This is a genomic window from Salinispora pacifica DSM 45544 (assembly GCF_000378845.1).
Lineage (GTDB): Bacteria > Actinomycetota > Actinomycetes > Mycobacteriales > Micromonosporaceae > Micromonospora > Micromonospora pacifica.
The window spans coordinates 3,364,450-3,412,919 of record NZ_KB905359.1 but is presented as its reverse complement, the minus strand read 5'-3'; the positions used below and the strand labels follow the sequence as shown (position 1 = coordinate 3,412,919).

General features: G+C 69.4%; 39 protein-coding genes and 1 pseudogene. 20 read left to right on the top strand and 20 right to left on the bottom strand.

Features of this window, described 5'->3' with window-relative positions; all coding sequences use genetic code 11:
- From SALPAC3_RS0115565 to SALPAC3_RS0115520, 10 genes are all read left to right on the top strand, one after another.
- The coding region (locus tag SALPAC3_RS0115565) for a WXG100 family type VII secretion target (protein ID WP_026185615.1) at positions 1-283 on the top strand (283 nt) is incomplete at its 5' end.
- Positions 284-423: 140 nt separating this feature from the next.
- Positions 424-1,242 (top strand): hypothetical protein, encoded by an 819-nt coding sequence (locus tag SALPAC3_RS0115560; RefSeq protein WP_018222141.1) that lies wholly within the window; start codon positions 424-426, stop codon positions 1,240-1,242.
- A gap of 67 nt (positions 1,243-1,309) precedes the next feature.
- Positions 1,310-4,675, top strand: a complete 3,366-nt coding sequence (locus SALPAC3_RS28810) for a hypothetical protein (RefSeq protein WP_232430509.1) — start codon at positions 1,310-1,312, stop codon at positions 4,673-4,675.
- On the top strand, positions 4,668-5,036 hold the full coding sequence (locus SALPAC3_RS0115550) for a hypothetical protein (protein ID WP_018222140.1): 369 nt from the start codon (positions 4,668-4,670) through the stop codon (positions 5,034-5,036). The genes SALPAC3_RS28810 and SALPAC3_RS0115550 overlap by 8 nt, the downstream gene beginning before the upstream one ends.
- Entirely contained in the window at positions 5,000-8,995 is a 3,996-nt protein-coding gene (locus SALPAC3_RS0115545; RefSeq protein WP_018222139.1) for a type VII secretion protein EccC, read from the top strand. The genes SALPAC3_RS0115550 and SALPAC3_RS0115545 overlap by 37 nt, the downstream gene beginning before the upstream one ends.
- Before the next feature lie 28 nt (positions 8,996-9,023).
- Positions 9,024-10,430, top strand: a complete 1,407-nt coding sequence (gene eccD / locus SALPAC3_RS0115540) for a type VII secretion integral membrane protein EccD (protein WP_026185613.1) — start codon at positions 9,024-9,026, stop codon at positions 10,428-10,430.
- A 6-nt stretch (positions 10,431-10,436) separates the two neighbouring features.
- Positions 10,437-11,801, top strand: coding sequence for a type VII secretion protein EccB (eccB, locus tag SALPAC3_RS0115535; RefSeq protein WP_018222137.1), 1,365 nt, complete (start codon positions 10,437-10,439; stop codon positions 11,799-11,801).
- 9 nt (positions 11,802-11,810) lie between these two features.
- Positions 11,811-14,567: a hypothetical protein gene (locus SALPAC3_RS0115530; protein ID WP_018222136.1), complete on the top strand. Its 2,757-nt coding sequence runs from the start codon at positions 11,811-11,813 to the stop codon at positions 14,565-14,567.
- On the top strand, positions 14,564-17,881 hold the full coding sequence (locus SALPAC3_RS0115525; RefSeq protein WP_018222135.1) for a right-handed parallel beta-helix repeat-containing protein: 3,318 nt from the start codon (positions 14,564-14,566) through the stop codon (positions 17,879-17,881). Before SALPAC3_RS0115530 ends, SALPAC3_RS0115525 begins: the two co-directional genes overlap by 4 nt.
- Positions 17,882-17,897: 16 nt before the next feature.
- Complete coding sequence (locus tag SALPAC3_RS0115520; protein ID WP_018222134.1) at positions 17,898-18,197, top strand: YbaB/EbfC family nucleoid-associated protein; 300 nt, start codon at positions 17,898-17,900, stop codon at positions 18,195-18,197.
- Here the strand turns inward: SALPAC3_RS0115520 and SALPAC3_RS0115515 are convergent.
- The 11 genes from SALPAC3_RS0115515 to SALPAC3_RS0115465 form a co-directional block, all read right to left on the bottom strand.
- Positions 18,184-21,639 carry an ATP-binding protein gene (locus tag SALPAC3_RS0115515; protein WP_018222133.1) on the bottom strand — a complete coding sequence of 1,152 codons (3,456 nt, stop codon included), beginning with the start codon at positions 21,637-21,639 and terminating at the stop codon, positions 18,184-18,186. The genes SALPAC3_RS0115520 and SALPAC3_RS0115515 overlap by 14 nt on opposite strands.
- A gap of 122 nt (positions 21,640-21,761) precedes the next feature.
- Complete coding sequence (ptsP, locus tag SALPAC3_RS0115510; protein WP_018222132.1) at positions 21,762-23,387, bottom strand: phosphoenolpyruvate--protein phosphotransferase; 1,626 nt, start codon at positions 23,385-23,387, stop codon at positions 21,762-21,764.
- The gene (locus SALPAC3_RS0115505) at positions 23,380-23,670 is read right to left on the bottom strand and encodes an HPr family phosphocarrier protein (protein ID WP_018222131.1); all 291 of its coding nucleotides are present in this window, start codon (positions 23,668-23,670) and stop codon (positions 23,380-23,382) included. The genes ptsP and SALPAC3_RS0115505 overlap by 8 nt, the downstream gene beginning before the upstream one ends.
- 35 nt (positions 23,671-23,705) lie before the next feature.
- Complete coding sequence (locus SALPAC3_RS0115500; RefSeq protein WP_018222130.1) at positions 23,706-24,746, bottom strand: zinc-dependent dehydrogenase; 1,041 nt, start codon at positions 24,744-24,746, stop codon at positions 23,706-23,708.
- Positions 24,747-24,773: 27 nt separating this feature from the next.
- Complete coding sequence (locus SALPAC3_RS0115495) at positions 24,774-25,214, bottom strand: PTS mannitol transporter subunit IIA (RefSeq protein ID WP_018222129.1); 441 nt, start codon at positions 25,212-25,214, stop codon at positions 24,774-24,776.
- A complete protein-coding gene (locus SALPAC3_RS0115490) occupies positions 25,207-25,515 on the bottom strand; it encodes a PTS sugar transporter subunit IIBC family protein (protein WP_018222128.1) in 309 nt (102 codons plus the stop codon). The genes SALPAC3_RS0115495 and SALPAC3_RS0115490 overlap by 8 nt, the downstream gene beginning before the upstream one ends.
- Before the next feature lie 5 nt (positions 25,516-25,520).
- Complete coding sequence (mtlA, locus tag SALPAC3_RS25840) at positions 25,521-26,738, bottom strand: mannitol-specific PTS transporter subunit IIC (protein WP_018222127.1); 1,218 nt, start codon at positions 26,736-26,738, stop codon at positions 25,521-25,523.
- Between the two features lie 48 nt (positions 26,739-26,786).
- Complete coding sequence (locus SALPAC3_RS0115480; RefSeq protein ID WP_018222126.1) at positions 26,787-27,797, bottom strand: 1-phosphofructokinase family hexose kinase; 1,011 nt, start codon at positions 27,795-27,797, stop codon at positions 26,787-26,789.
- Positions 27,794-28,555: a DeoR/GlpR family DNA-binding transcription regulator gene (locus SALPAC3_RS0115475; RefSeq protein WP_018222125.1), complete on the bottom strand. Its 762-nt coding sequence runs from the start codon at positions 28,553-28,555 to the stop codon at positions 27,794-27,796. The genes SALPAC3_RS0115480 and SALPAC3_RS0115475 overlap by 4 nt, the downstream gene beginning before the upstream one ends.
- Positions 28,556-28,802: 247 nt before the next feature.
- A complete protein-coding gene (locus SALPAC3_RS0115470; protein ID WP_018222124.1) occupies positions 28,803-29,426 on the bottom strand; it encodes a helix-turn-helix transcriptional regulator in 624 nt (207 codons plus the stop codon).
- A gap of 121 nt (positions 29,427-29,547) precedes the next feature.
- Entirely contained in the window at positions 29,548-29,925 is a 378-nt protein-coding gene (locus SALPAC3_RS0115465) for a hypothetical protein (RefSeq protein ID WP_018222123.1), read from the bottom strand.
- A 290-nt stretch (positions 29,926-30,215) separates the two neighbouring features.
- Between SALPAC3_RS0115465 and SALPAC3_RS0115460 the strand changes: the two genes are divergently transcribed.
- Positions 30,216-32,546: an ATP-binding protein gene (locus SALPAC3_RS0115460; protein WP_018222122.1), complete on the top strand. Its 2,331-nt coding sequence runs from the start codon at positions 30,216-30,218 to the stop codon at positions 32,544-32,546.
- 245 nt (positions 32,547-32,791) lie between these two features.
- Here the strand turns inward: SALPAC3_RS0115460 and SALPAC3_RS0115455 are convergent, their stop codons facing one another.
- The gene (locus SALPAC3_RS0115455) at positions 32,792-33,382 is read right to left on the bottom strand and encodes a hypothetical protein (RefSeq protein ID WP_018222121.1); all 591 of its coding nucleotides are present in this window, start codon (positions 33,380-33,382) and stop codon (positions 32,792-32,794) included.
- A 37-nt stretch (positions 33,383-33,419) separates the two neighbouring features.
- On the opposite strand from SALPAC3_RS0115455, the gene SALPAC3_RS0115450 reads away from it, so the two are divergent.
- The 4 genes from SALPAC3_RS0115450 to SALPAC3_RS0115435 all read left to right on the top strand — a co-directional run bounded on the left by SALPAC3_RS0115450 (position 33,420) and on the right by SALPAC3_RS0115435 (position 37,027).
- Entirely contained in the window at positions 33,420-34,109 is a 690-nt protein-coding gene (locus SALPAC3_RS0115450; RefSeq protein WP_018222120.1) for a response regulator transcription factor, read from the top strand.
- Between the two features lie 30 nt (positions 34,110-34,139).
- Positions 34,140-35,465, top strand: a complete 1,326-nt coding sequence (locus SALPAC3_RS0115445) for a sensor histidine kinase (RefSeq protein ID WP_018222119.1) — start codon at positions 34,140-34,142, stop codon at positions 35,463-35,465.
- A gap of 165 nt (positions 35,466-35,630) precedes the next feature.
- Positions 35,631-36,431 carry a lytic polysaccharide monooxygenase gene (locus SALPAC3_RS0115440; RefSeq protein WP_018222118.1) on the top strand — a complete coding sequence of 267 codons (801 nt, stop codon included), beginning with the start codon at positions 35,631-35,633 and terminating at the stop codon, positions 36,429-36,431.
- A 56-nt stretch (positions 36,432-36,487) separates the two neighbouring features.
- Positions 36,488-37,027, top strand: coding sequence for a DUF305 domain-containing protein (locus SALPAC3_RS0115435; RefSeq protein WP_018222117.1), 540 nt, complete (start codon positions 36,488-36,490; stop codon positions 37,025-37,027).
- 49 nt (positions 37,028-37,076) lie between these two features.
- Here SALPAC3_RS0115435 and SALPAC3_RS28005 read toward each other — a convergent pair.
- The 5 genes and pseudogenes from SALPAC3_RS28005 to SALPAC3_RS0115415 all read right to left on the bottom strand — a co-directional run.
- A pseudogene (locus SALPAC3_RS28005) lies at positions 37,077-37,178 on the bottom strand (CPBP family intramembrane glutamate endopeptidase); the annotation flags it as partial.
- 268 nt (positions 37,179-37,446) lie between these two features.
- A complete protein-coding gene (locus SALPAC3_RS0115430) occupies positions 37,447-38,253 on the bottom strand; it encodes an inositol monophosphatase family protein (protein ID WP_018222116.1) in 807 nt (268 codons plus the stop codon).
- A gap of 256 nt (positions 38,254-38,509) precedes the next feature.
- Positions 38,510-39,727 carry an MFS transporter gene (locus tag SALPAC3_RS0115425; RefSeq protein WP_018222115.1) on the bottom strand — a complete coding sequence of 406 codons (1,218 nt, stop codon included), beginning with the start codon at positions 39,725-39,727 and terminating at the stop codon, positions 38,510-38,512.
- Positions 39,728-39,863: 136 nt separating this feature from the next.
- The gene (locus tag SALPAC3_RS0115420) at positions 39,864-40,166 is read right to left on the bottom strand and encodes an ArsR/SmtB family transcription factor (RefSeq protein ID WP_018222114.1); all 303 of its coding nucleotides are present in this window, start codon (positions 40,164-40,166) and stop codon (positions 39,864-39,866) included.
- A 411-nt stretch (positions 40,167-40,577) separates the two neighbouring features.
- Positions 40,578-41,408 carry an alpha/beta fold hydrolase gene (locus SALPAC3_RS0115415; RefSeq protein ID WP_026185612.1) on the bottom strand — a complete coding sequence of 277 codons (831 nt, stop codon included), beginning with the start codon at positions 41,406-41,408 and terminating at the stop codon, positions 40,578-40,580.
- Between the two features lie 704 nt (positions 41,409-42,112).
- On the opposite strand from SALPAC3_RS0115415, the gene SALPAC3_RS0115410 reads away from it, so the two are divergent.
- Positions 42,113-42,319, top strand: coding sequence for a hypothetical protein (locus tag SALPAC3_RS0115410; RefSeq protein WP_018222112.1), 207 nt, complete (start codon positions 42,113-42,115; stop codon positions 42,317-42,319).
- 59 nt (positions 42,320-42,378) lie between these two features.
- Here SALPAC3_RS0115410 and SALPAC3_RS0115405 read toward each other — a convergent pair whose 3' ends face one another.
- Entirely contained in the window at positions 42,379-42,855 is a 477-nt protein-coding gene (locus SALPAC3_RS0115405) for a peroxiredoxin family protein (RefSeq protein ID WP_018222111.1), read from the bottom strand.
- Between the two features lie 114 nt (positions 42,856-42,969).
- Between SALPAC3_RS0115405 and SALPAC3_RS0115400 the strand changes: the two genes are divergently transcribed.
- Entirely contained in the window at positions 42,970-43,608 is a 639-nt protein-coding gene (locus tag SALPAC3_RS0115400) for a TetR/AcrR family transcriptional regulator (RefSeq protein ID WP_018222110.1), read from the top strand.
- An 81-nt stretch (positions 43,609-43,689) separates the two neighbouring features.
- Here the strand turns inward: SALPAC3_RS0115400 and SALPAC3_RS0115395 are convergent, their stop codons facing one another.
- Positions 43,690-44,712, bottom strand: coding sequence for a phosphatidylinositol-specific phospholipase C domain-containing protein (locus tag SALPAC3_RS0115395; protein ID WP_018222109.1), 1,023 nt, complete (start codon positions 44,710-44,712; stop codon positions 43,690-43,692).
- 224 nt (positions 44,713-44,936) lie between these two features.
- Positions 44,937-45,704 (bottom strand): TetR/AcrR family transcriptional regulator, encoded by a 768-nt coding sequence (locus tag SALPAC3_RS0115390; protein WP_018222108.1) that lies wholly within the window; start codon positions 45,702-45,704, stop codon positions 44,937-44,939.
- Positions 45,705-45,857: 153 nt separating this feature from the next.
- Here SALPAC3_RS0115390 and SALPAC3_RS0115385 point away from each other — a divergent pair, with 153 nt between their 5' ends.
- The 3 genes from SALPAC3_RS0115385 (at position 45,858) to SALPAC3_RS0115375 (ending at position 48,343) form a co-directional block, all read left to right on the top strand.
- Positions 45,858-46,856 (top strand): daunorubicin resistance protein DrrA family ABC transporter ATP-binding protein, encoded by a 999-nt coding sequence (locus tag SALPAC3_RS0115385; protein ID WP_018222107.1) that lies wholly within the window; start codon positions 45,858-45,860, stop codon positions 46,854-46,856.
- Positions 46,853-47,668 (top strand): ABC transporter permease, encoded by an 816-nt coding sequence (locus SALPAC3_RS0115380; protein WP_018222106.1) that lies wholly within the window; start codon positions 46,853-46,855, stop codon positions 47,666-47,668. Before SALPAC3_RS0115385 ends, SALPAC3_RS0115380 begins: the two co-directional genes overlap by 4 nt.
- Positions 47,669-48,046: 378 nt before the next feature.
- A complete protein-coding gene (locus tag SALPAC3_RS0115375) occupies positions 48,047-48,343 on the top strand; it encodes a DUF1540 domain-containing protein (RefSeq protein ID WP_018222105.1) in 297 nt (98 codons plus the stop codon).
- Positions 48,344-48,470: the final 127 nt, after the last annotated feature.

The window sequence follows — 48,470 nt, the reverse complement described above, 5'->3', positions numbered from 1 at the left end:
CTTCCGGCAGGCTGATGCCGTGCTGCACGACATGAACCAGATCAACGTGCGGATTCGGTCGGCACTGGAGCAGATGGAGCAAACCGTGGAGGCCAGCCTCGCCCAGTGGACTGGTGCCGCTCAGGCCCAGTACCACGTGTCCAAGGCGGTCTGGAATCAGTCGGCCGGTCAGATGACCGCGTATCTGGAGCAGGCCCGCCGTACGCTGCTGCAGATCTCGGACAACTACGGCACGACCGAGCAACGTCATGCGCAGATCTGGAATGACGTCCGCGGAGGCTGACCTCGTCCGCCGGCTGCCGCGTCTCTGTGCCGCGGTAGCCGGCTCCTGGTCGACCAGCAGCCCAGTGCGCTCGTCTGGCTCACGCGCCGCGCCTAGCCCACTCGGAGCGCGGGCGCGGCACCACGACACGACCGAACGGAATGGATCCGATGGGCATCGACTGGAGCTACCCGAACACGCAGGCGGTTGACGCGACCGGCGTGCTGGACGAATACGATGAGGAGAACAGCCACCCCCCCGGCTGGACCAGGTCGGTAATAGAAAAAATCAGAACCGACATCAATACTTTTACGACTGTGGGTCGATTCGGGGGAAGAAACGGTTTCGACCGCGACGACTACACCGACGAGGAGTTGGCTGCCTGGGACTGGTATCAGGCAGAAGTGGTCGACAACTGGGACGAGGTGGCCGAGGAGCACAATTCCACTGTCACCGACACCGACAACGTCAGTCCAGATGAGTACGACCCGGATCATCAGTACGTCGAGCAGCCTCCGCCGGGATTCACACCACCGGAGACCGGTGAGTGGGCTGGTGGCGACAACCCGAACCAACAACTCAGCGTAAGCACCGAGGCGCTGGAATTCTTCGCGGACCAGATTGACCAGATCGCCGGAGACGGCACCGGAATCCTGTTCGACGCACGCACACTGCTCGGCGAGGTGCAGATGCGCCCCGGCGGATTCGCCAAGGCCGAGCTGATGCGGCAACTGATCGATGGCAGCAGCTCGGAGAGTCCGGGTCTACGCGGCGACACCATGAATCTGATGCTCTCTGTGCACCAGGCATTGTGGGAGGTCAAAGCGGGCCTACGCCAGATGGTGCGGGGATACGACACCAGCGAGGAGTTCAACGAAATGACCGCCGACGAACTCGGGGAGGCGATGGGTGGTGCCTGGAGCAAGATCGGTGTCGTCGGCGACCACGGCCAGGACAGCGGTACCACGTCCGGCAATTGATCGACGGGAGTAGGCCCGGTTCCGGTCGTCACGGCGTTCGTAGCACGTTCGGTAGAGAGGTCAGGGCATGCCGGAAGAGAAAGACGAGTGGTCGCATGTCGCCGAGGAGGAGGCGACGTTCGTCCCGCCCACCATCAACACGAGTGACCTCTACGACTACCGCACGTGGGCTCAGGAGGAGCGAGGGTGGCGCAAGCTACTCGCCGCGGTCAACGGTGGGGCGGCTATCGCCACAGCTGATGGAGAAGCGTTGGCCGCGCGCCTGGTCAGTCCTCAGTCGGTGATGGATGCCGGCGTAGCCTTCCAGCATGCCTACGACACCCTGAACTGGCTGGAACAGTTCGTGCGGAACCAGTCTCAGGCCATCGCCGGAGAGGATCGGGCGTGGCAGGGCGAGGCGGCCGATGCCTTCCTGGCAAAGATGACCTATTTTGCCGACTACATCGGCGCGCAGGCGGAGCGGATCGTCGGCGGCGACGGCACCGGTGGTGTCAACTCCGTCCCTAACCAGCTCTACAAGAGCGCGAACTACTTCGCCTGGGCACAGAGCACCATGAAGTACCTCGACCGATCCTGGGCGACAATCGCTGCGCAGAACGGTGTCGGCAGCAATGACCACGACATGGTGGCCATCAGCGGCACCAAGTTCGAGCAGCCGATGACCGAGCAGATGCTTCAGGTTGTTGACACGCTAGCGACCCAGTACGACTTCACCTACAGCTCGGTCATCCCGCCCGATGGCGACGGAGAACCGAAGCCCAACACGCCGGACGTGCCGCCCCCGCCGGAGATGCCGCCCCCGCCGGAGATGCCGCCCCCGCCGGAGATGCCGCCGCCGGGCGAAATCCCGCCACCCGAGCTGACCCCGCCGGGCGAGATCCCGTCACCCGAGGTGCCACCGCCGGGCGAGATCCCGTCACCCGAGCTGACCCCGCCGGGCGAGATCCCGCCGCTCGGTGTGACGCCGCCGGGCGAAATCCCGCCACCCGAGCTGACGCCGCCAGGGGACGGCCCCTCCCTCTTCAACGGCGGTCCAGGCCTGGAGGACCCGACTCTTGGTGGCCTGCCCGGCCTGGACAGCCCGAGCGGCGGGGGCGCCGGTGACCAGGTGGTGCCGCCCATCGTCCCGCCTCTTCCCGGGCCAGGTAACGGCAGTGGAGGGCCCGGGGACACCGGCTCATCGAATCCGCAGGCGCCGAGCGTGCCGGGCATCGACGCTGGCGAGGGTCTCGGCGTGCCACCCCCGCCGGGGACATTCGCCCCGGCCCCTGTCCCGGGCCCCGGCGGTGGCGGTGGCAGTGGCAGTGGCACGCCCGGCATCCCGCCACCGCCGAGCGCCGGTGATCTGGTCGACGGCGACCAAGACGATTGGACCGGTGGGGGTGCCGGAGATGTACCCCTGCCAAACCCACCAGGTGACACGACGATGCCCGGCGCCGACAGCGACGTCCCGCTACCGACCGCGCCACCATTGGGCGCCGACAGCGACGTCCCCCTTCCGACCGCGCCACCACTCGGCGCCGGCGGGACGGGCGACGCCCCCACCGCGCCGATGATGCCGGGCACGCCGATGATGCCGGGAGCGGGTGGGGTTCCAGGGGCCGGCGGTGCCGGTGGACCGGAGAAGCCCGACGCCAACGGACTGATCCAAGGCCCACCCGACGACTGGCAACCACCAGCCTTCACCGGCGTGGACCTACCAGGCTCACCCGACGGCACCTCACCAGGTGGCGCCGGCCTGAACGACACAACACCAGGCACCGGCCCAGACGACACGACACCGCCCGCAACCCCCGACGCCACCACACCCACCGTGCCCGGCACACCGATGATGCCCGGCATGCCAGGACCAGGCGGCACACCAGGCTCCGCCGGCGGCCCCGGCGGACCGGAGAGACCCGACGCCAACGGACTGATCCAAGGCCCACCCGACGACTGGCAACCACCAGCCTTCACCGGCGTGGACCTACCAGGCTCACCCGACGGCACCTCACCAGGTGGCGCCGGCCTGAACGACACAACACCAGGCACCGGCCCAGACGACACGACACCGCCCGCAACCCCCGACGCCACCACACCCACCGTGCCCGGCACACCGATGATGCCCGGCATGCCAGGACCAGGCGGCACACCAGGCTCCGCCGGCGGCCCCGGCGGACCGGAGAAGCCCGACGCCAACGGACTGATCGAAGGCGGTACGGACGCGTGGGAGCCCTCCGGCGTCGGCGATATCGGCGCGCTGGGAGCTCCGCACGGCACGGCAGCGGGTGGCGCGGGGCTCCACATCCCGCAGCAGAACGGAGGCTCTACCAACCCACTGTGGGACGTGGCGTCCGCCGGCGGAACGGCCACCAACACGCCGATTCTGCCGGGCATGCCCGGTAGCGTGGCCTCCCCCGGTGACACCAACACCCCTGATCATCCGGGTGCATCCATGCTGGCCGCGGCAGACGACACCAACTGGCAACCATCGACACCCGACGGTACGGGGCCGGATGCGCCGGACGGCGCGTCCGCCGGTGGCGTCGGCCTGACCCCAGCCGCTCCCCCGATCACCGAGGTGGCCGTGCCGCCGGTGAGCCAGGGTTCCCCCGAGCCACCGATACCGGTCCCCGGCGTGCTGCCGAGCCCGGGGCGAGCCCCGGCCGGCGATGCCTCGAGGTATCCGGGGACCTCGCGGGCCACGCCGGTCGACGCGGCGCTGACGCCCCCGGAGGAAGGGCCAGAGTCCCCGGAACCCGTCGCGCCGCCAACGGCCGTGAACCTGCCGACGGGCTTCCCCGCGGCCGGCGTGCCGTTCCTCGAGGCCCCGGCCGCGGACGCCCTGGACAGGCCGGGGTCGCAGCAGGACATCTCGCTGGTGGCCGGCGTTCCGGACTCGCCCCACCAGCACCGCAGGGCTGCGGCACCCCCGGCGGACGCCGAACCCGACGGCGGTTCAGCTACCGCTGACGGAAGTACCGCCCCCACCGCGGCGACTGCCGATGATGCGCCCCCGGGTCTCGTACCCGAGGCCACCGCCGATCGGGAACCGAGCACGCCGGTGGCAGTGGTCGGTGCGTCCGTCGGCACCGGGACCGCGGCGACCCGCCACGCCCGTCGGGTTGAGGCCGCCGGGCCGGATGTCGGGGCGTCGGGGACGGTGGCTGGCCCCCGGCCGTATCCCGGTGTACACCCCGCACGCCGGTCCGCGCCGACCGATGAACGGGAACCGATCGACCGACCCGACGCCGCCGATCTTCTGCGCGACGAGCACGACAGTTGGGGCGAGGACACGCCCGATGCGCAGCTGCCACCCGGCGACGACTACGTACCCGTGATCCGGCCGGACAGCGGCGACGCGGACACGTCCGAGTGGGACGACCTCGACGACTCCGCGTGGCTGACCGAGGCGTACGCCGACGAGCAAGACGAGAGACTGACAGATGCCTGACATCGTGCCCGAAGAGGGCTCCTCCCGCCCGGTGTGGCGGCGGGCCGCCGCCACACCGACTGCTGCGGCCACGCCAACCGCCGGGTCGGACAGGCCGCTGCGGTGCGGCGGTCCGGAGCTCGACGTCCACGAGCGGTTCTACCTGATGCGGGAGAAACGGCGGTCGCAGTTGGCGGAGCAGGCGCGACTGCGGGAGGAGGAGGCCGAGGAGCGCGACGCCGCCGCCAACGAGCGGGTCCCGGACGACGAGGACGAGGACCGGGCGGCCGAACGGTTCCGCAACGACCGGTACGCGGTCAAGCTCCTGCACCAGGACAACTCGGCGTGGGTCGGCGGTACGGACCCGGGGGCACTCGGGTGAGCACCGTCACCGTCAAACGCCCGCCGCGGGCCACCGGCCCCGAGGCACCGGACGGCCAGATCGAGCTCCAGGAGCCGCCGCTGATGGCCGAGGAGGCGCCGCTCGACTTCCGGTCATTCGCGATGATCGTTCCGATGGGCCTCGGCATGGGCGCCATGATGGCGATGTTCGGCCTCTTCAACAGGTCGCCCATCATGTATGTGATGGGCGGTGCGATGGCCTCGGGCATGCTGCTCATGGGCATCATGCAGATCGGCAGGGCCGCCTCCGACCGCAAACGCAAGATGCGCGGCGAGCGCCGCGACTTCCTGCGCTACATCGCCCAGTTACGCAGGCAGGCACGTACCGCGGCGGACCAGCAGCGACAGTTCGTGCTGTGGAACAACCCGCAGCCGGGCTGGCTGTGGTCGATCGCGATGAGCAGCCGCCTGTGGGAGCGGCGGCCCAGCCACGACGACTTCGGGCGGGTCCGGATCGGGCTCGGACGGCAGAACGCGATGCTGCAGCTCGCACCACCGTCGACCAAGCCGATCGAGGACCTGGAACCACTGGCCTCCATCTCACTACGGCGCTTCTCCGAGGCGTACCGCAGTGTGTCCGGCATTCCGATCTCGGTCGGTCTTCGTAGCTTCACCAGCGTCGAGTTCGAGGGCGCCGCCGACCCAGCCATCGATGTGGCCCGAGCCATCGTCGCCCAGCTGGTGACCTTCCACGCCCCGGACGAACTACGGATCGCGGTGCTCGCCACCGAGGTGCATCGTGGCGCCTGGGACTGGGCCAAGTGGCTGCCGCACAACGCGCACCCGACCGCTTTCGACGATGTGGGCCCGGTGCGTCTGTTCGCCGACACCCACGCCGACCTGATGGACCTGCTCGGTCCGGAGATCAGCGACCGGGGCGACCACGATCGCGAAGCCCGGCCGTCCTCCACCGAGCCGTTCGTGGTGGTCATCGCGCACCTGGTCGACCTGCCCGACAGCTCCCGGCTGCTCGGCGCCGGCATTCGCAACGTGGTGCTGCTCGACCTCACCGGCGACATGCCCGGCGGTCCCAAGGTCCTGCGCCTGACCATCGAGAACGACGTCATCACCTACCCGGCCGGGGAGACGGTCGGTTCCGCGACCCGCGACGGCCTCGACGCGACCCAGTGCGAGGCGCTGGCCCGGATCATCGCGCCGAAACGGACCAGCGGCACGTTCGACATCGTCGAGGAGCCCCTCGAGACGAGCTTCGAGCTGACCGCGCTGCTGGGCATCCGCGACGTCCACACCTTCGACGTGTCGACGCTGTGGCGTTCGCGGCAGCCGCAACGCAACCGCCTCACGGTGCCCATCGGCGTCACCGAGGAGGGTGAGGTCATCGAACTCGACCTCAAGGAGTCGGCCCAGGGTGGGATGGGCCCACACGGCCTACTGATCGGCGCCACCGGCTCGGGCAAGAGTGAGTTGCTGCGTACGCTCGTCTGCGCGCTCGCCGCGACGCACAGCTCGGAGATCCTCAACCTGGTGCTCGTCGACTTCAAGGGTGGGGCGACGTTCCTCGGCATGGACCGGCTGCCGCACACCTCCGCGGTGATCACCAACCTCGCCGACGAACTGCCGTTGGTCGACCGGATGCAGGACGCGTTGAACGGTGAGATGACCCGACGCCAGGAGATGCTGCGTGCCAGCGGGTACGCGTCGCTGTTCGACTACGAGAAGGCCAGGGCGGGTGGTGCCCCGTTGGTGCCGTTCCCGGTGCTGCTGATCGTCGTGGACGAGTTCAGCGAGCTGCTGTCGAGCAAGAGTGAGTTCATGGACCTCTTCGTGTCCATCGGTCGCCTGGGCCGCAGCCTCGGCGTGCATCTTCTGCTCGCCTCCCAGCGGCTGGACGAGGGACGGATCAATCGGGTCGAGGGACATCTGTCGTACCGGATCGCGCTGCGCACCTTCTCGTCGATGGAGTCGCGTTCGGTCATCGGTGTCGGCAGGGCGTACGAGCTGCCGCCAGAGCCGGGTAACGGCTACCTCAAGTTGGACACCACGAACCTGGTGCGGTTCAAGTCGGCGTACGTGTCCGGTCCGTACACCGGACCGAGCACGGCTGCCGAGGTGGAGGAGGGCGGGGAGGAGACCGCGCTCGACGTCGTCCCGTTCACCGCTGGCCAGGTCGCCGCCCGGCACGATCCTGGTCGGCTCCGCCCCGCCGAAGCGATCATCGAGGCCGAGGAGCAGGACGAGCGGGAGTCGCCCACTGGTCCAAGTCTGCTCGAGGTTCTGTTGGATCGCCTGGCCGGGTCCGGCCCACCGGCCCGTCAGGTGTGGCTGCCGCCGCTGTCGAACGCGCCCAGCTTGGACGCTCTGCTGCCGAGCGTGGTGCCGGATCCGGTACGCGGTATGACCGTCGGCGACGTCACCGCCCAGGGTCGGCTACGGGTTCCGGTTGGCATCGTGGACCGGCCGCAGGATCAATTGCGTGAACTGCTGATCGCGGACCTGGGTGGCGCCGACGGTCACGTGGGTATCGCCGGTGCTCCGCAGAGCGGCAAGTCAACACTGCTCCGCAGTCTGATCCTGGGGCTGGCCCTCACCAACACCCCCGGCGAGGTGCAGTTCTACGGCCTCGACTTCGGCGGCGGCGGGTTGTCCTCAATCGCTGGGCTCCCACATGTCGGATCGATCGCGACCCGAATGGAGCGCGACCGGGTGGTCCGCACGATCCAGGAGATCGGGCAGGTCATGGAGCGGCGCGAGGCCGAGTTCGCCGCCCGCGGCCTGGATTCGATGCAGGCGTATCTGGCGGCACGGGCGCGCGGCGACATCGACGACCCGTTCGGTCACGTGTTCCTGGTCATCGATGGTTGGTACACGATGAAGCAGGACTTCACCGATCTGGACACCAGGTTCCAGGAACTCGTCTCGCGGGGGTTGTCCTTCGGCATCCACGTGATAGTCACCGCGACCCGCTGGTCAGAGATGCGGACCTGGCTGCGTGACCTGCTCGGCACCCGGCTGGAGCTGCGCCTCGGCGACGCGATGGAATCCGAGGTCGGGTCCCGTAAAGCCGCGACCGTGCCGAACCAGCCCGGCCGTGGCCTCACCTCGGAGGGCCTGCACTTCCTCGGCGCATTGCCCCGGGTGGACGGCAGCTCGGACGTCACCGACCTGGCCGAGGCGACCAAGGGTGTCACCGAGGAGATCCGCACGTTCTGGTCCGGGTCGCCGGCGCCCAGTGTCCGGATGCTGCCCACCCAGCTACCGGTGGAGCAGTTGCCCGAGCCCGAGCCCGAATTCAGGGTCTGCCTCGGTCAGGACGAGCAGCGCCTCGCCCCGGTCTGGCACGACTTCATGACGACGCCGCACCTGCTGGTCTTCGGCGACAACGAGACGGGCAAGTCGAACGTGCTGCGGCTGGTGCTGCGCGCGATTCAGCGGCGCTTCCGGCCGGATCAGGCAAAGGTGGTGCTCGGCGACTCACGGCGAGACCTGGACACCGCGATCACCCCCGACTACCAGGTCGGCTTCGGCTTCACCGGCGACAAGCTACACGAACTGGCCGGCCAGGCGTCGGTGTCGATGAACCGCCGGGTTCCCGGATCGGACATCTCGTCCGAACGGATGCGTCGGCGCGACTGGTGGGAGGGCCCGGAGCTGTTCGTGGTCGTGGACGACTACGACCTGATGACGAGGGGGACCGGCGTCGGCTCCTCGTTGGACCCGCTGTTGCCGTTGCTCGCCCAGGGCCCGTACATCGGGCTCCATCTCATCGTCGCCCGCAGCACCTCGGGCGCGATGCGGGCGATGATGGACCCGGTCATCCGGCGGCTGTGGGAGCTGGGCACACCAGCGACGCTGCTGTCGTACCCGAAGGAAGAGGGAAAGTTCCTCGGCGAGGCCAAGCCACGCCGGTTGCCCGCGGGGCGAGCGCAGCTCGTCACCCGTCGTGGTGTGACGTTGATGCAGACCGGACACGTGGCATGAGGTCCTGCCTCGGGAAAGGGGACCGTGGGTGAGCACCGTACTGGATGGACGGCTGTGCCGAGTCACAGTGGCCGGCCCGGATCGCCGGGTCGACCTGGCGGTGCCGGTGACGACTCCGGTGGCGACGCTGCTGCCGGTGTTGTTGGGGCACACCTCGGAGGGACACCGCCTCGAGGGCGACACACCCGAGGCCGCGTGGGTCCTGCAGCGTCTCGGCCAGGAGCCCTTCGAGTTGTCCGGCACTCCGGAGAGTCTCGACTGGCTGGAAGGCGAGGAGCTGTATCTGCGCCGGGCGGAGGACCCGCTGCCCGAGCTGGACTTCGACGACGTCGCGGAGGGCATCGCGACCGTCGTCAACCGACGTGCGGACCGGTGGCAGCCGGAGTACCGGCGGGTGCTGTTCCTCCTCCTGTCGGTCGTCGCGATGGGTGCGATCGCCGTGCTCCTGGCCGATTGGCGTCCGGTGCCACACCAGGTGGTGGCCGCCGGAACGGTTGGCGTGGCCTTCCTCGCCGCCGCGCTCCTCTTCGCGCACCGGCACAGCGACGGCGCCATCTCGCTTCTCTTCGGCGTTGGTGCGGCGGCGTTCGCGGCGCTGGCCACGTCCAGCGCGGTCGACGGGGATCCGCAGGGGATAGCGATCCACGGGTCGTCGGTGCTGGCAGCGGCGGTCGGCGCGGTCGGCGTCTCCGCGGTGCTGGTCGTGGCCCAACGCACGGTCAGTCCGTACCTGCCGGTCACTCCGATGCTGGTGGTCGGCGTGGCCGGTCTGATGGCGCTCGGGGTGCTGCTGCTTCAGTCCGGGTCCGGGATGTCGGTGCAGCGGACGGCGGCCGCGGCCGCCGCTGTGGTGTTCGCCGCTGTCGTGGTCGCGCCACGGGTGACGGTGAAGTTCGCCCGGCTGCGGGGCCCGCAGCTACCGAAGACCGGCGCCGACATGTCGTACGACATCGAGCCGGTGCCGTCCGAGACGGTCGGCGAGCGGACCGACGACGCCGACACCTATCTGAGCGTGCTGATGCTGGCATCGGCGCTGGTGCTGCCGTTTCTGTTCCATCTCACGCTCCAGGCACCGGGCTGGGCGGGCTGGACCTATGTGTTCGTGATCGCCAGTGCAATCTTTCTGCGCGCACGTACCTTTCTCGGTCTGTGGCAACGGGTTCCGCTCACTGCCGCCGGTACCGTCGGCTACCTCATGGTCATCATGCACCTCTCCCAGACGCTGTCCGTCGGCTGGCGGTGGGCTCTGCTGGGCGGTCTGGTGCTGGTGGTGATCCCACTGGTGCTGGCGGCCCTGCGCCCCTGGCCCCGCCGAATGTTGCCGTTCTGGGAGTACACGGCGACGTTCTTCGACGTGGTGACCGGGGTGGCCGTCCTACCGGTTCTCGCTCAGATCCTCGGGCTGTACGCGTGGGCCCGCGGGCTCTTCGGGTAGGCCGATATGCAGACCCAACGCGACCACGTCCACGCCCACACCTTCATGATGGGCCGGCTGAGCTCCGCCCTGGTGTTGGGTGACCCGGCCGGGGCCGAGATTCCCGGCCGCCGCGCGCAGACCGGCCTGCTGATCGGGATCATCCTGGCGCTGCTGGTGTCCGGCGGCTTCGCCGTGTACGGGTGGATAGTCCCCGGAGGTAGCACCGCCTATCGGCAGCCCGGTGCGATCCTGGTGGAGAAGGAGACCGGCGACCGCTACGTCTACCTCAACGGGCTGCTGCACCCCACCCCGGACCTGACCTCGGCGATGCTGATCCAGGGCCCCTCCGCCGAGGTCACGTTGATCTCGAAGAACTCCCTCCGGGATGTGGCACGCGGTGCCCCGCTCGGGTTGGCCGGCGCGCCCCGGCAGCTACCGTCGACCGACGGATTCGTGCGGGGGCCGTGGCTCGCCTGCCTGCCCGGCTCGGTCGCCCCCGGTCGATCCGGTTCCGGGCTGGGCATCAACCTCGATCCCGAGGTAGCCGCCGACCCGTTGCCGGCGGACCGGTTCGTCGTCGTACGTGACCAGCGTGACGTGGCCTATCTGCTCGCCAACGGGGTGAAGTACCGAGTCGACGACGAGGCGGTGCTGGTGGTGTTGGGTGCCGCCACCGTCAGCCCGGCCCCGGCCCCGCAGCTGTGGCTGGATTGGCTGGACGACGGCCCCGCCCTGGCGCCCGCCCGGATCGAGGGCGCCGGTGCTCCCGGGCCGCAGGTGGGTGGGCGTGCCCACCCCGTCGGGACGCTCTTTCGGCAACGGGTGGAGTCCGGCTCCGAGCAGTTCTTCGTGCTGCGCCGGGATGGGCTCGCACCGATGAGCCGGACGGAGTTCCTGCTGGCCGACGCCGAGGACGAGGACGCCGCGGTCGAGCTGAACCCGGCGGCGATCGTCGACGCTCGGCGCTCCGCCGACCGCTCGCTGCTGGACCGGTTGCCCGACCTCACGCCGCTGCGGCTGCTGGACACCGCCGGACTCGCCCTGTGTGCGCGGCAACGCCCGGTCTCGGCCGAGGAGTACGCCAGCGAGGTGGTGCTGGTACCGCGACCGGCAGCCGCCGTGAGCGCGGACGGCAAGCCGCTCGTGCTGACCCGTCCCGGGTCCGGGATGCACGTGGTGGCCGCCCCCGTGCCGGCGGCGACCGGCACCGCACGCACCTTCGTCATCTCCGACGATGGCATCGCCTACCGTCTCGCGGACCAGGCCACGAGGTCCGCGTTGAAGCTGGGCGCGGTCGCACCCATCCCGTTTCCGAAGGACCTGTTGGCGGCGATGCCGCAGGGACCCGTGCTGAGTCGTGAGGCTGTCACAAGCCTGCCGAGGGGGTAGATCGCCACAATGGCATCCGTGATCCGAGACCTGCTGTCCGGCAGGAAGGACGGCCCTGGTGACATCGTGCAGCACACCGTGGGTAACGCGTTGGTCCTGCACGCCGCGGAGACGATCAGCGCCGAAGCTCAGTCGCTGGCCCTGTCGGTCGTCAAGGACGCCGACAACGACGTGGTCGTCCTCGATCTCAGCGACGGCGTACCGATCAGCTCCTGGGAGTCCATGGCCGGTGTACTACCGCGTCGTCGACGCGGTATCCGGCTCATGGCGTGCGGTCCGCACGCGAACTCAGCGGCGATGGCCGGGCAGTGGCTGTCGGAGCGGCTACATCGCACGGTCATCGCCCCCGACGGTGACCTGGTCCGCGGCTCGGCCGGTGGCTTGTTCGTGCACTCGATACCGGGCAGCGGCTGGGTCCGGTTCCGGCCCGGCAGGCCGCCGACCTGGGATGCCAAGCGCTACCCGACTCCGCTGTGGGATCGGGCCGTCACCGACAACCGGGCGTCCAGCTCGACCGGGGAGATCGAGCCACTGCCCGGTGGGGTGTGGATCCGCGACGTGCGCGAGCCGGACGTCGTCGCGGAGCACCGCCGACGGCTCACAGCGGACGTGCCGTGCCACCCCGAGACGATGACCGTGTTGCTGGGTTGCCCTGGCACGGCCCCCCTTTGCCTCGATGACGTGGTCCGCTTCTGGCGGAACCTGGACGAGGACAGCCGAGCCCGCACCCGCTTCGTCCAGTACGGTGACCTGCGCCTACCGAAGGGTGAGACCTTCGGTCAGGCCCTCGCCGACCTGCTCGGAACCACGATCGTCTGCTACACCGGGGTTCCGGTCGGGGCACCGCGACGATTCGAGGTCCGTACCGTACGTTCCGACGGCGCGCTCGGTTGGCCGCCGTTCGCGCTGGAGCTGCGATACGCGCCTCGCGCGCACCCCAACTCGAAGGCACACCGGCCCGTCGTGCTGAGTCACCGCCCGCCCCTGGCTGAGGCCGAGGAGGTCGCGCCGCGGGTCTACTGGTACGCCCCGGACGCGGTGATCGAGGTGATCCAGTCCGGGCTGTGGGTCCGCAGCGCCGAGGAGCCGGTGAACGCGGAACGGGTCCGCGGTATGCCACTCGACCCCGAGGGCAGTGTGCTCGTCTATGACGACACCATCGGCGAGTCGGCTGAGCGCATGTGGGCACTCGCCGAGGATCTCGCGGCCCGGATCGACCCGAGTGTGGGTGCGGACAGCTCACTCTTCTCGGCATCCGCACTGGTCCCGGGCCAGTCCGCGGCGGGGCTCGCCCAGGCGTCCCTCGGGGAGGAGGATTCGCCGCGTCCGACGGCTACCGGGCAGCTGTCCACGTCACCGCCGCCGGCCACGGAGGACCTGCCCGCCCCCACCGCGGACACGATCGTGATCAGGCCCGTGGTCGAGCCGGTCGCGGAGGCCGTTCCCCCGGTGGCCACCGCGACGGCCGCGGCGTTGGTGCGTCCAGACGTCACGCCGGAGACGCACCCGGCCGGGGAACCGGCGTCACCGCCGGCCGAGACGCCCGCACCGCAACCGGCCGACAGACCAACACCACAGCCAGCCAAGGCACCCACACCACAGCGGGCTGCGGAACCGGCACCACAACCGGCTGATGAACCGGCGCCGCGGCAGGCTGACCCACCCGCGCCACGGCCAGCCGGGAGCCCGACACCGCCACCGGTCCTGGGCGGAGCGACGCCGGTCGCGGAGTCCTTCGTCAAGCCGGTCGCGGAGTCCTTCGTCAAGACCGTGCAGGACCCGATCGCCACCGTCGAACCGGTCGAGACCACCGTTGCCGAGCCGACGCGGCGGCACGCGGTCGCCGGCGACGAAGCGCCGGTCCAGGAGCAGCGACGGATCCCGCCGCCAACAGCGTCCGTACCGGTGACCGACACGAACGCGCCGGAGGTGCGAGTGCAGCCGGTGCCCCCGGCGTCGGCGTCGGCGCTGCTGCCGGGCCGCCCACTCGCAGAGGAGCGGGCCTGGCTGCGGCGCACGCTGAGCCGGGAGTTCGACAACATGGCCAGTTCGGTCGCCCGGATCATCTCCGAGCACCCTGGACTGCAGGCGTCCGGCGCGGTCGGTCGCGACGACGTCCTCGCCGACTCGGTCGCGGTCCGTCTCTACCTGTCACGGCGGGGCACGGGAGTCGACGTCGGGTTGCGATCTGGCAGCAACGGCCCGCACGTGCCGTTCGCCCGGTGCGCGGTCTCGGGCCTGTCCCGGCTACCGTCGTACCGCGGCGCCACGATCTACCGCACCTCGCCCACCGAGCAGGAATGGCAGCACTATCGCACCCGTAGACTGGTCACGAACTGGGCGTTCGTCAGCACGCTGACCGGACCGTGCGAGAGTCAGGACGGCGACACCGACGTCCTGGTGTGGTCGATGACCGCACGCCGGACGGCGCTGCTGGAATCCGACGGAGCCGAGCGGGTCGAGGACCGGGCGCTCTTCCTTCCCGGCACCCACTTCAAGATCTTGGAACTACAGGAACCGTCGGACGGCAGCCGTGGCGCGATCCTCATGCGGGAGATCGGCGCGAAGGAAATCGACGGGGACGGCCGGGTGGATCCCGACCGGGCGCCCCTCGACGACCTGGCCATCGTGTCGCTACGTCGTAGCCTCGAACGCTGGTCGACCGCTGAACCCACCCGACGGGTCGGTGCGGGCTCGACGGGTCGGTTCGGCCTCCTACCGGGGCTGGACCGCCGCGCGGTCGGCGAGAAGGTGAGCGAACGGTGAGCCGGCAGGTCCTGGTGGTGGGCGGCGGCAAGCCCGGCGCCCACCCGACGATCGGGGCGGCGCTGGCGCGTGCGGAGGCCGGCGCGACCATCGCCGTTCACCCCGGTCGATACGCGGAGAAGCTCGTCGTCGGTACCCACGTCACGATCAGCGCCGCCGGAGACGGACCGGTCGAGGTGCACGTCGAGGAGGGCAGTGTCCTCGTCGTGCACGGCGGGGGCGTCCAGTTCCACGGCATCAACCTGTCCAGCGGGGATTCGACGCTCGCCGCGGTCGACGTGTACTCCGGCGAGGTCGCGCTCGACCGCTGCCGGATCACCGGTGGGTCCTGGACGACCCTGCTGGCCCGGTTGCAGGGCTCGTTGGCCCTGCGGGGATGTGAGGTGCGCAGTTTGGCTGGTGCCGGTGTGGTGGTCACCTCGCCGCGGCCGAGCACGGTCGAGGACACGCTGATCGCCGACGTGGCGACCTCAGGTGTCGTGGTCGCCGACGAGGGCGTGCTGACACTGCGCAGGTGTGTGATCGAGGGCGCCGGCGCCAACGGCATCTGTGTCAACGGTTCGGCCCGGCTGACCGTCGAGCAGGGCGAGGTCCTTCGGGCCGGCAAGCCGGCCGTCGTGGTGGAGCAACACGGCTGGGCACGGATGCGGCAGCTCACCGTCCGGGACAGCGGTAACGTCGACCTCTTCCTGCGCGGCGACATCGACGTGGTGGTGAGCGACTCCCGGTTTGGTGGCGCCGCGCTGCAGGCCGCGCACGTCGCCGATGGTGCCGCGCCCCGGTTCGAGCGCTGCACCTTCGAAGCGGTCGGGCAGACCGCCACGCACGTGACCGGCAAGGCCCGACCCACCTTCATCGACTGCGCCGTCGTGGGCGCGCCGGTGGGTGTCACCGTGAACGGCGCGAGCGCTCCCCGCTTCGAGGGTCTCACGGTGCGGGACACCACGGAGTCCCTCGCGGTTGTCGGTGGCTCCGGTTCGGTAGTCGTCCAGCGGCTACGGGCCTCGATCGACACCGGTTCGGGGATGGTGGTCACGGACGGCGCGACCCTGGACGGCACCGACTTCGCGATCGACGTGGGCCCGGCGGTCGCTCTCGAACTGCGCGGCGCCGCCCGCGCCACGGTTCGGGAGGCCCGGTTCACCGGCGCGGTGGCCCTCAGCGGCGGCTCCAGCCTGGAACTGCAGTCCGCCCTGCTCCGCGGAGCCGGGGTCATGGCCGGCGACGGCGACCTCCGCCTCCAGGACACCGAAATCCAGGACGCGACGGGCGACGGTGTGGAGGTCGGCACCGACGGTGTGGTCACCGCGACGCAGATCCGGGTGCGTCGGGCGCGCCGCAACGGCATCGCACTGGCCCGCGGCGCCCGCGGCGGGTTCACCGACTGCGAGGTACTCGACAGCGGCGTGAACGGCTTCGACGTGGACACGCCGGATCCGGTGACGATCGCCCGGTGCACCGTGCGGGACAGCGGTGGCGTCGACGTGCGGGCGGCCACCGATGCGCAGCTCACCGTCGAGGAGCTGAGCACCGATCTTCCGCAGCGGACCACGTCCGGGTCCGCGATCCCGGGCGGCCCCGCCGCGACCGGTACCGCGACTGTCGAGGACGAGCCGGAGCAGCCTTCGGCCGAGTCGGCTGACGAGTTGAGCGGCCCGTTGCGCGAGCTCAACGGGCTGATTGGCCTACGCGGTGTCAAGCAGGAGGTCACCGCGCTGATCAATTTGATCAAGATGTCACAGATTCGGCAGGAGATGGGGCTACCGATGCCCCCGATGAGCCGGCATCTGGTCTTCGCGGGTCCACCCGGCACCGGTAAGACCACGGTTGCCCGCCTCTACGGCGCGGTCCTCGCCGAGCTGGGCATCCTGTCCGAGGGACATATGGTCGAGGCGGCCCGCGCTGATCTCGTCGGGCAGTACATCGGCTCCACCGCGATCAAGACCACCGAGCTGGTGACCAAGGCGCTGGGTGGGGTGCTGTTCATCGACGAGGCGTACACACTGTCAGCCGGTTCCGGTGGGTCGGGTCCCGACTTCGGTCAGGAGGCGATCGACGCGCTGATGAAGATGATGGAGGACCACCGCGACGAGTTGGTGGTGATCGTGGCCGGCTACTCGGAGCTGATGGAGAAGTTCCTCGAATCGAACCCGGGTCTGGCGTCCCGGTTCACCAAGTCGATCGAGTTCCCGAACTACACCGTGGAGGAGCTCGTCACCATCACCTCCAACCTGTGCGGCAAGCACTACTACGAGCTGACGGACGACGCGGTGGACGGGTTGACCACCTACTTCACCCGGGTTCCGAAAACCGCGACGTTCGGCAACGGCCGAGTGGCCCGCAAGCTCTTCGAAGCGATGATCAACAATCAGGCGTCCCGCCTGGCCACCACGCCGCCGGCGAAGGACAGCGAGCTCAACCGGCTCACCGCGGAGGACCTGGCTCCCGAGTTCGCGCTGCTGGAGGAGCTGCCGGTGGAACAGACCGAGCAGCCCGACCCCAGCCTGAACCCAGCCGGGGCAATCAATGCCACGCGTAGCTGGCGCCGGGTCTGTGAACTGGTCGGGGCGACATCCGTGCGGGACGCCATCGGCGCGACCCTGCTCCAGGTGTGCGAGTTGCGCAGCCGGCGGCGTGCGTACGGCAGACACGCGAACGTCATCCTCAGCGGCCCGGCCGGCAGCGGTCGCGGTGAGTTCGCCCGGCACTACGCCGCCGGTCTGTCCGAGCTGGGTCTGGTGCCGGTCGGCCACCTGATCCGCGTCACCACCGGCAAGGAGCTGGCGCCACGATGGCCCGGGCAGGCCCGGAGCCTGGTCCAGGCGGCACTGCGGGACGCCGAAGGCGGCGTGCTGATGATCGACTATTCCGATGATGCCCTTGGTTCCGGCCCCGACATCATGGAGCAGTTGGTGGACCTGACTCGCCCGAAACTAGGTGATCCGGTGATCCTCCTCCTCGGTGCGGCACCGGAGCTACGGGAACTACGGGCCGCCGTCCCGGTGCTCGCCGAGGCTTTCGGACAGGAATGGACCATGCCCGACTACTCGATCCCGGAACTGGCCGACATCATCGTCCGGCACCTGGTCCGCCGTGGCCACGAGGTGCCCGACGACGTACGGGAAGCCCTTGTCGACCTGGCCGCCGGGCTACCCGAGGGCACCGTCCGCGCGGCGCACCTGCTCTCGATGCGGCTGACCGGGATGGCCGCGTCGCGGACCCTGACCCTCGCCGACCTGAACGGCCTCGCCGCCCGCACCACCGCAGGCAGGGTGAGCGCACAGCAGCACGACGGCCTGGCCGCTGTCGGTTGAACGGAGAAGAGATCTCATGCAGCCGGAAATCCACCAGTTTCTGGACCAGGCCCAGGCGTTCGAGCAGCAGATGCGCGACGCCCAGACCGACCTCGAGAAGGCGGTCGTGACCGGGCGCTCCCAGGACAGGACGGTGACGGTGCTGGCCGGCGGGCTCGGCAAGGTCTTTGCCGTCCGAGTCAACCCGAGCGTCTTCGACCATCGTGACGTGCAGGCCCTGCAGAACGCGATCACGGAGGCGATAGGGGCGGCGGCCGACAAGGCCAGCAAGCTCGCTGAGCAGAAGATGGGGCCGATCGAGGTCACCCTGCACTGAGGACAGCGACGGACCGCCGACCCAAGGACACCGCTTCGCGGGACCGATCCACCCCGAACTCAGCGAGCCGGCGGCGGATCCGGCGCAGATCCCATCGGGCGCCGAGCGCCGAATACAGCGATACCGCCTCGCCGCACACCCGGATCGCCTCGTGCGGGCGACGATCGGCGGCGAGCAGCACCGCCGCGTCCTCGAGTGCCGCCGCCAGTTCCGGCGCCCGACCCACCCTGCGATAGCGTGCCGCCGCAGCCAGGGCTGGTTGCGGATCCCCCGTGATCAGCGCCCGACAGCGCTCGGCCGCGGCAGCTGCCCGAGCGGGCCGGACCTCCTTGTCCGCCTCACCCGCGCAGATCTCCACCGCCCATTCGACGACGTCGGTGCGGCGCTGGTCGAGCGCGAGCCGCACCACGCCCGGAAGCCACTGGTGACGCAGCATCATCGGCGCGTACGCCGGTGCCAGCAGGGGGGCGAGGATGTCGAGCGCCTCGTCGGCCCGGCCCTGCTGCTCGGCGACCAACGAGCGGGCGACCAGCAGGAAGTCGCTACTCGCCCGCTCGGCATCGGTGGCGGGCAGCGCGTGCACCGCCGCCAGGTGCTCGGCGACCAGGCCAGCGTCGTCGTGGTGTGCGGCGATCAGCGCGGCGACACCGTGCAGCAACATGGTGACGGCACCCGGTTCGCGGGCTCCCAGGAACGTGATGCCGGGATTGTCATCGGCGACCGCTCGGACCGCGCTGAGCGTTGTCAGGGCGTCGTCCCAGCGGCCGAGCCAGTAGTGCTGCACCGCCGTGGCCACCGGTAGGCCGTGTGGAAGCCGGTGTCGGATGGCGACGAGCGCCGCCTCACGCAGGGTCCGTTCGGCCTCGTCGAGCCGGTCGAGGTTCTGCAGGGTGAACGTCCGGTTGTCGAGCAGGTCAAGGTACATGCCCACGCACGCCCGACGGCCCCGAACGGTGTCCAACGCTCGGTCGACGTACTCCAGCGCACGTTCGTGGTCCCGCCGGATCGAGTTGGTCAGCCACACGGTCTGCAACGCGAACGCGGCGTCGCACGGCTGTCCCGCCGCGACCGCCTCGCTGTGGGTGCACCCGGCCGTTCGATCGGCACCGTCGAGATCGTCGAGGCTGCCCCGCCGGAAGTCGGCCAGCAGCACATGGTGGCTCGTCCGCCAGAGCTCGGGCGTTTCGGGATCGCGAAGCGATGCCTCGAGCAGGCTGGTCGCGGCCACGGCGTCGCCACGACGAAAGATCATGGTGGCGAGCAGGTGACGCATCTCCGCACGATCGGCCGGGTCCCGGGTCAGACCGGCGGCCTCGCACGCCTCGGCCATCGACCACCGCTGGTGCCGGAAGTCCAGTCTGACCAGGGCGATGAGCAGCACCGTGCGCTGTGTCGTGCTGGGTACATCCGTGTCGAGCACCCGCCGCAGCAGCTGGCCGGCGACCTGCGGCGCCCGCTTCGTCACCTCGGCGTGCCGCTCGACGAGCCAGGACACCATCCACTCGTCGACCGGGGGCTCCCCGGCGGCGAGTTGCTCGGCCACCCGGATCACCGAACCGCCGCCACGGTGCAGCACCTCGGCCGTGTGCCGGTGCAACGCCGCTCGCGCCGGCGCCGGGATACCCTCGTAGAGCATTCGCCGCACGAGTGGGTGACGAAAGGCGAGCACGCTACCCGCTTCCACGACGATGTGGGCAGCGAGTGCCTCCTCCAGGTTTGCCACCAGGTCGACTGGTGATTGTCCGGTGACCGCGACGATGTCGTCGCCGCTGAACTCCGGGCCAAGTAGCGCCGCCGTTCGTAGGACCTCCTGGGTGGCGGGTGAGAGAAGGTCCACGATGGCCCGGATCACGACCAGCAGTGAGCGGGGAGCCTCCACCGGGACGGATGTGTCGATGTCGGCACACCCGTCACTGATCCGCACCGCCCCACGACGGACCAAGGCTGTGATCACCTCACGGGCACCGAGCGGGTTTCCGCCCAGCCGCGGCACGACCGCCGCCAGGTACGGCCCCACCGGAGCCCCGACCAACTGGGCCACCAACTGCTCGATCGCCGCTGGCGGCAGCGCACCCAGACGCAGTACGTGGCCCTCCCGGGCCTGGACGCTCCGGCGTAGCTGGGCTGGTGCGTGGCCGTACGACCCGAGTCGGGTCGCCGCGACAAGCAGCAGCGGCATACGTCGCGTGACGGCGATCAGCCGGTCCCAGAGCAGGCAGCTGACCTCGTCCACCCACTGAAAGTTGTCGACGACGAGCACAAGGGGCCCGGTCTCGCAGCTCGCCCGCACGTGTGCGAGCAGGCGTTCCGCGGCGGCCGCCGGGTTCGGAGGTCGATGCCACTCCGAGGTCGCCCGCACGCCCAACGCCCGCCAGATCACCTGTAGCGGGACGTCCTGGTCCGGTTCGTCGGCGGCGCCCCACGCGATCTGGCAGCCCAGGCCGTCCGCGTCGGCGATGGCGGCGGTGAGTAGTTCCGTCTTGCCGATGCCCGGCTCGCCCTCGATCCACAGCGCGGTTCCGTGGCCCGCCGCGACCGCCCGAACCAGGACGCGCAGCATCTTCAGTTCGTCGTCGCGCCCCGCCAGTACCCGCGCCTGACCGTCGCACGCCGCGCTGCTGATCTCGGATGGCAGGATCGGTGGTGTGGGGCGGGTGGCGGGGGCAGCGGGGGCGGCGGGCTCGGCCAGCAGCCGTCGGTGCAACTCGGTCAGAGCCGGGCCGGGTCCGACACCGAGCTCGGCGAGAAGGGTGTGCCGAGCGGCCCGGAACACCTCAATCGCCGCGGTACGGCGGCCGATCCGGTGCAGGGCGAGCATCAGCAACTCGTACAGGGGCTCGTGCAGCGGGTGCTCGTGCACCAGGCCGGACAGTGTGGCCAGCAGGTCGTCGTCGCCGAGTTGCAGGCCCAGTCGTGCCCGCTGTTCGGTCGCGGTGAGGCGACGCTCGGCCAGCCGGGTACGTTCCGTCTCGATCCGGGGACCGGAGACTCCGGCGTACGCCTCCCCATGCCACAAGGCCAGTGCCTCGTCCCACCGGGTGGCCGCAGCCTGCGGGTCGGCCTCCCGCAGTTCCTGAGCCTGTTGGCAGAAAGCCAGAAAGCGTTCGCTGTCCAGGTCCTCGGGGGACAGCCGCAGGGCGTAGCCCGACGGGCCGGAGGTGAGTAGGTGGTGACTCGATCGGGGTGGGCCCGGCGTCGCCAGACTGCGCCGAAGCCCGGAGACGTAGGTGTAGACACTGCCGGCCGCGGTAGCCGGCGGCGAGGTGCCCCAGATTCCCTCGATCAGCTCGTCCCGGCCGACGGGACGGCCGGCAGCGGCTGCCAGCACCGCGAAGAGTGCCCGCTGCCGGGCCGGTCCGAGGGGCAGCTCGTGTTCGCCGAGCCAGGCCCGCACGGAGCCCAGGACTGAGACCCGAAGCCGCTGATCCGGTGTCGGTGACACGTGCGCTCCGAATCCACGAGGTGCGGCGGACCGCAGCACCGGGACGACAGTCCCGGGTTGCGACGCTGCCGGCCGGCGGCGGGACACCCGACAGTGCTCGGGCGGCCCACCGCCGAGTCGGCTCAGGGGACGGTGAGCGGTGCCGCGCCGGCCGCCCACAACGCCTCGGCGGCGAGTCGCCGACAGTCGGCGAGGGTGTGGGCGGCGAGCGCCTCCCGCACCTCGGGCACTGCCCGTGGGGCCATGGAAAGGCTGGTCACGCCGAGGCCGACGAGCACCGGCGCGATCCTCGGGTCGGCCGCGGCCTCACCACAGACACCGACCGGTTTGCCGGCGGCCGCGCCGGCGGCGGCACAGCCGGAGATGAGTTCGAGCAACGCGGGCTGTGCCGGGTCGAGCAGGTCGGCCAGGTCGCCACACTGCCGGTCGGCGGCGAAGGTGTACTGGCTCAGGTCGTTGGTGCCGATGCTGAGGAAGTCCACCACCGACAGCAACGAGCGGGCCCGCAGGGCTGCCGCCGGCACCTCGACCATCGCTCCCGCTGTGGGAAGGCCGGCGTCCCGGCAGGCGGCGGCAAACCAGGCGGCCTCCGCGACCGTCGCCACCATCGGTGCCATCACCCACACCTCGGCTGCCGTGTCCCGGGCCGCCTGTGCGATCGCCCCGAGCTGGAGATGGAGCACATCCGCCCGCCGCCGGGCCAACCGCAGGCCGCGTACGCCCAGTGCCGGGTTCGGTTCCACCCCGGCCGTGAGGAAGGGCAGGGGCTTGTCAGCGCCGGCGTCGAGGGTCCGCACGATGACTCTGCGCCCGGGGAGCGCGGTGAAGACCTCGGCGTAGGCGGCGACCTGCTCGTCGCGTCCGGGCGGATCGGTGCGATGCAGGTAGAGCAGTTCGGTCCGGAACAGACCGACGCCTTCCAGCTCACCGTCCACATCCTCAGCCGAGCCGATGTTGCCGTACAGGGCCACGGGGTGGCCGTCGGCGGTTTGGCCGGGCCCCCGGGTCGTGGCGAGTCGGCGCCGACGCCGCTGCTCGGAGACCCGGGTGGCGATGACGGTGTCGTGATTCACGCCCACCTCGACCTGCCCGGTCGAGCCGTCGACGGTGACCTCGACCCCGTCGGCAACAGCCATCGCACCGGGGCACCGGACCACAGCCGGTAGGCCAGCGGCTCGGGCCAGAATCGCGGTGTGGCTGGTCGGCCCACCGTCCTCGGTGACCAGCGCCAGCACCTGCTCCGGATCCAGGCCGGCGGTGTCCGCCGGCGCGAGGTCACGGGCGATCAGCACAAACGGATGGCCCGGATCGGGGATACCGGGTGGCGGCAGCCCCAGGCAGGCGGCGACGACCCGGTCCCGAATATCGTCCAGATCGGTGACGCGCTCGGCGAGATAGCCCCCGGCGGCCAGGAACGCCTCCCGGTGCACGGCCAGCGCCCGGTCGACGGCGACCGGTGCGCTGGCCCCGGCCCGCACCTCCGCGACCACAGCGGCCGACAGCTCCGGATCCTGCGCCATCATCGCCTGTGCCCGCAGAACATCGGCCGCCGCCCGGGCTGCCACACCCTCGGCCCGGCGGGTCAGGTCCGCGGCCACGGTATTCAGCGCGGCCACCGCCCGCTCGACCTCGGCGTCCGGATCAACCGCTACGGCCGGCTCGGGCGGCGGTGGTGGTGGGCTCATCCGATACGCCGGGCCGGCGGCGCTCCCCGGGCTGACGCCGATGCCACGCAGCAGCTCAGCCATGGTCCGGTGACTCGTCATCGGAGTCGAGGTCACGGGCGAGCAGCGTGGCGAGCGCGTCGAGGGCGGCGTCGGCCGTGGGACCGTCAGCTTCGAGGGTGACCTCGGCGCCGTGCTTGGCGCCCAGGGCCAGCACGGACAGCAGGCTACGGGCAGGAACGGGAGGCTTGTCGCCGGTCCGAATGGTCACCGGAACGGACTGAGCCGCCGCGGCAGCGACGAACAGGGCGGCGGGCCGGGCGTGCAGGCCACTGGTAGCACCGACCGTAACGGAACGGGTGGGCATTGCGGGCTCCCTTCTGGGGACGGCAGGCGCGCGGGTCAGGGCTCGATCGTCACCTTGATCGCCTCACCCGTGGCGACCAGTTCGAAGGCGTCGATGGCGCCGTCCAGCGGCAACCGGTGGGTGATGAGGTCGGCGACCGGCACCTCACCGGAGGCGATGAGGCGCAGTGCCTCGGCGTTGTGGGCGGGGCTCGACCCGTTCGCGCCGACCAGCGTCAGCTCCCGGTAGTGCACCAGGTTGGCGTCCAGGCCGATGACTGGCCGGTCCTTCGGCAGCCCACCGAAGAGGCTGATCCGGCCCTGCCGGGCGGCCATCTGGACGGCCTGTTCCTGGGCCGCGCCGGAGGCGGCGGCGGTGATGATGACGTCGGCGCCGCGCCCGTTGGTGAACTTGAGCACGGCGTCGACCGGGTCGGTGTCGGCCGCGCAGATCGTCGCGTCCGGCGCGACCAGCGCAGCGGCCTGGCTGAGCCGGTCCTGGTTGAGGTCGACCAGGACCACACTCCTGGCGCCCCGGGCCCGGGCCAGCCGTACGTGCAGACAGCCGATCGGGCCGGAGCCGATCACCACCACGTCGTCCCCAGCGCCGACCTGAGCGAGGTTCTGCCCGTTGAGGACGCACGCCAGCGGTTCGGCGACCGACGCTTCGGCGTAGCTGACCCCGTCCGGGATACGGTTGAGCCCGTCGACGGCGAGCACTTTGCTCGGCACCACGAGATACTCGGCGAACCCACCGTCGTAGTGGTATCCCATCGACTCCTGGTTGGGGCAGACCGTCCGGCGGCCCTGCTGGCACTCGCCGCACTGCCCGCAGGGAATGGCGGCGATGACCTGGACCCGGTCGCCGGGCGACCAGCCGTCCACCGCGGCGCCGACCTCCACCACCTCGCCGGCGATCTCGTGCCCCATCACGCGGGGCGGCACGATGTGATGGTGGCCGAACCGGGAGATCTTCACATCGGTCCCGCAGGTGGAACAGTTACGGACGCGAAGCTTCACCTCTCCCCGCCCGGCAGTGGGCTCGGGGGCGTCCTCGATCCGGACGTCACCGGGAGCGTGGAAGCGTACGACCTTCATGGCGCGAGTTCCTCTCGAGTGTGCTGGTCAGTTGGGGGCGGAGGACAACAGCAGCCGCCGCACGTCATCGGGGTCGGCTGCCTCGTGGAGCGCACGGGCCCGCTCGGGGTCCAGGAGCAGCTCGGCGAGGTCGGCGAGGAGTTCGATGTGCCCGTCGCCCTGGGCGGCGATCGCCACGCAGGTGGTGACGTGGTTGCCGCCCCAGTCGACGCCGGCGGGGAACCGGACGACAGCGAGGGCGTCGCGGCGGATGGCCGCCTTGCCGGCGGTCGTGCCGTGCGGGATCGCCACCCCCGCGCCCACGTAGGTGGAGATCGACTGCTCTCGGTCCAGCATCGCCGTCACGTACGCCGGGTCAACGGCGCCGATCTCGACGAGCACGCCGCCGCAGCGACGGATCGCGTCGTCGCGGTTGGCGGCGTGTTCGTCGAGCCGGACGGCCTCTGGCGCCAGCAGGCGGTCATCCATCGAGGTCGCCGCCGGTCTGCACGGCCTTGACGACTCGGGTCACCGCCGGATCGCCGATGAAGACCTGGATCGGCACGATGATCGTGTCTGGGGCGCTGATCCGGGCCCGCTCGGCGAGGCCCTGGTGGCAGATCACCACGTCGGCGTCGGCGGGAATGGTGTCGACCGGTGTGTGCTCGACGGCCACCGAGTGTTTGCCGAGTTGGCGGCGTAGCTGGCCGGCGAGCATCGCGCTGCTGCCCATGCCGGCGTCGCAGGCGATGACAACCTTGCGGACGGCGGCGCCGTTGATGGTGGTCATGGTGGTCAGGACTCCTTTGCAGTCGCTTGTGGCGCGGTGTCGTCGCCGGATCCGCGGGAGGCCGGCGCCAGGTTCTTGTTGTCGGCCGAGCGACGCCGCGCGGCGGCCAGTTCCGCCTGCTCGCGGTCGGCCTGCTCCTCCGGGGTGACGGCCGCGTCGTCGGCTTCGTCTCCCGCCTTCCGCCCGAACCCGAGCAGCAGGGCCGCGACTGCGAAGGTCACCGCGGCGGCGATCACAATGCCGAGCACGACGCCGAACCAGCCGCCCTTCGGGGTGACCGCGAAGTAGGCGAAAACGCTGCCGGGTGAGGGGGTGGCGACCAGACCCGCTCCGGTGATCATGAAGGTGGAGACACCGGCGGCACCGCCCGCGATCATCGCCAGGATCAGGCGGGGCTTCATCAGCACGTACGGGAAGTACACCTCGTGAATGCCGCCGAAGAACTGAATGATCATCGCCGCCGGGGCGGTCGGACGCAGTGAGCGGGGCCCGAAGAAGAAGAACGCCAGCAGCAGACCGAGCCCGGGTCCTGGGTTCGTCTCGACCATGAACAGGATCGACTTGCCGGCCTCGGCCGCCTCGGTCACCCCGAGCGGGCTGAGCACGCCGTGGTTGATGGCGTTGTTGAGGAACAGCACCTTCGCCGGCTCGACGATGACCGACACCAGACCAAGCATGTGGTGGGAGACCAGCCAGTCCACGCCGCTGCCCGCGATGTCGGTCAGGCGGCCGACGATCGGGCCGATCCCCCACACGCCGAGTAGGGCCATGCCCGCGCCGACGATGCCGGCGGTGAAGTTGTCGACCAGCATCTCGAATCCGGGCCGGATCCGGTCCTGGATCAGCCCGTCTACGCGCTTGACCAGGTACGCGGCCGCCGGACCGATGATCATCGCGCCGAGGAACATCGGCACGTCGGCGCCGACGACGATACCGACGGTGGCGACCGCACCGACGACGGCGCCGCGCTGACCGTGCACGAGACGGCCGCCGGTGTAGCCGATGAGGACCGGCAGTAGCAGGGTGATCATCGGGCCGACCAGGGCGGCGAAGTCCTCGTTCGGGAGCCACCCGGTCGGGATGAACAAAGCGGTGATCAGGCCCCAGGCGATGAAGGCGCCGATGTTGGGCATCACCATGCCGGCGAGGAAGCCACCGAACCGCTGGATGGTGGCCTTGACGCCGGTGCCCTGAACTGTAGGTGTGTAGTTGCTTGTTGTCATGAGGGGTTACTCCTTCGACACCGGGGCGGGGGGTGGAGCCGGGGAGGGTCAGCTGGGGGAAAGTAGTGGCTGGACTTCGGTCAATCGGCTGTGCAGCCGAACTCGTTCACGACGAATGTCAGCGGGGCCGGGCATCTGGCTACCGGGCAGACTCACGGCGGCGGCACCCCAGGCGACGGCCTCGGCCAGCGCGTTCCGCCGGTGGGGTGACTGCCCACCCGACTCGGGATCCTCGACCTGGCCGGACCGGGCAGCGGGGATGGAGACCCCGCCGCCGGCGGCGAGGAAGCCGGCCAGGAGGGCGTCGCCGGCCCCGACCGAACTGCGTGGACGTGCCACGGTCGCCGCGCCGGCGATGACCCCGTTGGCGTCGACCAGGACGGCTCCGTCCGCCCCGAGACTGGCCAGCACTGCGCCCGCTCCCCAGGAGCGGAGCTCCTGCGCGGCGTCGACCACGTCCGCGAAGGAGGCCAGCGGACGACCGACCACCTGGGCGAGTTCCTCCCGGTTGGGCTTGACCAGGCTGGCGCCCGCCTTCGCGGCAGCCTGGAGGGCAGGCCCGCTGGTGTCCACCACCAGGGGGTCACCGGCGGCGACGACCCGCTCACAGAGGCTGCGGAACTCCTGGGTGGGCAGGCCTGGCGGGATGCTTCCACAGATCACCACGCAGCCACCGGCACCGGCCTCGGTGAGCACCTGGTCGGTGATCGCGGAGAACTCCGTGGCACTGAGTTCCGGCCCCGGCTCGTTGATCTTCGTGACCGTGCCGTCCGGCTCGGCGAGGGTGATGTTCGACCGCGTACTCCCGGATATCGGCAGCGCGCACACGTCGACCCGCTCGCTGCGCAGGAGGCGGATGAGCTGACCGCCCTCGTCCCCGCCGCAGGTGACCAGGGCCCGCGACGGTACGCCGTTGGCCAGCAGAGCACGGGACACGTTCACGCCCTTGCCGCCCGGCTCGATACTCCCCGACGTGGCCCGGATGACGTCACCACGAACGAGTTCCTCGATCTCGATGGTGCGGTCGAGGCTCGGGTTGAGGGTGAGAGTGACGATCATGCCTGCACCACCCGGACCCCGGCGCTCTCCAGCTCGACCGCGAGACCGTCCTCGACTCCGGAGTCGGTGACGATCAGGTCCAGGTCGGTGAGAGACCCGAACCGCGCGAAGTGGTCGTTGCCGAGCTTCGTGTGGTCAGCGAGGAGCACGGCGCGGCGAGCTGCCGCGATCATCGCCCGCTTCACCGACGCCTCGGCCGGGTCGGGCGTGGTCAGGCCCCGCCTGACCGAGCATCCGTTGGTGCCGAGAAACGCGACGTCGACGTACAGGTCGGCGAGCGCGCGCAGGGCCCAGTCCTCCACCGTGGCCAGGGTGCGCGCCCGTAGTCGTCCGCCCAAAAGGAGCACGTTCAGATTCGGCCGGGAGCCGAGAAGGGTGGCGATGACCGGGGAGTTGACCACAACCGTCAGCTCTCGATCGGTGGGCAGCGCCTCGGCGAGGCGGGCGGTCGTGCTGCCCGCGTCGAGGATGATCGAGCCCTCCGACGGCACCTCGGCCAGCGCCGTTGCGGCGATCCGTTCCTTCTCGTGGATCAGGACCGAGTCCCGGGTGGCCAGGGCCGGCTCGAATCCCAGCCGTTCCGCGGGGATCGCTCCGCCGTGCACCCGGCGCAGTACGCCGGCACGCTCCAGCACGGTGAGGTCACGGCGGATCGTCTCCGTCGTCACCTGGAGAGTGCCGGCAAGCGTCGCCACGTCGACGCGGCCATGGGACCGGGCCAACCGGACGATCTCCTGCTGTCGCTCCTCGGCGTACATGTTGTTTCAACCCCGTTTCAAAGTTGAGATGGCTTTTTTTACGCCTGTTTCTGTGGGGTGTCAAGACGTCGCGCCTGTTCACGGACGCGTCACAGTGCCAGAAGAGGCGGAAATTGACATGTCAGGACCCAACATGAACAGGCACGCCACGCCCAGCGCGACACCGCGCTGGCGGACATGCCCAGGCAGGAGATCTCCCACCCCGACGCGGCCCTGCCCCGGGGGGAAGGACCGGATGACCGGGGGGTCAGATCATGCCGGTGCGCAGCGCATACGCGACGGCGTGCGCACGGTTGCGCAGCTTGAGCCGGTGGGTGACCCCGTAGATGACGTTCTTCACGGTTCGCTCGGAGTAGCAGAGTTCGTCGGCGATCTCGTGGGTGTCGAATCCGTTGGCCATCAGCCGCAACACGTCGATCTCACGGGAGGTGAGCCCGGCGGCGTTGAGTCCGTTCGGCGTCAGCACCTCACGGTGCAACCGCTCAACGTGCTTGAGCAACTCACCCACCAGGTTCGGGGGGAGGACACCGCCGCCGTTCGCCGCGGCCAGCACGCTGTGCGCCAACCGGTCAGCGGTCACGGCGCCTCGCGGCAGAACCGCGACGACCCGGCACTCCACCGCGATGAGTAGCTCAGCTTCGGTGATCTCACTGACCACGAGTACGACCGGGACAGCGAGCTCCGCCGCGCTACGACGTAGCAGGGCCACCACGTCGGCCGTCAGCTGATCGCAGGAAACCACGAAAACCGTGGCCTCCGCCTGATCCGCCGGGTCCACCACCGTGAACTCCGACCGGGACTGGAGATAGCTCAGCAGCCCCTCGTAGCTGAGCGGATCCGAGGCCCGCAGCACCACCCGAACCTGTTCCACGACGTCCTCCGCATCGTTGTGTTTCTGGCGGCGCCAGTGTGCGGAGCAGATCTTCAGAGTTCCTCCATGCCACCTTCACGCCTCGACCGCGGTCGTGGAGGTTCGTGGCGCGCCCAGCCGATCACTGGGGCTCCGGGGTGTTCGACGCGGCGGCGCCGGGAGGCGGACCCGGTCGCCGCGCACACCGCACCGCCTCGATGTACTTACGGAGTTCGACCTCTGCCTGTTCCAGGCGACCAGGGGAGAGCTGGTCCGCAAAGATCGCGTTCACTACGTCGCTGGCCAGGTCGTCAGGCAGATCGTCCATCCGCCAGGTGGGCCGACCCTGCCGCACGCGCAACACGTGCAGCCGGTTCTGGACGGCCGAAAGGGTACGCTGCAGGTCCGCTATTGCGGCATCAGCCCGCACCGCGTCGATGACCAGCCGCCCCTCCATGGCGAGCGTCAGGAACAGCTCGCCCGCGAAGGGATCCGAGACAGCATCACGGTCAGCCAGCACGGAACGAGTGCAGCAGCCCGCTCACCTCACGTGAAAGGACAACAGGGCTATCGTGCCCTGGCTGGCGGGACTTCTTGCCCGGAGCCGCCGTCCCCGTCAAGTGCCGCGCAGGTGACGGGCAGGTTTCGGTCACCTGTTGCCCGGGAGAGCTTCAGCGAAGGACCAATCAGCGTACGGATCAGCACTGTCCACGATGGGCTATCATCGGGGTGCCCCTCCGGAGAAGCGATAACCTTTGCTCGCGGTGTGACACCCGGTGCGTCGATACAGGCAACGGAGGGAGCGGTCCGTTGACGACGACGATCACCAATCGCACGCTCCAACCGCTGGCCGTGCCGACCGAGCACGCCGGCATGAACATTCGCTTACTTGGGCCACCACAGGCCTGGCAGGACGACACCGAACTCGTGCTCGGCTCCGGCAACCGGACCGCCGTCCTCAGCTTCCTCGCACTACACGCGAACCACGCCGTGACCCGGGAACAGCTGATCGCAGCACTGTGGGGTGACGACCCGCCGGCCAGTGCGACCGGAAACCTCTACACGTACATCTCCTCGTTACGCAAGATCCTGGATCCGTGTCGACACCGGTGGTCAGCTGGTCAGGTGCTCACCTCCGGCGGCGGCACCTATCGCCTGCGGGTACGGAAGCAGGACGTCGACGCCTTCCGGTTCGAGGCACTGCGCGAGGAGAGCAAACGGCACCGGGCCATCGGCGACAGCAGTACGGAACTGGCCTCGCTCACCGCCGCACTGCGGATGTGGCAGGGGACAGCGCTCGCCGGCGTACCCGGCCCCTTCGCCGAGGCCCAGCGGCAACGCCTGGCGGAGCTCCGGTTGACCACCGCGGAACGGCACGCCACGCTGCTCGTCGAAACCGGCCGTCATAACGAGGCCATCTCGACGCTCCGCACGCTGATCGAGGCTCATCCAACTCGTGAGAACCTCGCTCCCCTGCTGACCGCGGCTCTCCACGCTGCGGGCCGGGCGGATGTGCCACGTCGTCCGCGCCCTCCCATACCGACGGAGCCCGCTGGTCACGTACCGGCGTCACCACCACGAACCGGCACCCGGTCGCCGGTACGAGCCGGCCCTGGATCACTGGCCGGCCGCGAGACAGAAATCCGCCGGCTACGTCGAGCCGTCGTCGAAGCGACCCGTGGCCAAGGGCGCAGCATCCGCGTCGAGGGCTTCACGGGAATGGGCAAGTCGGCACTACTCGCCGTGGCACTGCCGAGTACGGCACCGTTTACCTGCCGGATCGGTTGGGCCGTCGGCAGGGAGTTGTCCCGACGCGTACCGCTTGGACTCCTGCTGGAGTGCATGGAGTCGGCGTTGGCGGGTGAGCCCAGCAGCGAGCTGGTCCGGCAGATCTCGCTGGCCACGAGCCCGCCCATGGGCAACTCGGCCACCGCGCCGGTTGCCCGGGTGGTCAGCCTGGTACGACAGGTCGCCCAGCAAGCTCCGCTGGTCCTCGTGGTGGACAACCTGCATTGGGCTGATGCACACACCGTGGCGGCCTGGAGGGCCCTACACGAGGTGACGACGCAACTGCCGCTCCTGCTCATCGCCACCAGTTGGCCCGGCACCGCCGAGTTCGGCACCGCCGAGTTCGGCACCGCCGCCGACGAGGTCCACGAGCTGGCCCCCCTGACCCGGGCGGCCAGCAGCCACCTGGTACGTACGGCTGCTCCGGAACCGCCGGAATCCCCGGAGCTGGACCATCTCGTGGCGGCCGCCGGGGGTAACCCGTGCTACCTGTGGCACCTGGCCACAGCGGGTTCCGACCCCAACGGCCAGCTTCCCGCAAGCCTCATCCGTGTGGTCCACGCCCACCTCGCCCCATTCACCCAGCCGACCCGAGAGGTACTGCGCGCGGCGGCCTTCCTCGCTGCTGGACCTGCCGCGGACGTCGGCCCCGGCTGTTCGCTCAGCGAATTGGCCGTGGTGACCGAGCGTCCCACCGCCGAATTGGTCGAGCTGCTGACGCCGGCCGCACGGGCCGGCGTCGTCGCCAGCACCGGTGACGAGCTGACATTCCGCCACCCGGTCGTCGCACGGGTGCTGCACGAGGGCACGGCCAGCGCGCTACGAGTCCTGCTGCACCGCTCCTTCGCCGAACGGATAGCAGGCGCCGGCGGGCCACCCGAGCGGGTCGTCACCCAGTTACTCGCTGACGCGGTGCCGTTGGACATCACGCTGACCCGCTGGCTCACTACTCACGTCGAGCAGCTCACCACCCGCGCGCCCCGGATCACGGTGACCATCCTGCAACGTGCCCACACCCAGTGCACGATGCCGCCCGCCGACCGCATGACCCTCACCATCTGGCTGGCCCGGCTGCTCCTGCGGTTGGGCCGCAACTGCGCCGCCGAGGCCGGGTGGGTCGCCTCCCGCACCGATGACCCCGACGTGGAAGGTGAGATGCGGTGGATGGTCGCCCTGACCTGTGAGAAGCGCGGCGAGCACCAGACCGCCGCGGACATCGCCCGATCGGTGCTGCACGATCGCCGGGTCCCGGTTCCGTGGCTCGACCGGTTTCGCCTCATGCAGGCTCGGCTGCGCCGACACCTGGCCGACCGGCACGACGACTGGCACCCCGAGCTCGGCGCGGGTACGTAAATACCCCTCATCCCCGAGCTTCTTGCCGCCGATCTCGACAGGCTGGCCGATCGGCGCACGATGCGGGACGTCGAGATCGTCTGGGAAAGGTGTTCCCCGGCTGTCGACGGCGCTACGCCAGGGACAACGTGGGTAGCCGGCCCGAATTCCGGTCGCCGCGGTGACAGCGACCCTGTCTCGCGGCTGTTCCGGCTGGTTCGTGGGGCATGCTCGCTGGCGGACCCTCCGGGAGGGCACGGGCGACGTCAGTCGCCGATCTCGCTGACCTGGGCGAACGGTGCGTCGTCCCGCCACACCACGTGAATGATGAAGTGGTGGTGCGGCTCCAGGAAATAGACCGCCAGGTTGTCTGGGGTGTTCTGCACGGTCTTCGTCGAGAAACCGATGCTGGGGGTAGCGGTGACAGTGTGCACCCGTCCATCACTGGCGCGGATCACCACCTGACCGCCCTCCACCCGGAACGAGCGCAGGTATGTCGCCACGCCCGCGTCGTCTGTGGTGACGGTCCAGCCGTCCCGGGTGGTGGACTCTCGCGGCGCGACGGTGCTGGGGCTTGGCGTGTCGGCAACGGACGGTGTCTCCGCGGACGGTGCCACGGAGGGTGGCGCCACGGACGGAGCGGCCGACGACGGGGGCGGCCGCGGCGACGCCGTGACGGCCACCGGAGGGTTGTCGTTGTGCCCCTCGCGGGACAGCTCACGAACCGAGGCGAGCGCCGCCTCGCCGGTCGGCGCGGTGCGCAGTACGGGAAGCAGGGCGACCGAGGTCAGTGCGATGCTGGCGGCAGTAGCCGCGAGCCATCCGAGCGTAGGCGCCCACCCGCGGAGTGTGCGCATGATGATCCCTTCTCCCAATTGCGCCTATGGTAACGAGATGGCGCTGATTCTGCTGGTCGAGGACGACAGCATCATTACGGCGGCGCTGTCCCGCGCGCTGACCGACGCGGGGCATGCCGTGCGGGCCGTCGGTCAGGCGGCCGAGGCGTTGCGCGTCCTGACCGGGGAGCCGCCGGATCTGGTGCTCCTCGACCTCGGGCTGCCTGACATCGACGGTACGGATACGCTTCGTATGATCCGGTCCATCTCCGAGGTACCGGTCGTCGTCATCACCGCCCGCCGGTCGGAGACCGACATCATCCACCTGCTCAACTCGGGCGCGGACGACTACGTCACCAAGCCATTCTCCGGTGAGCACATCCTGGCCCGCATCTCGGCGGTGCTGCGGCGGTACCGGAGCGGCACCGACCAGGAGGGGCCCGGCACGATCACCGTCGGGCCACTGGTCATCGGGCGTAAGGAGCGGCGGGCCACGATGGACGGTAAGCCACTCAAGCTGACCCGGCGTGAGTACGACGTACTCACGTACCTGGCTGAGCGGGCCGGGCGGGTGGTGAGTCGGCGGGAGCTGATGACCGAGGTCTGGCGACAGGCCCGAATCGGTGAGGAACAGACGATCGACGTCCACATCTCCTGGCTGCGGCGCAAGCTCGGCGAGACGGCTGCCAGGCCGCGGCTGCTGCACACCGTCCGCGGCGTTGGCGTCATGATGGTCGATCAGAACTGACAGTCGGACCTGGGCGAGGCGGAGTTTGCGATGAGGTGGGCGCTCAACCGGCTGGCGCTGGCCATCACGTCGATGGTGGCCCTGGCCTTCCTCGTGCCGCTCGCGGTGGTGACCCGCCAACTCGCGTACGACCGAGCCATCGGTGATGCCCACCAGCAGGCTGCCGCTATGGTGGCGGCGCTCGCCGTGGACGAGGATCCGCGCCTGCTGACGCGCGCCGTGATGAGCACCACCGCCGGCGGCGAGGGACGGCTCGCCGTGCACCTGCCCGACGTGGCCCCGGTCGGGGTGGTGCACGCCGCTGCCGCCGACGTGGCACTCGCCGCCGGATACCGGCGTCCGGTCACCGCGGACACGAGCGGCGGGCTGGCCTACCTGCTGCCGACTGTGATCAGCGACGGGCAGACCGCGGTGATCGAGGTACACGTACCCCGCGAGGATATGGAGCATGGGGTATGGCGTTCCTGGCTGGCCCTCGCCGGCCTCGCCGTCATCCTCGTCGGTGGCTCCACACTCGTCGCCGATCGACTGGGTAGCCGGATCGTGCGATCCACCCGCCGGCTCGCCGGTGCCGCCCGGCAACTCGGCACCGGCGACCTGACCGCCCGGGTCGCCCCCGACGGCCCGGCGGAGCTGCACGACGCTGCACAGGCGTTCAACGGGCTTGCCCAGGACATGCGGCGGCTGATCGACGCCGAGCGGGAGATGGCCGCTGACCTGTCGCACCGGCTGCGTACGCCGCTGACGGCGCTGCGCCTCGACGTTGAGGCGATGCCGCCCGGCGCCGTCGGGGAGCGGATGCGGCAAGCCTGCGACCTCCTCGACGAGGAGTTGGAGGCCATCATCACGGGAGCCCGGAGCAGCGTGGGCGAGCGCGACACCGAGTGCACCGACCTCGTCGAGGTGCTGGCCGACCGGCTGGCGTTCTGGGCCGTCCTGGCCGAGGACCAGCAGCGGCCCTGGACGGTGGTCGGCGGCGATCGGCAGGTGCCACTGCCGGTGCCACGCGGTGATCTGATCCTGGCGGTGGACGCCCTGCTCGGCAACGTGTTCGCGCACACCCCGGAGGGGTCGGCGTTCCAGGTCACCGTCTCACCGGACGCGCTCGTCGTCGATGATGCCGGTCCCGGCATCGCCGACCCCGCCGCAGCCGTCCGACGCGGCACGAGCGGAGCCGGTTCGACCGGGCTTGGCCTGGACATCGTGCAGCGGATAGCCATCGCCGCTGGCGGTCGGCTGCACATCGGAACCGGGTCGTTGGGTGGCGCCCGGGTGGCACTGGTCCTGGCGGCCGGCACATCATCCGGCCCGCCGTCCGTGCCGGACGAACGTCGTTGGCACGCCGACCGCAGCTGAGCCGACGCGGTGCACGTACCGCTCCTGGGTAACAGCGGATCGTACTTTAAGAAGTGTTTTCGCGGTCTTTAAGGCTTTGTTATTGCACTCATGCCTAGCGTCCTCAGCCGTAACCCGAGGTATGCCGGAGGTTCCGGCAACCACCGACAGGACGGTTGACGAACGATGAACATTCGCAAGCTCATCGCCTACCCTCTGACAGCCGTCGCGGCCGCGGCCAGCTCGACACTGGCATTCGCGTCGCCCGCCTCGGCGCACGGGTACGTGGCCTCGCCGCCGAGCCGGCAGGCGCTGTGCGCGCAACGCGCCGTCCCGGACTGCGGCCCGATCAAGTACGAGCCGCAGAGTGTGGAGGGGCCGAAGGGCCTCAAACGCTGTGACGGCGGGCTTTCCCAGTTCGCCGTGCTGAACGACAACAACCGCGGCTGGCCGGCGCGGAAGGTGGGCGACACCGTCACCTTCAGCTGGACCCTGACAGCTCGGCATCGCACCAGCACGTGGGAGTACTTCATCGGCGACACCCGGATCGCCCAGTTCGACGGCGGCAACCGGCAGCCCGAGGCGGTCGTCACCCACCAGGTTGATCTGAGCGACTTCGCCGGGCCGCAGACGGTGCTGGCGATCTGGAACATCGGCGACACCCCGATGGCCTTCTACAACTGCATCGACCTCGACGTGCGGGGCGGAGGCACCACCCCACCGACCCAGTCGCCGACTCCCGAACCCACCAGCGCGCCGACGCCGAAACCGACCGGCCAGCCCAGTTCGACTGCCCTGCCCACGAATCCGGGGACGCCAGGCCAGCCCGGTGGGCCGACCGCCGCAGCCTGGGCAGCGGGTACCGCCTACCGGGTCGGTGACGAGGTCACCTTCGGCGGAGAGCGCTACCGTTGCCGGCAGGCTCACACCGCGATTCGTAGCTGGGAGCCGTCGCTGTTCACGCTCGCCCTGTGGCTGCCGGTATGAGGCGCGCAACCAGGGCCGTCGCTGCCCTGTTGACAGCCGTCGGAGCGGCACTGTGGATGGCCGGCTGTGGCACCTCGTCCAGCACGTCGGAACCCCCGGCGCCGACCCCCGAAGCCGTCCAGATCAGCACCGCCCACAACGCCGCCGACGTGATGTACCTACAGATGATGATCGCCCACCATGGGCAGGGCCTGGAGCTCGTCGGGCTGGCGGGGACGCGGGCGCAACAGGCGGAGATCAAGACCCTGGCCGCTGCCGTCCAGGCCACCCAGGACGACGAGGTCACCGTGATGAGATCGTGGCTCGACACCTGGTCGAAACCGGCCGCGGTCGACCATGACCCGGCCGCGCATGCTGAGCACGGCGGTCTGCCGGCTACCGGGCCCGAGCAGATCGCCGCGCTGAGAGACGCGCCGGAGACCGACTTCGACCGGAGTTTCATCAACCTCTTCGTCGCCCACCAGCACAACGCGGTCGAGATGTCCCAGTGGGCGGAGGAAAAGGGAGAAAACCCGGAAGTCAGGGATTTCGCCCGTAGGGTCCGGGAGTCCCGAGCCGACCAGATCGCGCAGCTGCTGGCGTACCTCAACAACTGACGGACGCCCAGGTCGGGGTACTGGCGGATCCCCGGCCTGGGCGAACCATCAGGCCGATCAGCATTCCTCGACGAATAGTGGCACCGGCTCCGGTCAGGCTGCCGACGAGGGCGACCGCCGCGACGGCCCCAAGCTGCTTCAACAGCCGCATGACAACTCCTTCGTGGGAAGCCGCTGCCATCGCGCCGCGGCTTGTGCTCCACGCTATGGAGTCGCCCACCGGAAATCGTCACCACACGGAGGACACCTGCCGGTAGCTCGCACGGGGGACAACACCGACCCCACACAGACTCCACCGATCACGTACCGATAGGGCGCCGGAAAGGATGCCGGCATCCGATAGGCGCAGCAGCCCGAGCCCGGCGGCCAAGCGACCCCCGTCGTCGTGACGACTCGGCACGAACTGCCGGCTACCCGACTCAATACGCCCGATTCCGCTGATTCTGGACGGACCTCAACAGATTAGCGTGGGTCTGCTCGTCGGCTGCCACCACAAGTCCCCCCAGCCCGACGTCCGGCGGCTGACCGTCGATCCCGGTGATCACGCAGCCCGCCGCCGTGCACAGGGCGAGCCCGGCCGCGAAGTGAACGTTGTCGGATAGCTGGTTACCATCGGTGACGTAGCCGGCGCGGCGGCCGGCAGCGACCCACGCCACCGCCAGCGTGCTGGCGACCACACGTAGCTGGAACCGCGCGACAAAGTCCTCATCGGCGAGCATCCGCGCGGTCCGGAAGTCGACCTCGTTCGGAAATGGCGGATAGAGGTTGATGTCCACCAGCTTCGAGTCGGCCGACGGGACGAGTCGCTCGTCGGTGGCGCCGCGGCGCAGGTAGGCGGCGGTGCCGTCGGTCCAGAACACCTCGTCACTGAAGGGATCCGCCGAGGCAGCCACGGTGGGCTGCGTGCCGCTCCGCAGCGCCACGTTGACCGCGACCAGCATGGTCTGCGCGGCGAAGTTCAAGGTCCCGCACAACGGGTCTACCAGCCACATCCGCTCGCTGTCGCCGGTGCTCGTGCGCCCGCTCTCCTCACCCACCAGGACATCGTCCGGACGCGCCGCGCGCAGGGTGTCCAGGATCGCCTTCTCTGCCGCGATGTCCGCTGTGGTGGCGAAGTCGTCCGCGCCCTTCGAAAAGCGGGTCAGCGCTGATCCGTAGTGGGAACGGACGACCGCGGCACCCGCCTCCGCCGCCTCGATGGCCAACGCCTGATCTGTGATCGACATACCTGACACCATAGATACATATTGAGCCTCCAGCACAGCAGGTAGGCCGGTTCCGGATACGGCCGGCAGCGTCCGGCCGACTACCGGGAGGCCACCAGCCGGACCGCCTCGGTCCGGCTCGTCGTACGGGGTCCGGTGACGACCCCCACGCCAAGCGCGCGATGGGACCTAGCCGGTCGAGCGACTCGCACCAGGTAGGTCCCATCGTGCTGGGTCAACGCCAGCCTGATCGTGCCGTTCGCTCACCGCCCGGGGTTCACGCCCTACCCGCCGCGCCCGCGCGAGGCTGATCCGACGGGACGGAGTCGACAGCCGAGGTGGCTCGGGTTCGTGCTGCCGAGCCGGCCTTTGCTCCCATGATCGTGATGGCGATCGCCACCGCGACCCCGGCCGCCCCGATCCACGAGACGGACTCAAGCGTCAGACCAGCGACGGCCAGTCCGCCCAGCCCTGCCCCGGCAGCCATGGCCAGTTGCATCATCGACTGGTTGAGTCCAAGCAGGATGCCAGATGCTTCCGGCTCGATGGTGGCGAGGTGAAACTGCTGTGTGGGCCCGGTGCTCCATGCTGCCACCGACCAGATCACGAGAACTGCCAGGACGAGGATCATCGATCCACTCACAAACGACAGCGCCACGAGCGCGGCCAGGTGCAGACCCATGCCGCCGAGCAGGGTCGGCAGCACGCCCCGACGGTCGGTGAGGAAGCCGCCGGCCTTCGAGCCGACCAGGCTGGCAATGCCGAACGCGAGCAACGCGCCGCTGATGAGCGTGGCGGGCACACCGGAGACCTCGATCAGGTACGGCGAGAGGTAGGTGTAGGCCACCGAGTAGCCGCCGAGCCAGAAGAAGGTGATCGACAGGCCACGCACGATGGCGGGGTTCTTGAGGAGTGCCAGCTGACGGCTGACCGGCACCGGCCGGTCGCCTCCGACCGGGGGCAGCGCGTACCGGAGCGTGCCAGCGGCGAGAAGGGTCGCGACGGCGATGCCGAGAAAGACGGTCTGCCAGCTGAACCACTCGGCGACCAGCCGCCCCGCGGGCACTCCGAGGATGAGGGAGGCGGTGAAGCCGGTTACCACGGTGGCGATCGCACGGCCGGCCCGCTCCGCCGGGGCGATCTTCATCGCCAGCGTGAGTGCGGTCACGACCGCGACGCCAGCGGCGAGTGCCATGAACACGCGTGCGACCACGAACGGCCAGAAGCCCTCCACCAGGAAGGAGGCCACATTACTGGCAACGAACAGGCCCAGTGCTCCGATCAGGAGCGTACGACGATCCGTCTTGGCGACAGCGACGAGCGCGATCGGCGTACCGACAGCGTAGGTGAGCGAGAACAGGGTGATGAGCTGGCCGGCAGTCGACACGGTAACGCCGAGATCAGCAGCGACCACATCGAGAAGGCCGGCAATCACATACTCCGAGGTGCCGACGAGGAAGCTCGTGAGTGCCAACAGGTAGACCTGCAAGGTCACTCTAGATGATGCGGTGGTCACGGATTGCTCCTTCAGTTCGACACTTTGCGAAATATCTGATTGTCTGAATACAGGCATGCGAACGACAGGCACTCGGTCCGCGGTCACGACGACCGGGACCGGACCGCCCGCCTGATTAGAGTTCGCGGTTCATCGCCTCGACGAACCGAGCGATCGCCGCCTCATTACGACGGTAGTAGGTGTACTTACCGATACGTTCCGTAATGAGAAGATCAGCCTGTAGCAGCATCGCCAGGTACTGCGATGCGGTTGACTGGGTCATCCCCAGCTTGTCCGCGACCTGCTTGACGCAGACACCCGTCGCGACCATGTCGATGTCGTCCTGTTGGGTGAAGTGCCGGGAGGGCTGCTTCATCCACTGCAGGATGTGCAGCCGAGGCTCGCTGGCCAGCGTCTTGAACACGTCGACAGTCGCCATGCCGCCATCATAACGAGAATTCGCGAAGTGTCCAACCATCGCCACTGCTGGCACCGCTCGCCGCTCGACCGCGCTGGCACACGTCGACAAGCGGGTAGCGCCCGGCGAGCAGGCACAGGTGGACGACCCCACTCGTGTCGGCGCGGTCGGGCCCGCTCCCGTCCGCGCGGTGCCGCACCGGACAAGGGCGACGCGACGGAGGCTTCCGGGGGTGTGGCAACGACGCGAGCTGGCCGAGGCACGGGGTCACCGTGGGCACAGACAGGCTTCGGTCAGTTCGCCAGCCCGCAGCTCGATCTCGGGGTCTTCCTCAGTGCCGTGGCAATCCGGGCGGCGGCCTCGATCACGTTCGCGTCATGCCTTCCGCCTGGGCAGTCAATGCCGCAAGCAAGCGAGGGCGTGCCAGCCGAGTCACTCCCAGACTGCGGCGATGGTGTCCGCGAGCGCGGCGGGTTTAGACAGGAAGGGCGAGTGGGAGGAATCGAGCGGGACCACGGTGGTTGGGGTGGCTGAGATTTCGTCGATCTCGCGAACGAAGCGATGTTGCAACGGTGGCCGGATCATACGGTCGTTACTGCACGTGACATAGGTATGGGGGAGGGCACCGAATCGTTCGGGGGTCACGGTGATGCTTTCGGCTGCGATACCCACCGGCGCGTCCGGATTGAGCAGGTCGAGCACCGCGTTGACAGTGCCGACCGGGACGTCGTCGTAGAGCGCCTCGCGGATAGCCTGGCGGCCGGATGCGTCGCCGGTGTCCAACCTGGAGGCGCCGACAGCGAATGGGTCCGCTCGCAGCATCGCGGTGCCCAACTCGCCCTCGTTCTCATCGCTGGTCACGTAGGCGCCAGCAGGCAGGCCGGCGACCGGTACCAGGGCGGCGACGTAGACCACGTGGGAGACGAGCGCCGGCTCCAACTCTGCGGCCAGGGTCGCGACGACCCCGCCCATGCTGTGTGCCACGACCACGCTCGGATCGCCACCCCCTATCAGACGCAGGCGCTCGACCAGGGCTTTGGCCGCGGTGGTTGCCGTGACCGAAGCAACAGCGGACGGCTCAGTAGCAAAGGCGGCAGCATCGAACGGGCGACTCCACCGAGCGCTGGGCGACGGGCCTTCGAGCCCTTGCCCCGTCATGTCGACAGCGATCGAGGGGATCTGGCGCGCGGCCAGCTGTTCGGTGACCAGGTTCCAACACCAGGTGCCGTGCCAGAATCCAGGAACAAGGACGACGTTTCGCATAGTTGTGGATCTTAATTCGGATGGGCGAGGTAGCAGCCTCGACTGTGACCGGAAATTCCGTACTTTCCGTCACAGAGCCAACGATTCACCATCTCCGCCGGCGGGACGCCATCACCGCGGTGGAGGCGACTCGGCTGCACTGTGGGTCACATCACTGCTGACCAAGCACTCCGAATCTGCTCTGAGCCTCTGCCGCTGCGGCCGACTCCACCCCTGCGACGACCGCCAGCACTGGCCACGCATGCGCACCCACTTCGGGCGGTTCCTCATCGACGAGCAGTACCGCAGCGAGGTACCGCAACCCAGCCCGCCGAAACCGACCCGAAGCAACCCAACAGCCCGGACGACCTCGGATGACACGCGACCACGCCGGCTCGCCGAGAATTCGGGACGAAGAGGTCCTCGGTTCGAATCCGGCCACCCCGAACGGAGTAGGCGCAGTTCAGGGTGGCCGGATTCCGGAAACGGAGATCGGCCCTGAACCCGCTCCCCCTCGTGGGAGAGATCTGGCGTCACCACCGCCGTGCCCGCAACTCACCCTGACGCTCGCCGAAGCTGCTCCCGTCCTTCGTCGCCGACATTGGCGTCACCTCGTGGGTGGCGAGGAGCCGTTTGCGTAGGAGGTCGTGGTTCGCACGACGAGCCCGGTTCAAAGCTGGGCGCACCGGGTAAGGCAGCCACCAGCCGACATCGAGGGAGGATCCATGGCGCGTCCGATACCGGAGTTGGACACGGAGGACCTGCGACAGATGGCGGTGCGGGGTGGCATCGAGGGGGCGATCGACATGGACCGGGAGGAACTGCTGGATTCCCTGATCGCCCGCCCCGGCGAGGGGGCCTGGCAGGAGGACCCCAAGCCGGCGGCGGTCAACCCCAACACCTACCGCTACCAGGCTCCCGACGAACAGTAGGCTCCGCGCGGTACCACCATCGACCGGATGCGGCAGCTGAGTTGGATGCCGGTGGGCGGTCAGCTGTGTTCGTTGATGTAGCGGACCAGGCCGACGACATCGTCGGGGACCAGGCGACCGATCGCTCCGCTCGAGTAGACGGCCGTCACCACGGTGCCGTCGGGCGCGAGGACAAACCCGGTCGACTGCAGGTGGTGCGGTTCGTCATTGACGTAGGCACCCGTCGCCTCGGCCACCGTGGCGATGTCGGCGCTGTGCCCGACGGGGAAGCTGAGCCGACGACTCGCCACGAGTTGGCGGGAGGTTTCCTCGTCGTCGGAGGAGAGCGCGACGACACGTACGCCGAGTTGCGCGAGGGTGTCGCTGGCCCGCTGGAATGCCGCGAGCTGTGCGTTGCAGTACGGGCACCATGATCCACGGTAGATCAACACGACACCGAACTGGCCGGCGAGGTCGTCGGGCAGGTTGAGCGTGCCACCACCGACCGCGGGGACCTGAAGGTTCGGAAAGCGTTGTCCGTTGTTGAGGCGAGCCACGTCGTTCTCCTTGTCGCGCCGGCGCTCCCAGGCGCCCTGTTACTGGACTGACTGGTCCAGAGTAGGAGACAAAAACTGGACCATCAAGTCCAGTTTTCTTGCTAAGCTTCTGCCATGACAACCGCGCAGCACACCCCCAAGCTGACCGCCCGGGGAGCGGCGACCAGGACCCGCATCGTGGCGGCCACCGCCAACCTCGTACGCGAGCACGGGGCGGCGGGCACGAGCCTCGACGATGTGATGGCGGCAAGCAGGACCAGCAAGTCGCAGCTGTACCACTACTTCACGAACAAGGAAGATCTACTCCGAGCGGTCGCATGGCAGCAGACCGACCGGATCGTGGAGGCGCAGCGCCCCGAGCTGGACCAGCTGGATTCCCTGGCCGGCCTACGCCGCTGGCGCGACAAGTTCGTCGCGGCGCGCGACGAGGCCCAAAATGTGGGTGGCTGCCCGCTCGGGTCGCTGGCCAGCGAACTCGCCGACGGGGATCCACAGACTCGTACCGTGCTGCAGAAGTGCTTCACCGCGTGGACATCCCCACTGCTCATGGGGCTGACCGCGATGCGCGACCAGGGACAACTGAGGCCGGATGCCGATCCCGACGCACTGGCCGAAGCCATCATGACTGCCCTGCAGGGCGGGCTGCTGTTGAGCAACACCTACCGGTCCAGCCGCCCACTCGCCCGCGCGCTGGACATGGCGATCGATCACGTGGCCAGCTTCGCCACTTCCCGGGAAGCCGCGGTGGCGTAAGCTCCGCCCGGTCTGCATCGTGCCGGCGGCAGGTATCGCCGCCGGCACGATGCGCATCGGAACTAACCAGAGCGAGGGCGGTTACGGAGTCTCGCCCTGCTCCCCGCGCGGCACAACCATCGACTGGACCTGCGGCAGCTGGGTCCAGTCACTGGTGATGACGCTGGCATTGGCGCCGGCCAGGAGCAGCAGCCGATCCCGGGCCTCCGCTTCGGTGGGGTTGGTGCTGCTGATGGCGGGTGCGACCGAGTGCGCACTGGTCATCACCAGCACGTAGTTGTTCTCCGCGAACCAGGTGGTGTCACGGTTGAACCACCCGGAGGCCCCACTGTCGAAGAGGACGAACCAGGGGCGGATGTCGGCGTCGTACTGGTCCCGGGGGTCGCCACTGGTGGCGCCCCTGGCGGCGGGGAAGATCTGCGCCTTCTCGATCTCTCCTGCTACCGCGAGATCACGGAGATGCCCGGCGTACTGCTCGTTGGTCGGCCACCAGTCGAATGGATTGTTGTTCTCCACGGTGCCGGGGATGACGTGGAGGAGCACCCGTCCCGCGAGTTCCTCCCGGGTGGGCCAGTTTCCCAGCCGGGCCGCCTCGTCGAGGGAGTCGTACCATCCGCCGTCGGGCTTGGCCAGCAGGTCTGCGGGGCGGAAGACACGGTCGCCGAGGCGGCTCCGGACCAGGCTGTCAACCTGGTCGACGCCCATTCCGAAGGCGGTGGCGAGGCCCATCTTCGGCTCGATCTTGAGCATCAGGGGGCCGCTGTCCGGGTGGGCTTCGAGCCAGACCCGGATGTTGTCCAGACAGTCACCGAGGTGCTTGTTCCGGCTACCGGCGTAGAGGTCGGCGAGGGTCGACCCGGTGGTGCAGTTGTTGTTGTTACTCAGTGGCTCGTCGTGGCTGACCTTCCACTTCCTGGTAAAGATATTCGGCCAGATGTCGATCTCGATCAGGCTGGTGCCGGTGTCCAGCGCCTCAGCCAGATAGTCGAAGGCCCCCTGCTCGTAGGTGTTGTGGATTCCGACAGTGGTCGCGGATGTGAAGGGAATGTCGTTGGTCGGAGCGGCCACGGCCTGCTGGACCGGCACCGCCAGGCCTGCGATCATGATGGCGACTACAGTCGCCGCGCGACGTGCTAGCACTCATCCTCCTCGATGCTCCGGGCCTGCCAAGGCTAGCAAAACATCGATACATATAAGTTTGCTAACGCGTCTCGCCTGGGTGCCGGCTGCCTGAACATCGGGCTACGGGGCGGGAACGACGCGGACCCCGATTGGGGCGCGGGAGAGCCGGTGCAGGCCGGGGCTTCCGCCCACCTCCGCCCACCGCCTCAACTCCTGGTGCGGGCGGCGACGTGGGCCTCGATGCCCTTGATCAGCTGCCCCAGGCCGAAACTCAGGTCGGGTTCGGTACTGGTGGCCCCGCCGACGGCGCCGGCGGGGAGGTCGAAGGTGCCGGCCGACAGCAGGGCGCGGAGGGTGGGAAAGCGGTCTGGGCGGACCACCGCGGCCAGCGCCTCCCCGTAGGAGATCAGGTCGTCCTCGCCGGCCGCCCGGGCCAGGTCGGTGGAGATCCTGGCCAGACCCTGGGTGGCGCCGGTGAGGAAGAGGGCGAGCGACACCATCTCCTCGTACGTCAGGCCAATGTCTTTGATGACGGTCAGCAACGCCTCGAACCAGGCCAGCTGGTTGGGGCCGATCGGTTGGCTGACCTGGGCCCGCAGCATCCACGGGTGGGCCTGGTAGCGGCCCCACAGCGCCGTGACCCAGGCCTCGACCCGCACCTGCCATCCGCCGGGCACCACGTCGAGGCCGGGTGGCGCGCCGGATGCCTCGTCGAACATGGCCTCGACCAGGTGCTTCTTGCTCGGCACGTAGCGGTAGAGGGACATCGGGGTCACCTCGAGCCGCTTGGCGACCTGCTGCATGGAGACGGCGTCGATGCCGTCGGCGTCGGCGATCGCGATGGCGGCCACGACCACCTGGGTGACGCTGAGCCCGGGCCTCGGCCCGGGGCTGCTGCGCGGGCGGTCACCCTCGCGCCAGAGGAACTCGAAGGTGCTTGACCCACCACCCGGCGGAGCCTGCTCGGAACCCATCGTGCCGCCCTTTCGTTGACACCCCACGCTAACCGTGTATAGCGTATAGCCATCAGTATAGGCCATATATGGTCGCCACCGGAAGTCGGTCCCGGCCTGGCGGCACTGGCACCGCCGCCACCGGGAAGCAGCGACAGGAGAGGCGGGAGGAAAATGGAGCACGAATACGCGATTCAGGTTCGGGGCCTCCGAAAGGACTACGGGAGGGTCGAGGCGCTCAGGGGGGTGGATCTAGACGTTCGCCGGGGCACCCTGCTGGCCCTGCTCGGCCCCAACGGCTCCGGCAAGACCACCGTGGTGAAGACGCTGAGCACGCTCACCCGGCCCTCGCGCGGGTCCGTCGTCGTCAACGGCTACGACGTAACGCGGCGACGCAACGGAGTGCGGAGCTCAATCGGGATGGTCAGCCAGTTCGTCGCACTCGACCGGCTGCACAGCGGCCGGGAAAACCTGGTGCTGCTGGGCCGACTCCAGAAGCTCAGCAAGACCAATGCCACCCGTCGGGCAGCACAGCTACTGGAACGATTCGAGTTGACCGAGGCCGCCGACCGGCCGGTCAAGACGTACTCCGGGGGCATGAAGCGCCGGTTGGACCTGGCCGTCAGCCTAATCGTCACCCCACCCGTGCTGTTGCTGGACGAGCCCACGACCGGCCTCGACCCGCGCAGTCGGGCGGTGCTGTGGGAGGCGATCAGGCAGCTACTCGGCGAGGGCATCACCATCCTGCTCACCACGCAGTACCTGGAGGAGGCCGACCGGCTGGCCGACCAGATCGCCGTCCTCAACGACGGCCGGATCATCGCCCTGGGCACCGCCACCCAGCTCAAACAAGGCGTGGGCCGGGAGCGGGTGGCAGTCGTGCTGAGCGGCCCCGAGGACTTCCGCCGGGCCGGCGACCTGCTCGTCGGGCCGGGCCTCACCCGCGACCCGGAGACCCGAACGATCAGTTTGGCGATCGACGGGCCGTCGCGGGTCAAGCACCTGCTCGACGCTCTGGCCGAGCACCGCCTGGCGATCGACTCGCTGTCGCTGACCAAGCCCACCCTGGACGACGTCTTCTTCGCCCTCACCCAGCGGGCGAGCGACCCTCCGGACGCCGACTCGATGCCCGCCCGCCGCGAGCCCAACGACGAGCTGGGAGCCCTCCGATGACCAGCCAGACCCAGACCGGCGAGGGCGTCGCCCGGCCGGATACCCGAACGAAGCTGTACTGGGCGATCAACGACAACCTCGTCCTGATCGGCCGACATCTGGGGCACCTGACCCGTAGCCCCGACCAGCTCTTCACCGCGCTCATGTTGCCGGCGACCCTGCTGCTGCTGTTTCGTTTCATGTTCGGTGGGGCGATCGACGTCGGAAACACCGCCTACGTCAACTACCTCGTCCCCGGCATTCTGGTCATCGGCGTCACGATGGTCGCTGTTTCCACCAGTGCGGCCGTCCAATCCGACATGCAGGAGGGCGTGGTCGACCGGTACCGCACGATCGCCATGGCGGATTCTGCGGTAATCGTCGGTCACGTCGTCGCCGCCGTCGTCCGCGCGACGATCTCGCTGGTCGCCATGGTCGGCCTCGGAATCGCCGTGGGATTCCGCCCGGCCGGCTCCGCTCTCGACTGGGTGCTGGTCGCCGGGACGCTCCTCCTCTTCGCCTTCTCACTGGCCTGGGTCGCCGCCGCGCTCGGCCTGCTCGCCAGGTCGGCGGACGGCGCCAGCGGGCTCGGCCTGATCCTCATGTTCAGCCCCTACGCCAGCAGCGCCTTCGTCCAGCCGGAGACGCTCCCCGACGGTCTGCGCGGCTTCGTCGAGCACCAACCGGTGACCCTGGTTGTCGACACCGTTCGTGCGCTCCTGCTCGGGCTGCCGGCCGGCAACACCGGCTGGTACGCGGTGATCTGGTGGGTCGTGATCCTCGGCGTGGCGGCTCCGGTGGCCACTCGGCTCTACCACCGCCGGTACGCGTGAGGGCCGAAACCCGTACCGACTGCCGTCCGCACGTCAGTGGGTGGCCATCACTCAAACGGGTCGGATTTCAGCCGACATCCTGCCTAAAATCGCGGAAGTAAAACGCCGAAACAAGGGCTACAACTAGGTTTAACCAGCAGGCAAAGCAAGACTTGCCTAACCTAGGTAAGGCTTACTTACGTCACTCAGGCGCAGCAAACAACGAAACATGATTATTCCTTACTGGGTGAGGTTTACTGCTACAGTGACGGCGTCGGAAACCGCAGTACACACGGGCTCCACGTTTACGTCTCGCCACTGCGGCAATGCTGACTGACACCTTGTTACGCCGCGCTGGCTCGTTCCGGCCTGCCGGCCCGCACGGCCTTGGAGGCATCAATGAAAACTCTGCTGCAGTCACCCCCGGTACGCGAATGCGCCGCCACAGCGTGCAGTTTCAACGACGGCGGCTGCCACGCTCCCGCGATCACCGTGGCCTCGGCGGGTGACGCCGCCTCCTGCGCGACGTTCGTGGAGTCCACCGTCTCCGGCGGGGTCGCCGAGGTGACCGGCGCGGTGGGCGCCTGCGCCCGCTCCGAGTGCACCTTCAACACCAACCTCGCCTGCACCGCCGAGTCCATCACCGTCGGCCCCGGCGCCACCGTCAGCGACTGCCTCACCTACCGGCCCGCCTGACCGCCGGCGCACCGGTCCACCCAAAGCCCTCGGCGCAGCAGCCGGGGGCTTTGGTGTGCGCTCGGTCAGCCCGCCGCCACCCTCGGCGGTCGCCCGGGCCCGCCCTCGGCGGTCGCCCGGCCCCGAC

Bases quoted from the DNA above. Each gene is read 5' to 3' on its own strand.
- SALPAC3_RS0115395 (WP_018222109.1), bottom strand. From the start codon at position 44,712: ATGATCGCAGGCCTGGCGGTGCCGGTCCAGCAGGCCGTGGCCGCTCCG.
- SALPAC3_RS0115560 (WP_018222141.1), top strand. From the start codon at position 424: ATGGATCCGATGGGCATCGACTGGAGCTACCCGAACACGCAGGCGGTT.
- SALPAC3_RS0115440 (WP_018222118.1), top strand. From the start codon at position 35,631: ATGAACATTCGCAAGCTCATCGCCTACCCTCTGACAGCCGTCGCGGCC.
- SALPAC3_RS0115500 (WP_018222130.1), bottom strand. From the start codon at position 24,746: ATGAAGGTCGTACGCTTCCACGCTCCCGGTGACGTCCGGATCGAGGAC.
- SALPAC3_RS0115410 (WP_018222112.1), top strand. From the start codon at position 42,113: ATGGCGCGTCCGATACCGGAGTTGGACACGGAGGACCTGCGACAGATG.
- SALPAC3_RS0115450 (WP_018222120.1), top strand. From the start codon at position 33,420: ATGGCGCTGATTCTGCTGGTCGAGGACGACAGCATCATTACGGCGGCG.
- mtlA (WP_018222127.1), bottom strand. From the start codon at position 26,738: ATGACAACAAGCAACTACACACCTACAGTTCAGGGCACCGGCGTCAAG.
- SALPAC3_RS0115505 (WP_018222131.1), bottom strand. From the start codon at position 23,670: ATGCCCACCCGTTCCGTTACGGTCGGTGCTACCAGTGGCCTGCACGCC.
- SALPAC3_RS0115475 (WP_018222125.1), bottom strand. From the start codon at position 28,555: ATGTACGCCGAGGAGCGACAGCAGGAGATCGTCCGGTTGGCCCGGTCC.
- SALPAC3_RS0115495 (WP_018222129.1), bottom strand. From the start codon at position 25,214: ATGGATGACCGCCTGCTGGCGCCAGAGGCCGTCCGGCTCGACGAACAC.
- SALPAC3_RS0115520 (WP_018222134.1), top strand. From the start codon at position 17,898: ATGCAGCCGGAAATCCACCAGTTTCTGGACCAGGCCCAGGCGTTCGAG.
- SALPAC3_RS0115380 (WP_018222106.1), top strand. From the start codon at position 46,853: ATGACCAGCCAGACCCAGACCGGCGAGGGCGTCGCCCGGCCGGATACC.
- SALPAC3_RS0115390 (WP_018222108.1), bottom strand. From the start codon at position 45,704: ATGGGTTCCGAGCAGGCTCCGCCGGGTGGTGGGTCAAGCACCTTCGAG.
- SALPAC3_RS0115430 (WP_018222116.1), bottom strand. From the start codon at position 38,253: ATGTCGATCACAGATCAGGCGTTGGCCATCGAGGCGGCGGAGGCGGGT.
- SALPAC3_RS0115400 (WP_018222110.1), top strand. From the start codon at position 42,970: ATGACAACCGCGCAGCACACCCCCAAGCTGACCGCCCGGGGAGCGGCG.
- SALPAC3_RS0115435 (WP_018222117.1), top strand. From the start codon at position 36,488: ATGGCCGGCTGTGGCACCTCGTCCAGCACGTCGGAACCCCCGGCGCCG.
- SALPAC3_RS0115550 (WP_018222140.1), top strand. From the start codon at position 4,668: ATGCCTGACATCGTGCCCGAAGAGGGCTCCTCCCGCCCGGTGTGGCGG.
- SALPAC3_RS0115480 (WP_018222126.1), bottom strand. From the start codon at position 27,797: ATGATCGTCACTCTCACCCTCAACCCGAGCCTCGACCGCACCATCGAG.
- SALPAC3_RS0115455 (WP_018222121.1), bottom strand. From the start codon at position 33,382: ATGCGCACACTCCGCGGGTGGGCGCCTACGCTCGGATGGCTCGCGGCT.
- SALPAC3_RS0115385 (WP_018222107.1), top strand. From the start codon at position 45,858: ATGGAGCACGAATACGCGATTCAGGTTCGGGGCCTCCGAAAGGACTAC.
- SALPAC3_RS28810 (WP_232430509.1), top strand. From the start codon at position 1,310: ATGCCGGAAGAGAAAGACGAGTGGTCGCATGTCGCCGAGGAGGAGGCG.
- SALPAC3_RS0115375 (WP_018222105.1), top strand. From the start codon at position 48,047: ATGAAAACTCTGCTGCAGTCACCCCCGGTACGCGAATGCGCCGCCACA.
- SALPAC3_RS0115445 (WP_018222119.1), top strand. From the start codon at position 34,140: ATGAGGTGGGCGCTCAACCGGCTGGCGCTGGCCATCACGTCGATGGTG.
- SALPAC3_RS0115415 (WP_026185612.1), bottom strand. From the start codon at position 41,408: ATGCGAAACGTCGTCCTTGTTCCTGGATTCTGGCACGGCACCTGGTGT.
- ptsP (WP_018222132.1), bottom strand. From the start codon at position 23,387: ATGGCTGAGCTGCTGCGTGGCATCGGCGTCAGCCCGGGGAGCGCCGCC.
- SALPAC3_RS0115530 (WP_018222136.1), top strand. From the start codon at position 11,811: ATGGCATCCGTGATCCGAGACCTGCTGTCCGGCAGGAAGGACGGCCCT.
- eccB (WP_018222137.1), top strand. From the start codon at position 10,437: ATGCAGACCCAACGCGACCACGTCCACGCCCACACCTTCATGATGGGC.
- SALPAC3_RS0115490 (WP_018222128.1), bottom strand. From the start codon at position 25,515: ATGACCACCATCAACGGCGCCGCCGTCCGCAAGGTTGTCATCGCCTGC.
- SALPAC3_RS0115420 (WP_018222114.1), bottom strand. From the start codon at position 40,166: ATGGCGACTGTCGACGTGTTCAAGACGCTGGCCAGCGAGCCTCGGCTG.